The sequence below is a fragment of the Marinobacter similis genome (genome assembly GCF_000830985.1).
Lineage (GTDB): Bacteria > Pseudomonadota > Gammaproteobacteria > Pseudomonadales > Oleiphilaceae > Marinobacter > Marinobacter similis.
On sequence record NZ_CP007151.1, the window covers coordinates 3044021 to 3101079 of the forward strand.

Consider the following 57059-nt stretch of genomic DNA (forward strand, 5'->3'; position numbering starts at 1 on the left):
ATCTTCACTGCGAATAGCCTTGAAGCGAGCCAGAATGTGCGGCTGACCGAAGTAGCCCAGGCCCCAGCCCAGCAGGGACAGGATAGACAGTATGCCCAACGCCGTGCCATCGGTGCTGGTAAAGGCATCCATGAACTCGGGGTTTTTAGCTTCCATGGCTGCAGAAGTCGCTGCCCAGCCACCGTCTGCGTTGATCGCCATGATCGGCACCAACAGCAGCGCTGCGAACATCAGCAGTCCCTGGATAACGTCGGTCCATGTTACTGCCAGGAAGCCACCGAAGAAGGTGTAGGAAACCACGGCAATGGTGCCAACGATAACCGCCACGGTGTAATCCAGACCGAAGACCGTCTCAAACAGCTTGCCACCTGCGACCAGACCAGAGCTGGTGTAGAACAGGAAGAACAGCAGGATAAAGAAGGCACAGATGACGCGAAGAACACGGCTGGTGTCGTTGAAGCGGTTCTCGAAGAACGACGGCAGTGTCAGCGAGTCACCGGCAGACAGCGAGTAGGTACGCAGGCGGCTGGCAACAAACAACCAGTTCAGCCAGGTGCCCGCCAACAGGCCAACTGCAATCCAGATGGCTTCATAGCCCGCTGCATAGGCATAACCGGGAAGACCCAGTAACAGCCAACCACTCATGTCGGACGCACCGGCACTGATCGCGGAAGGCAGGGGGCCAAGACTGCGGCCGCCCAAGATGTAATCGGAAAGATTTGAGGTGCGTTTCCAGGCCACATAGCCAATGCCGAGCATTAGCAGAATGTAGGCAAGGAAGGTAATACTAATCCCTACACTGTTTCCTATCATTTCGGTTTTCTCCCCGTGCGCTATCTGGGTTAGTTATTATTGGCTTTGGAACGGCTCTCCTTCCGCACCCTGATAACAGGATGGAAAGGGCAACCCGACGAACTCAAAACCTGGACGGAGCGAGGCTTCGCTCCATGCAAAGTTTCAGACCTGCGTACGTTAGTATTACTACGGATCTCAAACTTGCAAAATCCTACGATCTTTTTGAAAAATCGTCCAAAAAGCCGATTTTTTTTCAAAGTCAGGCTATTTTTTCACCAAAACATCGCCGAGCAAGCGTTGCGCCCCGTTTAATCTCACCAGCAAAAAGGGCTCCCGCAGGAGCCCTTTCATTCGTTAGTCAAAGAACAACAAACGCACTGCGTTACCGGGAAATCGCCTGATATTCGCCAGCATCAGCAGTAGCGAGGCTGACGACCATGATAGCGACCCACGCAGCAATGAATCCTGGAATGATCTCATAAACTCCTGGGCCACCCATGAATTCACCGTTCCATCCCAGCGAAATCCAGATCATCACCGTAGCTGCACCGGCTACCATGCCTGCCAGTGCACCAGCACCGTTGGTGCGCGACCACATCAGCGACAGAATAATCAGCGGACCAAAAGCCGCACCGAAGCCTGCCCACGCGTTACTGACAAGCGCCAACACCTGAGAGTTGGGGTCAGATGCAATGAAGGCAGCAACCAGGCCTACCAACACGACGCAAACCCGGCCAACGTTCACACACTCCCGGTCGCTCGCCTCCTTGCGCATGAAAAGACGATAGAAATCTTCTGTTAGCGACGAAGACGACACCAGAAGCTGGCTGGAAATGGTACTCATTACCGCTGCCAGAAGTGCCGCATAGAGGAAACCGGTGATCAACGGATGGAACAACAGGTCAGACAAGATGATGAAGATCGTTTCTGGATCCTGGACGTCCATACCGTTGCGAACCGCGTAAGCCCGGCCAAAGATACCGAGAGAAACGGCACCGACAAGCGAAATCGCCATCCAGCTCATACCGATGTTACGTGCCGTTGGAACGTCTTCCAGTGTACGGATTGCCATGAAACGTACGATGATATGAGGCTGACCAAAATATCCCAGGCCCCATGTGACGGCTGACAACCAACCGATGATGGTCAGCCCTTCTGTCCAGGACAGTAGATTGGGATCAACCTCATTGAGAGTCTGTGAAGCTTGGGCGAATCCGCCGCCACCTTCGCCGAATAGCACCACAGCCGGCATGATCACCAGCGCGAGCATCATGATGCAGCCTTGCACAAAGTCGGTCATGCTCACCGCGAGGAAGCCGCCCACAACCGTGTACACCAACACAACACCCAATGTGATCACGATCCCGACGGCGTAATCACTCAGGCCTCCGAAGTTGAAAATGCCGGCAAACGCACTTTCAAACAGCTTGCCGCCGGCAACGAGTCCGGATGCCGTATAAACCGCGAAGAAAATAACAATAACAATTGCCGATACCGTGCGCAGGGAAAGCGCCTGGGTCGGGAATCGATTCGCCAGGAAGGAAGGAATGGTGATGGCGTTACCATAGTGAACCGTCTGCTCACGAAGACGCGGCGCAACCAGTGTCCAGTTAAAGAAGGCACCGACGAGCAGACCGATACCGATCCACGCGGATCCCAGGCCAGACACAAACAGTGCACCCGGGAGCCCGAGCAGCAGCCAGCCACTCATGTCCGAAGCGCCGGCAGACAGAGCCGCTACTTTGGGACTGAGCGATCGCCCACCCAACATGTAGTCTTCCGAAGAAGACGTGGATGTGCGCATCGCATAAACGCCAATGGCGATCATGACCGCAAAGTAAGCAAATAAACTGATCCAAACACCAATAGCCATAACGCTCCTCCGGTTAAATGAGTCGGATTCAATCCGCTCGATAAGCACTCAGTCGCTCTGATGACGAACCACTATGCCGTTCTTCTTGTTTACTTAATTATTAACTCGACCCAATGACGCAACATCTTCACCTGCCTGCAATTTGGCCGGCGTAATGCCTTTGTGCTTGCGCAAAGAATTTGTCAGGGCGCTTTGCGACGAAAAACCAGCCCGATAACTGATTTCCGAGACCGAAAGCGATGTTGAGGCCAGCAGATGAACCGCCTGATCTAGACGAATCTGGAGAAGAAACTGATGGGGCGTGATACCAGCCACGTCCCGAAAGACCTCATGGAAACGGCTCACACCCAGACATGCCTCATCCGCCAGTTCTTTAACTGAAATCTTCCGGTGGAGGTTCGCAACGATGTAACGCTGAATGGCACCGAGCCTGAGACTGTGACGACTGGATGGGTAAACCTTCCGATCCACGATCCGATCAGCCATGCAATACAGAATACTGGCGGCCAGATGTCCGTGCAGTGTTGTATTCTCCGGGGACCGGTTGAATTCACTGGCTGCAAACTGAACCATCCCCTGCATTCGGCTGTCCATGTGGACCGTGCGTGGCTTTTCAAATACCCGAACCATCTGCTCGTAATCTGCATGAGCAGAGGAAGAGGTCATCGGGGCTGCAGGATTAAGGTTTATGACCAGAACATGATTCTGATCACCGCCAGAATAGTCGTGCCAGGCGCCGGTGGGGACCAGACAGGCTTTCCACGTATCTAATTGGGATCCCGTTCCATCGACACTCACGACAGCCTCGCCTCTCACCCCCACCACAATCTGGTGATGCTCATGGCAATGCTTATGAGAGGCGGTCGGCAACTCCAATAGTCGAGCATCCAGCATAGACGCCAGCGCACCTTAACAATTGATAATGTTAGCCAATTAAAGCAGATCTGAGTGAAACTTGCACACAAGGTCGCGGATGGAAGCGGTTACCTGCTCAAGGGAGGCCGAGGCGTCCACCACACTGTAGCGCCCAGGAGCAGCCTGCGCGCGGTCCAGGTAGGTATCACGGATGCGCTGAAAGAACGACACCGCCTCCTGCTCAAACCGGTCCAGATCACCACGACTGCGCGCCCGCTTCATGCCGGTTTCAACCGGGGCGTCGAGCAGGATGACATGATCTGGCCGTACATCGCCCTGCACCAGGTTCTCTAGCATCGCGATACGTTCAGATGAAACACCGCGCCCACCGCCCTGATAGGCAAAGGTGGCATCGGTAAAGCGGTCACAAAGCACCCACTGCCCTTGCTCCAGAGCTGGCAGGATACGGGTATTAAGGTGCTGGGCCCGGGCCGCGAACATCAGTAGCAGCTCGGTGGTCTCGTCCACCGACTCGTTCCGGGGCGCCAACAACAGCTCGCGGATCGATTCCGCCATCGGTGTGCCGCCCGGCTCCCGGGTAACCACGACATCGACACCCAGCCCTCTCAGGGTATCTGCTGCGTTGGCCAGCTGGGTGGATTTACCCACGCCCTCAGTGCCTTCGAAGGTAATGAACTGACCACGTCGGGTCATCATGAATCTCCGTTGTCGCTGTTCGAATCGCTCTGGGCCGCCGGCGATGACCGGTAGTCCTTACGTCGATTGAGTTGGAACTCACGAACGGCCTTCTGGTGCTCCGCGAGTGTCCGGGAAAACTTGTGGGTACCATCGCCTCGAGCGACAAAATACAGTGCATCACCATCGTCCGGATGCAACGCTGCATGGATCGCCTCCCGACCGGGCAGCGCAATTGGGGTTGGCGGCAGGCCGTCAATGCGGTAGGTGTTGTACGGCGTATGAGTGCGCAGGTCGCGCTTGCCGATCCGACCCTTGTAGCTGTCACCCATGCCGTAGATAACGGTTGGATCGGTTTGTAGTCGCATGCCTTTCTGCAGTCGACGAACAAACACACCCGCAACCTGATCGCGCTCATGGGTCGCGCCGGTTTCGCGCTCAACAATGGAGGCCATGATCAGCGCTTCGTAAGGCGAACTGTACGGCAGATCCGGCTCGCGCTCGGCCCACTCCTCCTCCAGGGCGGCTTCCATGGTGTCGAACGCCCGCTGGAGCAGATCGAGGTCGGATTCGGTGCTGGTAAACAGGTAGGTATCCGGGAAGAAACGCCCTTCCGGATGTTCACCCTCGGCACCGACGGCTTCATAATTTCGGCGTCGGTCCAGTCCTTCGTGACCTGTTCCAGCCGTTCGGTGCGGGCCAGCGCCGCCCGCATGTCACTGAAAGTCCAGCCTTCAATGAACTGCACTGACCAATGCTTGGTATCACCGGCAACCATGGCGGTAAGCATATCCAGCGGCGTCATGCCGTTGGTGAACTCGTACTCACCGGCTTTGATTTTTGCCTGCTCCGGATACAGGCGCCCATGCACCCGCAACCACAGGCTCTGCTCAACCAGCCCATCTCGCTCGAGCATGCGCGCAACCTGGCCAAAGGCAGTGCCATTGGGCAGGCTGAACAGCACCGGCTCGTCCAGCGCGACAGGCTGCTTGAGGGTTTGCAGGCCCTGCCAGGCCCAGAGCCCGGTACCTGCCGCTATCAATACAATCGCGCAAACCGAGGCTGTCAGTAACTTCTTGAGCAAGGGAATTATTCCAGTAGATCGTGAGGATGGACGATTGTCGCAAGTCCGCTATCGACAGGCAAATCCTGATCGGCAAGACGCCGCACCGGCACAACGCCGAACACGCTGTTGAGCAGGAAAAGTCCCTGGCAGTCGGGACCGGTCAAATCGGCAATGGCCAGCGGCCGCTCCAGCACAGATTCGCCGCGCTCACGCAGACGTTCCAGCAACCACTCCCGCATGACACCGGCCACGGCCAGTGATGAAACCGGCGGTGTTACCCAGCCATCCCGGGTCTTGAGCAGCAAATTGGTCCGTGTGCCTTCAACCAGGTAACCGTCGTGATTGGACATAATCACTTCAAAGAGCCCGTCGTGCAGTTCACGGGCGGCCATTACCTGATCGAGTCGATTGAGGGATTTGATACCGGCAAACATCGGATGGACCGACAGCGGTACTCGGGAGAAATCCGCCATCACACCTTCGGCATCCGGCTCAGGCGGAAGCGAGGTCGCAGATACCAGCAGGTTTGGGCGCATGTTGTCATCGGGGCGATAACCACGCCCACCGGCACCCCGGGTCAGAATCAGCTTCAGCACCCAGCCATTATCAAAACTGTCGGCCCAGCGCTGTGCTGCCTGGGCGCACACACCGCTGAGCTCCTCACGAGACACCACAATTCCCAGCCGCGCGGCGTCACGAACCAGGCGCATGAGGTGCCGCGACAGCAGAACGCCCTGCTGTCCCTGCATCCGGACGGTCTCAAACAGACCATCACCGTAGGCCAGGCCCCGGTCATTAGCCGGTAGCCCACCTTCATCCGCCCAGACCAGATTGAGCATGAGCCGGATCAGTCCTCGTAGCGACGGAAGATCAGCGTGCCGTTGGTACCGCCAAAGCCAAAGGAATTGGAGAGTGCGACACGAACGTCCGATTTGCGGCTCTTGTTAGCCACAAAATCCAGATCACAGCCTCATCGGGGTTGTCCAGATTGATGGTCGGCGGCAACAGGCCGTCGCGGATTGCCAGAACGGAGAAAATGCCTTCAACTGCACCGGCGGCGCCCAGCAAATGACCGGTCATCGATTTGGTGCTGCTCATGGCCAACTTTTCAGCGTGATCCCCAAAGACGGATTTCACCGCCGCCACTTCGGCAACGTCACCAACCTGGGTGGAGGTGCCATGGGCGTTGATGTAATCAACCTCATCCGGGCTCAGGCCAGCATCGCGCAGGGCATTTTTCATGGACCGGGCAGCGCCCTCCCCGCTCGCAGGCGGTGCGGTAATGTGGTGAGCATCATCGCTCATGCCAAAACCGACCACTTCACCGTAAATGGTGGCACCGCGTTTCTTGGCATGCTCGAGATCTTCCAGAACCACCACACCAGCACCATCACTCAGAACAAAGCCGTCGCGCTCGCGATCCCAGGGCCGGCTCGCCTTCTCGGGCTCATCGTTGCGCGTGGACAAGGCCCGGGCAGCAGAAAACGCGGCAATCCCTGTGCGGGTGGTTGCCATCTCGGAGCCACCGGCGAGCATCACGTCGGCATCGCCGTAAGCGATGGTTCTGGCCGCGTAGCCAATATTGTGAGTGCCGTGGTGCAGGCAGTTACGATGGCGATGTTGGGACCGCGATAACCAAAGCGAATCCCGCATTGCCGGAAATCATGTTGATCACCGAGGCGGGAACAAAGAACGGTGACACCTTGCGCGGCCCCGACTTGTCCATGGTCAGCACATTCTTTTCAATGTACTCCAGACCACCAATGCCAGAGCCAATGGCAATACCGACACGGTCTTTATCCAGCGCGTCGTAATCATCCAGGCCGCTGTCGTCAACGGCCTGTTGAGCGGCAATCAAACCGTAGTGAATGAAGGCATCGAGCTTGCGGGCTTCCTTGGTGGACAGCCAGGGCTCAAGGTCGAGGTCCTTGATGGCGCCGCCAATGCGGGTGTTGTACTCAGAGGCGTCAAAGCGTTCGATATTACCGATGCCGCTGCGGCCTTCCCGCACGCCTTCCCAGGAACTTTTTACGTCGTTTCCCAAAGGAGACAACATACCCATACCTGTGATGACAACCCGTCGTTTACTCATAAAGCCTTTCACCCGATCCTTTTACAAGTGCGTCCGATCACCGATTGAACCTGACTTCCAACCAATAAAAAAGCCGCCCTTCGTTTAGTAACAAGGACGGCTTCTTGCCTGGCTTTAACTACTGCAGAGTATCAGGTGTGCGCGACGATGTAGTCAATCGCGTCCTGAACACTGGCCAGCTTCTCGGCTTCTTCGTCGGGAATTTCAGTTTCAAATTCCTCTTCCAGTGCCATTACCAGCTCAACGGTGTCCAGTGAGTCAGCGCCAAGATCCTCTACAAAAGAAGATGAGTTCTGAACTTCGGACTCTTTAACGCCCAACTGTTCACAAACGATCTTCTTCACGCGCTCTTCAACTGTACTCATAATGTCCTCACTTTATGTGTCAACCAAGCAACTTTGTGCTGCAAGTTTAATTTAAACCCCACCCGCAAACAAGCAGGGATTCGGTCAAACATGTTGTGTGACAAGGGCTTGCGTAAAAGCAGCCGCCCCAGTCTATCCCATGTACATTCCGCCGTTCACGTGAATAGTCTCGCCACTCACGTATCCGGCTGCATCTGATGCCAGGAAGGCAACCACGGCTGCCACTTCTTCCGGCTCACCCAGACGACCCGCGGGTATGATTTCCAGCATAGTCTCACGCTGCTTGTCGTCCAGTTTTTTTGTCATATCGGTGTCGATAAACCCGGGAGCCACGCAGTTGGCGGTAATACCCCGATTCGACATTTCCTTGGCCAAACTACGGGTAAAGCCTCTACGCCTGCCTTCGCAGCACAGTAGTTACCCTGGCCGGGATTGCCCATGCCTGCTACCACGGAGCTGATATTAATAATCCGCCCCCACTTGGCTTTGGCCATGCCACGCAGCACCGCCTTGCTGGTGCGGTACACGCTGGACAAGTTGGTTTCCAGAACCGCCGCCCAATCGTCTTCCTTCAGGCGCATCAGCAGGTTATCGCGGGTGATACCGGCGTTGTTGACCAGAATATGAGGCGCGCCAGAGGTGCTGGCGATTTCCTTCAACCCGGCATCAACGCTTTCAGCCTCGGCAACGTTCATCACGATACCGTAGCCTTTCAGGCCGGCGGCTTTGAGATCGTTGGAAATGGTTTCGGCACCTTCAGCACTGGTGGCCGTGCCGATTACTTCAGCACCCTGCTCTGCCAGCGCCCGGGCAATGGCCTTGCCAATGCCACGAGTTGCACCGGTAACCAGTGCGGTTTTGCCTTCCAAAGACATGTATAACTCCCTTTTTTAGGACTGACTGAATGCGTCCAGCGCTTTCGCCAGTGAATCCGGCTCTTCGATACTGTGAACAGCCAGACTACGATCAATTCGCTTGATCAAACCGGCCAGCACCTTACCAGTGCCACACTCAACTGCAACCGACACTCCTCTATCAACCAGAGTGCGCACCGAATCGGTCCACAGCACCGGGGAATACAGCTGCTTCAGCAAATTGGCCTTGAGTGTATCGGAATCTGTCTCGGCGGCGGCGTTAACATTTTGTATAACGGGTATGACAGCGTCGTTAAAGCGCACGTCTTCCAGCTCACCCGCAAGCTCGTCGGCCGCACCTTTCATCAGCGCACAATGCGACGGCACACTGACCGGCAGTGGCATCGCCTTACGAGCGCCCTTTTCCTTACAGGCTTCAATGGCGCGCTCAACGGCAGCGGCCGATCCGGCAATCACAACCTGACCCGGGGCATTGAAGTTGACGGCTGAAACCACGTCGCCATTGGCGGCACTGGCGCAAGCAGCCACCACGTCGTCGTCTTCAAGGCCGAGAATCGCGGCCATCTTGCCCTCACCGGCCGGCACCGCATCCTGCATCAGCTCGCCACGCAGGCGAACCAACTTGACCGCATCGACAAAATCGAGACTCTCGGCAGCAACCAGCGCACTGTATTCGCCCAGGCTGTGACCCGCCACGAAATTGGGCCGGCTACCGCCCGCCACTTGCCAATGGCGCCACAGGGCGACACTGGCTGTCAAAAGCGCCGGCTGGGTAACCATGGTCTGGTTAAGTTCTTCCGCAGGACCTTTCTGGCACAGCTGCCACAGGTCGTAACCGAGGGCATTGGATGCCTCGGCAAAGGTTTTGTTAACAATAGGCCACGCCTCGGCTGCCGCTGAGAGCATACCGACTGACTGGGACCCTGACCGGGAAAAATAAAGGCTGATTTCATAATTAAGATCTTAACGTCATTGAGGTGTTACGGGAGATTAGCCAATAGTACAAGTTAGGCCAATTATCCGCGAATACACATCAAAAACGGGACAGACTTTAGTCTCAGAGACTTAGGAGCATGAAAGCGCAAAGGCTTAGAGCATGAGATCGTCGAGGCGCTCATTGATTCGGCGAGGGACTTCCAACTCCACCTCACGCACCGCCTGGCGAATGGCCGCCAGCATCGCGCGCTCGTTGGCGTTGCCATGACTTTTGATGACAACCCCCTGGAGCCCCAGCAGACTCGCGCCATTGTGACGTGACGGATCCATCAGCCGCAGCAGGCGACCGATGATAGGACGTGCCATCAGGCCAACAAAGCGGCCGTAGAGCGTCTTGGTGAAGGCCTGCTCCATGAGTTCAATCAACAGACCAGCAACACCCTCCCCGGTTTTCAGCGCGATATTGCCCACGAAGCCATCGCAAACAACGACATCTGCAACATCACGGAACAGATCGCTGCCTTCGACATAACCGATGTAATTGAGAGTATCGCACTGGGCAAGCATGTGAGAGGCAAGACGCACCTGCTCATTGCCCTTGATCTCCTCCTCGCCGACATTCAGCAACGCTACGCGCGGCTCGGACTGGCCCGACATAGCAGACGCCATCAGGGAACCCATCAGCGCATACTGGTAGAGGTTTTCAGCCGTGGAATCGACGTTGGCGCCGAGATCGAGAACGTGGCACCGGCCACGAAGAGAGGGAATCAACTTAGAGATCGCCGGCCGTTCAATGCCGGGGTACATTCGGATCAGTGAGCGACCGAATGCCATCAGAGCCCCGGTATTACCGGCGCTGACACAACCCTGAGCTTCACCATCCCGGACTAGCCCGAGGGCGATAGCCATGGAGGAACTTTTCTTGTGGCGAAGGGCATGAGAGGGGCGCTCATTCATGCGCACCACGTCCGCGGCCTCAACAATGCGAATTCTCGCATGCTCTTCACGCAACAAAGCCTCAAGTTCGCTCCGTATTCCTACCAGAACGATACTCAAGGCTTCGTTTTCGCGCACCGCATCAAGCGCCGCGGAAACCACCACTGTGGCTCCGCGATCACCGCTCATGGCATCAATGGCGATGGTTACGGGGTTCACCGTTGTTCCATCTGTCATCGGGCGGTGCCTGATCGCAACTGACTTACTCGTCGCTTGCTTCGATTACCTGCTTGCCGCGGTAAAAGCCGTCCGGAGAGACGTGGTGACGACGATGAACTTCACCGGTTGTTGGATCGGTGGACAGAGCGGCAGAGCTCAGGGCGTCGTGTGAACGACGCATGCCGCGCTTGGAACGAGTCTTGCGGTTTTTCTGTACAGCCATGATTATGCTCCTGACCTGTTTACGTAAATAAAACGTGTGTTCAGTGTAAAGCGCAGACTCTGCATCAGAGCCAGCACCTGCTTAGTGTTTCGTTTTCTTGAGATCCGCCAACACGCTGAAGGGATTCTCTTTTTTCGGCTCGTCCGGCTGCGCCGGAGATCCATCTGGCTCGTAGGCTTCCAGGTCTTCGCGGGCTGGACACTCACTGCGCTCATGGAGCGGGAATGCCGGCAGCACCAACAATAGCTCGTCCTCAACCATTGACCACAATTCAGCACTGAAGTCATCCGTCAGGAACGGCTCAAGATCTTTCGGCAGCTGTTGCGCCTGCTCATCGCTGGTTACCAGCCCCAGCGTAAACTGGGAGTTCAGCGTTGTACGCATGTCACCCATGCAACGCTGGCACTCAAGGCTGACCAGAGCCTCGAGCTCACCGGAGACAATGCGACGACGCTGCGCATCCATATAGAAGGACAGCTTTACGTTACACACAGACCCTTCATCAACGCCCAGAACCGATTCCCGGAAACGAGTCAACGCACTGAGGGGAATGTCTCCCTCCAGCGTGGTGTTCTGCTCCGCCAACCGATAAGGATCGACAGATTTGGGTAACTCGGCGTGTGACGCATTTGACATAGGCGCGCAATTTTAGGGGCGCAGCCCTCTGGTGTCAAAGACTTCGTTGTCTTTTGCCCGGGGGTTCCGGTGCAGATAGGTGTATCTTACGATAACCCACTTCCGGCAACTGTCCCATTCGTCACAACCCTTAGCCACAAATAGTCACAAAAGGAACCGACTGATGTCATCGCGCCCTCTACTTCTTGCCTCATCGTCCCCGTACCGCCGGGAGCTGCTGGAGCGCCTCGGCCTGCCATTCGAGACCGCAAGCCCCGACATCGACGAAAGCCCCCGACCTGACGAGAGCCCGGAACAACTGGCCATCCGCTTGGCGGAATCCAAGGCTCGCGCCCTTGCCAGCCAATACCCACAACACTGGATCATTGGCTCGGACCAGGTGGCCTGCCTGCCGGACGGCACCCTGCTGGCAAAACCAGGCAGTCATCAGCAAGCCATCAGCCAACTGCAGCGCAGCAGCGGCCAGACCGTGCAGTTCCTGACCGGCCTGACCCTGCTCGACCCAAGCACAAACCAATCACAAACCCATTGCGAGCGGTTTGTCGTGCACTTTCGGGATCTGGCCGCGGAAGAAATCGACGGCTACTTGCGCAAGGAACAGCCCTATGACTGCGCCGGGAGCTTCCGCATGGAAGGCCTGGGCATCACGCTGTTTGAAGCCATGGAGGGACGCGACCCGAACAGCCTGATCGGCCTGCCCCTGATCGCGCTGAATGACATGCTGAGAAACTGGGGACTCAACCGCTACTGACCCGCTGAGCAGCGGGCCAGCGTTGGGCATTAGCGCAGCTCCAGCCGGGATTCCAGCATCTGGCCAGCAAACCCTTCACCAAAGGCAACACCAAGCTGATCGACAATATCCTGCAGCGGCGACTTTCGCCGGCTGTAATCCACCAGGTCTTCCTGGCCTACGATCTGCCGCGCTACAAAGGAGGAGCTGCCAAGCCCGTCAATCAGCCCCAGCTCCTGGGCCTGCTCGCCACTCCAAATCAGACCACTGAACAGACGCTCGTCATCGGCCAGCCGATCGCCCCGGCCAGCTTTCACCGCCTCGATGAACTGCTTGTGGGTATTTTCCAGCACACTCTGCCAGAAGACCACCTCTTCTTTCTGCTCCGGCGAGAACGGATCCAGGAACGCCTTGTTATCACCAGCGGTGTACAGCCGGCGCTCAACTCCCAGCTTCTCCATCACCCCGGTGAAACCAAAGCCACCGGCAACAACCCCGATGGACCCCACCAGGCTGGCTCGATTGGCATAGATCTCATCGGCAGCGGAGGCAATGTAGTAGGCGCCGGAGGCACCGACATCGGAAATCACGGCGTACACCTTCTTCTCCGGATACTCCTCCCGCAGGCGTTTGATCTCATCGTAAACGTAGCCAGACTGCACCGGACTTCCGCCCGGGCTATTGATGCGCAGCAGCACGGCCACCGCATTCTTTTCCTCGAACGCCGTGCGCAGCGCGCCAACGATATTGTCAGCGCTGGCCAGCTCGTCGGCGGCAATCGGACCATTAATCTCGACCAGGGCGGTGTGCTTGCCGGTAGCCGAATCAATGGTATCGCCGAGCGGGAACTTGAGCATAAATAGCAGAAGGAAAAGATAGCCGAAGGTCAGGAACTTAAAGAATATCCCCCAGCGACGACTGCGACGTTGCTCTGACTGCAGCGACATCACCAGTTTTTCGATCAGTTTCCAGTCTCGCCCGGTTTCGGGAGGCAGGTTTGGCGTCTTTCGCCCTGCCTTGGGCTTGGCGCCACCCTCTTGATCTTTCGACTCTTGCCCCACCGGTTTATCGCCCCAATCGGGGTTATTATCGGAATCCCAGTCAGTCATGCATACATCCTGTCAGCAACGTTCAAATAGAACTGGCGTTAAAGCCCCAACACTTTACGAAGATCCGGCACCGTATCGACAATGGCGTGCGGCGAGTAATCGCCGAGCACATCGCGCTTGTGCACGCCCCACTCCACCCCGATGGACGGCATGCCAATCCGCTGCGCCATGTCGAGGTCGTAACGAGTATCGCCGATCATTACCGCTTCCGAGGGATCGATGCCGTAGAACCGGACAATCTCCTCCAGCATGGTGGGATCGGGCTTCGACCGGGTTTCATCGGCACAACGGGTAGTATCAAAATGCGGACCGAGGCCACTAGAATCCAGTGCGATGTCCAGGCCACGCCTGCTCTTGCCGGTCGCCACCGAACAACCGAGACCAGCGCCACGAATATCAGTCACGACATCGGCCATACCGGCAAAAACATTCTGAGGGGTGGTCACCTTGCTAAAGAAATAGCGACCGTAGCCTTCGCGAATGGTGTTCATCTCCTCCCGACTGATTCCCGGGTAGAGCTTCTCAAGCGCCTCAATCATACCGAGGCCAATGATGTCCCGATACGCTTCCCGCTCCAGTTGCGGATAACCCAGCTCGGTCGCAGCCTGATGCAGGCTTTCGGCGATGTGCTCGACGGAATCCACCAGGGTCCCGTCCCAATCAAATATGACTACCTTGACCTTCATTTATTGGTTCCTGTTGCGCGCTTCCAGAATTTTGAGCACATCCGCAAATGCATCGTCGTAGGGCGCCTCCAAACGCATCAGCTCACCGGTAACCGGCAAACTGAATTCAAGCGCCCGGGCATGAAGCATAAGCCGCTGACCACCAACAGCACGGAAGGCCTTGAGGCTTACATCATCCATATACTTGTCATCACCGGCAATCGGATGACCCTCGCAGGTACAGTGCACGCGAATCTGATGGGTTCGACCGGTAACCGGAGAGGCCTCCACCAGACTATAACCCTCGTAACGCTGCAGGCAGCGATACAGTGTCAGCGACTCCTTGCCGGTCTCATCAACTTTCACCCGGCGCTCGCCATTGGGCATCTCGTAGCGCAGCAATGGAGCCTCCACCCGCTTTACCGAGTCCGACCAATGACCACTCACCAGGGCGTGATAGTGCTTGCGGATGCGCTTGTGGCGCAATTCGTCCTGCAGAAAGCGCAGAGCCGAACGCTTCTTTGCGACCATCACCAGGCCAGAGGTGTCCCGGTCGAGCCGATGCACAAGCTCCAGGAAACGGGATTCGGGGCGCGCCGACCGCAGCACTTCAATCAATCCGAAACTGAGCCCGCTGCCACCGTGAACGGCAATGCCAGAGGCTTATTAACCACCAGCATCTGCTCATTCTCGAACACCACCGCAGCTTCCATGACGCCCTGAACCCGAGTGCCCGGCTCTACCTGGGCCGGTTTTTCCTTGCGGGTCACTGGCGGAATACGAACCTGGTCACCGGCTTTCAATCGGGTATCGGGCTTTACCCGACCCTTGTTAACGCGCACCTCGCCCTTGCGAACCACCCTGTAGATAATGCTCTTGGGCACGCCACGCAACTGCGCCATCAGGAAATTATCGACCCGCTGCCCCTCGTTATCCTCATCGACAACGACCATCTGAACCCCCTGACGCACCTCTTTATGCTCAGCTTTACGCTCAGCGCTCGGGCGATGATCAGTTCCGATGCGCTCGGCGCTCTTTGGCTTGCGCGCGGCATCCCGTGCCCGAGGGGCGGCAGCTTTTGCCGGACGCTTTGCGGCGGGTTTTCTGCGCGCGGGCTTGCGGGACATAGAATTCCTTAGGGACAGCTGCTAGCAGCATTGATTGGGCACCCGGATACTGTTATATTCCGGCGTGCTCTGTTGTTTGTCTACGGCCTGACAGACTCTAGTCAGAAGCCGGAGCGGCAGAAGTATACCGACACTATTCGAGAGTTTGAACGCCGCATGCCCAATCACTATCGGGCAACGGCGGAGAAAATGCTCCCGGAGCCCCAGGACAGACCGATGACGGCTGCACCCTGCTTCCGGGAGAGTAATAAAACCGTGCGGAAAACCGACGGGCGACATCGCGAAGAATCATTGCCACCCAGGGCCGGGCCGTCCAGCTTACGAATACGACGTGAGACCCAGGCACCTGAGTGAACCTGAAAACGGATTATATGCGTCAACAGACATCAACTTTACACGACCTCTCGCTGCCCACAGGTGGCCAGACTGTCGGTGGTCTAAGACCAATAGGATCGCACCCCATAAGGGTCTGATTCGTCTGGCCGCCGGTTTGCTCTTGATGTAGAAGAGTCCCGCGGCACGCACATCCTGCTTCGCTGATGCCGACCCCTCACGGTTTTCTGTCAAAATTAAACGACAGGAACTTCTTCTTTCCATGAAAAGAATGCTCATCAATGCAACTCATCCCGAAGAGTTGCGCGTCGCACTGGTCGACGGCCAGCGTCTGTTCGACCTCGATATCGAATCCAGTTCCCGCGAGCAGAAAAAAGCCAACATCTATAAAGGCCGCATTACCCGCGTTGAGCCCAGTCTTGAGGCCGCCTTTGTCGATTTCGGCGCTGAGCGCCACGGCTTTTTGCCCCTGAAGGAAATTTCCAAAGAATACTTCAAGAAATCGCCGGGCCAGATCGAAGGCAAGGTCAACATCAAGGAAGTGGTCGCCGAAGGCCAGGAAGTCATCGTCCAGGTTGATAAGGAAGAGCGCGGTAACAAAGGCGCTGCCCTGACCACCTTCATCTCCCTTGCCGGACGCTACCTTGTACTGATGCCGAACAACGCCCGCGCCGGTGGTATTTCCCGTCGCATCGAAGGCGAAGAGCGGGCTCAGCTCAAGGAAGCCATGAACGACGTTCAGGTGCCCAAGTCCATGGGCATCATCGTGCGTACCGCCGGTATTGGCCGCAATTCCGAAGAACTCCAGTGGGACCTCGATTACCTGGTGCAGTTCTGGGAAGCCATCACCCAGGCCGCCGGCGAACGTAAAGCCCCCTTCCTGATCCACCAGGAAAGCAACGTGATCATCCGCGCCGTGCGCGATTACCTTCGCCAGGACATCGGCGAGGTACTGATCGATTCCAACGGTGTTTATGAGGACGTCCTGAACTTCGTCCGCGCCGTGATGCCCACGTTCGAGAACAAGATCAAGCTGTACAAGGATGAAATCCCACTGTTCAGCCGTTACCAGATCGAAGGCCAGATCGAGACCGCTTTCCAGCGTGAAGTGAAGCTGCCATCCGGCGGTTCCATCGTCATCGATCCAACCGAAGCCCTGGTGTCCATCGACATCAACTCCTCCCGTGCCACCAAGGGTCACGACATTGAGGAGACCGCACTGCAGACCAACCTGGAAGCGGCCGAAGAAATCGCCCGCCAGCTGCGTCTGCGTGACATGGGCGCCTGATCGTCATCGACTTCATCGACATGACGCCGGCCAAGCACCAGCGTGAAGTTGAGCAGAAGATCCGCGAAGCACTGGAAATTGACCGCGCCCGAGTTCAGGTCGGCAAGATCTCCCGCTTCGGACTGCTCGAGATGTCCCGTCAGCGCCTGCGCCCCTCTCTGGGCGAGACCCGCAGCGAAGTCTGCCCGCGCTGTGAAGGCCAGGGCACTATTCGTGGCATCGAGTCGCTGGCACTGAGCATCATGCGTCTGATCTACGAAGAGTCCTCCAAGGAGAAGACCGGCGAAGTTCGTGCCGTTGTTCCTGTCTCCGTAGCGACCTTCCTGCTGAACGAGAAGCGCAAGCAGCTGGCCGACATCGAAGCAGGCCAGGAAGTGAGCGTGGTTGTAGTACCGGTTCCGCACATGGAAACACCGCATTTCGAAATTCTGAGAATGCGCCAGGACGAAACCACGCCCGAGCACGTTGCCAGCCACCAGGTGGCCCAGGAATACAGCGTGCGCGAGGAAGAAGTGTTTGAAGCACCGACTCCTGAGCGCCCGGTTCGCGAACAGGCCGCTGTTAAGGCCATCCGCCCGAGCGCGCCGGCTCCCGCACCTACAGAGAAAGCCGCCGAGACCCAAGAGCAGGAAGAAGGCCTGTTCCGCCGTCTGGGTCGCAAAATCGCTGGCTTCTTCAGTGATGAAGAAACACAAACCGAAGAAAGCCGCGACAAGAACAAGGCTGCCCGCGAAGATCGCCGGAACCAGGGTCGTCAGGACCGCCGCAAATCCCGCGTAGCCCGTGACGATCAGCGCTCCGGTGGTAACAACCGCAGCGGCAGTGATCGTCGCCAGGGCGGCCAGCAAGGCCGTGGTGACGACAACCGTGGCCGTGGACGCAACCGCGGCGACGACCAGAACCGCAACGCCCAGAAACGCCCTGCAGCCGACAAGAGCGGTGAGAACAAAGGCGCTGATAACCGCGGCGGCGACAACAAAGGTGGCGATGGCCGTCGGGACAATCAGAACCGTGGTCGTGGCCAGGGTCGCAACAAGCCCCAGCGCGAGCAGAAGGAAGCGCAGGAGCAGAAGGACCAGAAAGCCCAGCAGGATACTGGCAAGAAACCAGCCAGCGCTGACAAAGGCAATTCGGCCGACAAAGGCGGCTCAGCCGAGAAAGCCCGTAAGCCTCGCCGTCAGCGTGGCCGCGATGGTTCACCGTCTGAAACTCCGGCGTCTAACCCGGCCGATCGCAAGGCTTCACGCAGCGAGAAGCACCAGAAGGACACTCAGCCTGAGCAAGCAACTGATAACGGCAAGCAGGATGTGAAAGCTGACGAAGGCCGCCAGAAGCCGCGCGATAACGCCGCACCGGAGAAGGTGGCTGACAGCAAGCCAGCCCAGGATACCGGCGCACCGAAGCAGGCCAAAGCCGAGCCCAAGGCAGAAGCTAAGGCAGAGGCTACGTCAGAGACTAAGCCAGAAGCTAAGTCAGAGACCAAGCCAGAAGCCAAGGCCGACACCGCGAAGCCTGCAGCTAAAGCCGAGAGCACCCAGCCGGCCAAGGCTGAAAGCACTCAAGAGCCGAAGGCAGCTGACAAGCCCGAGACCAAGGCGGAAGCCAAGGCCGAGCCAGCCCAGGAAGCTCCGGTGAAGCAGGCCAAGCCAGCCAAGGCTGACGAGCAAGCCAGCACTGCAGCAGCCCGTAAAGAAGCGGACAAGCCGGCAGCGAAGGCCGACACAGCCAAGCCGGCGCCAAGCCGGAAGCCAAACCTGCAGCGGAACAGAAGCCGGCAGCAGAAGCCAAGACCGCTGAGCAGAAGCCTGCCCCGCAGAAGGCCGCCCAGGAAAAAGGTGCGGACCAGAAAGCAGCAGAGCAAATGACTTCTGAACAGAAGGCCCCGGAGCAGAAAGCGCCCCAGCAAAAAGTGGCTGAAGAGAAGAAGCCTGAGCAAGCGGCTGCCAAGGCAGCCCCGGCAGAGCCGAAGGCGTCCGCTCAAAAGGAAACGGCTGCCAAGCACCCGAGCAAAAGACCGCTGAAACCAAACCCGCAGAGAAGGCTCCTGAGCCGAAGCCTGCGGCAGCAGAGTCCAAGCCGGAAACTGCCAAGCCTGCCTCTTCAGTGGCAGCAGCAGATCAGGAAAAGGCCGCAGCCGCGGCCAAGCCTGCCGCTGAGGTTCCGGTGACACCGGGCCGTGCCTACAATGATCCGAGAGAAGTCCGTAAGCGCCAACGCGCTGCGGAAGAGGCCAAGAAAGCCGGGAGTAATTAAAGAATGCTATCCAATTCCGACATTGATGCGCTGGAAGACATCCTGTTTGCCGAGCCCTGGGGCGAAGACGCCCTGGACTTCTTCGGCTTTCACGGCGTCGTCTGCGCCAGCGTGGTCGGCCCGGCAGAACTGAGCGCGGAAGAAATCTTCCGCCTCGCCACTGGCGTCCAAGCGGTGCCAGATAGCGGGGTTCCGGAAGCCTTCCGTCGCTGCGTTGAGCAACTGGCTTCGGCCATGGCCCACGCCCTGGATATGGGCCAGGCCCTCGAATTGCCAGAGCCGGAAGATGGCGACCCGATGAACGCACTGGAAAACTGGTGCGCCGGGTTTGTCGACACCTTCCTGGAGCGTGAAGAGGAATGGCTGGAAGCAGCCAGCGAGGAAGAGACCGCAGATTTGCTGGTGCCGATGCTGACGCTGTCCGGCTTGTTCGAAGACGAGGATTTCCAGAACGTTCGTAACAGCGAGAAGCTGTCACGGCAAATGGCGGATGCTATTCCGGATTCTCTGACCGACCTGTATCTGCTGTTCCACGCCCCGGATTAAGCCGGGGCGGGCACGCCCACAGGGGTTTTGAAATAATGCCAGACCGGCTCAAGCCCGTCTGGCATTTTCATTATACGGCCCAGCTCACACCAGGCAGGCCCCGGGAAGTGGAAGTCGCTGCCCTGGGAGGCCAGTAACTGTTCACGACGACACAGCTCCACCAGAAAGCCCAGATCGCCACTGGACTGGCCTGAGGTTGAAACCTCGATAGCCCGCCCGCCCGCGCGCCGAAAGTCTGCGGTCAGATCCCGCAGCTTGGTCGCGGTAAGCTGGTATTTGCGCGGGTGCGCCAGTACCGCAATCCCACCGGCATCATTGATCCACTGCACCACCTCAGACAACTCCGGCCAGTAGGCTTTTACATCACCCGGCTTACCAGCACCCAGATGGCGCTTGAAAGCCTGAGCGGGATTACTGACTACTTCTGCTTCAACCAGAACCTTGGCAAAATGCGGCCGGCCCGGCACGTCACCACCTGATGCGGCAGTCGCCCGCTCCAAAAGATCAGGTACCTTCAGCTTGCTCAGGCGATCAGCAATCATCCGCGCCCTCGCCCACCGGTTTTCATTCTGTTGCTCAAGCGCTTGCTGAAAAGCGGGATTTTCAGAATCGAAATCCAGACCAACCACATGAATGGTGCGGCTCTTCCACAGGCAGGACAGCTCGATACCGGGAATGATCTCTAGCCCCTGTTCGGCGGCAGCGTTACGCGCCTCCGCCAGGCCGGCAATGGTGTCGTGGTCAGTCAGCGCCAGATGGGTCACGCCTCGCTCCGCTGCCCGGCTCACCAGATCAGTCGGTGACAAGGCGCCGTCAGAGGCGGTGCTGTGGCAGTGCAGATCGATGCACAAATCAAGGTCTTGCGGTATAGTCACTAAAAATCCTGAATCAGGTGGTTGGCAAAGACGCCAGTTCGTCTACCAGTGTACCAGCCATGCCCTGATCGTGTGTCAGATCTTGTTGCCAGATGGACTGGCGACCAACCGGAGAGTGGAATGTATTACGCCATCATCAGCGAAGACGTTGAAAACAGCCTTCCCATGCGCCAATCCGCTCGGCCCGCGCACCTTGAGCGGCTACACGCTCTGAAAGCCGAAGGTCGCCTGCTGGTAGCTGGCCCCCACCCCGCCATCGATACCCCGGATCCCGGCGAAGCCGGTTTCAGCGGCAGCCTGGTGGTTGCCGAATTCGATTCGCTGGAGCCGCTCAGGCCTGGGCCGACGCCGATCCGTACATCGAGGCCGGGGTCTATGAGAAGGTCGTGGTGAAACCGTTCAAGGCCGTGCTGCCGTAGGCGCCGCCGGCCAGTGCATGAGTTTATTGTAATGCTGGCCCGCTTGAACGACCGACTATCTATGACAAAATTGCGCCTTTGAACAATGACCGCTTTTTAATCGTCTAACTCAGGGATCGTATCCAGTGACGCCTTTCCGCCTGCTTATCAGTGTACTTTTCGTTGTGTCCTCTGTGGCCGTGGCCCAGGCCAAAACCGTCTGGGTTGACGACCAGCTCTATCTGCCGGTTCGCGCCGGTGCCGGTACCCAGTTTCGAATCATCGAAAATGCGGTTCCCAGCGGCACACCACTAGAGGTACTGGAAACCACCGATGCCGGCTACACCCGGGTTCGCACTCCGAAAGGCACGGAAGGCTGGGTTTCCAGCCAATACCTGAGCGACGCCCCCATCGCCGCTGATCGCCTGAAGCGCGCCAACCGCGAACTTGAGCAGGCCCGCAGCGAGCTGTCCACACTAAAACAGCAGCTGTCCGAAACCACCCAGCAGCGCAACGCCCTGGAAAACGCTGAAGCCTCCCTGTCAGAACGTTCCGAAACGCTTCAGGAAGAACTCCAGCGCATCAAGAGCATTGCCGCGGATTCCATCAATCTGGAACGCCGCAACCGCGAGCTGCGTGAAGAAAACCAAAAAATCCGCAACGATCTCGAAGTACTGACCGCCGAAAACGAGCGGCTTGAGGCCAGCAAGGAATCCGATTTCATGCTCCTGGGCGCCGGCCTGGTGCTCGGTGGCGTGCTGTTGGCACTGATCATTCCGATGCTGAAACCAACAAGAAAAACCGACAACTGGGCCTGATGCATGAAGGATTATTCGGAAAAGCGCGATTTTCACCGCATGCAGGTGAATTCGGAAATTGAGATTACCGACAGCAGGGCAACCGCTTTAAGGGCGTCTGCCGTGACCTGAGTGCCGCCGGCATGCAGATCTACGTTGAGCAGCAAGTCGAGGCCGGCGAAGAGCTGCAAACCGTGCTGCACCCCAGCAGTGATCAGTTTCCACCACTGGAAACGGTGTGTGAGGTGATTCGATGCGAGCCGGACGGCAACGGCTTCTTGCTGGGAACGAATATCAGCGAAGTTACACGTTAAAAAATCACGCGCTAGAAAGTCACGCGTTAAAAAGCAACAGAACGAAAAACGGCGGCCCATGGCCGCCGTTTTTGTTTGTCCCTACCCCACGAATGGGTTCAGAACAGAAGAACCAAGCCTCAGACCAGAGGCTTCTTGGAGACGATAATGCCGTTGTTATCGGCGTAGATGTAGTCGCCCGGACGGAAGGTCACCCCACCGAAGGTCACCGGCACGTTCAGGTCACCCAGACCGCGCTTCTCACTCTTGCGCGGGTGCGTGCCCAGCGCCTGAACACCCAGAGCGGTGTTACCAATCTCATCAACATCGCGCACACAGCCGTAGATAATCAGACCGGCCCAGCCGTTACTGGCGGCTTTCTCCGCCAGCATGTCACCCAGCAGCGCGTGGCGCTTTGAAGCACCGCCGTCCACTACCATAACCCGGCCATTGCCTGGCAGGCCTACCTGCTCCTTGACCACGGAGTTGTCCTCGAAGCATTTCACGGTGACGATTTCGCCACCGAATGCCCGGTTGCCACCGTAGTTGTTGAAGCCCGGCTCGACGACTTCAACTTCCGGGAACTCATCACAGAGGTCCGGGGTAATGATATCTGCCACTGTTTGCTCTCCTTTTCCTGAAATTGATCTCAGTCGATTTTTTCATCAGCCAGGAAGAACCAGGTATCCAGAACCGAATCCGGGTTCAGGGACACGGTATCAATGCCCTGGTCCATCAGCCACTTGGCCAGATCCGGATGGTCCGACGGCCCCTGGCCACAGATACCGATGTACTTGTCGGCTTTTTTACAGGCCTGAATGGCATTCGAGAGCAGCGCCTTCACTGCATCGTTACGCTCATCAAACAGGTGCGCAATGATGCCGGAATCGCGGTCGAGGCCCAGAGTTAGCTGAGTCAGGTCGTTGGAGCCAATGGAGAAGCCATCGAAGTGCTCGAGGAACTGCTCCGCCAGCAGAGCGTTGGCCGGCAGCTCGCACATCATGATGACGCGCAGGCCGTTCTCGCCACGCTTGAGGCCGTTTTCCGCCAGCAGGTTAACCACCTGCTCGGCTTCGCCCACGGTGCGCACGAACGGCACCATGACTTCCACGTTGGTGAGGCCCATTTCGTTACGGACTTTCTTCAGCGCGCGACACTCGAGCTCAAAGCAGTCCCGGAAGGTTTCGGAAATGTAGCGGGATGCACCGCGGAAGCCGAGCATCGGGTTTTCTTCATCCGGCTCATAGAGCGTGCCGCCAATCAGGTTGGCGTACTCATTGGATTTGAAGTCGGACAGACGAACGATCACTTTCTTCGGTGCAAACGCCGCCGCCAGGGTGGAAATACCCTCAACCAGTTTATCGACGTAGAAATCAACCGGCGAGCTGTAGCCGGAAATGCGCTTTTCAACGGTCTGCTTGATGTCACGTGGCAGGCCATCAAAGTTCAGCAGAGCCTTGGGATGCACGCCAATCATGCGGTTGATGATGAACTCCAGCCGGGCCAGGCCAACGCCTTCGTTCGGCAGCGCCTGGAAGTCAAAGGCACGGTCCGGGTTGCCCACGTTCATCATGATCTTGAACGGAATGTTGGGCATGGAATCCACGGTGTTCTCGCGCAGCTCAAAGTCCAACGCGCCCTCGTAGATCATGCCGGTATCGCCTTCGGCGCAGGACACGGTCACTTCCTGACCTTCCTTCAGAAGCTCGGTGGCATCGCCACAACCCACCACGGCAGGGATACCCAGCTCCCGGGCAATGATGGCTGCGTGACAGGTACGGCCACCACGATCGGTAACGATAGCCGACGCGCGCTTCATGACCGGTTCCCAGTCCGGATCGGTCATGTCGGTGACCAGCACGTCGCCGGCTTGCACGCGGTCCATCTCTTTAATACTGGTAATGACCTTCACCGGGCCGCTGCCGATCTTGTGGCCGATACTGCGGCCTTCGACCAGCACCTTGCCGGTTTCGTTCAGCAGGTAGCGTTCCATGACGTTGGCGGAGGCACGGCTCTTCACCGTTTCCGGGCGCGCCTGGACGATGTAGATCCGGCCGTCGTCGCCGTCTTTGGCCCACTCGATGTCCATCGGACGCTGGTAGTGCTTCTCGATGATCATGGCCTGCTTGGCCAGCTCTTCAACTTCCGCATCGGTAATGCAGAAGCGGTTGCGGTCTTCCTGCTCAACCTTGACGGTCTCAACGAACTCGCCGGCATCGGCGTCGGTCTGATAGACCATCTTGATGGCCTTGGAGCCAAGGTTGCGACGCAGTACCGATGGCCGGCCGTCTTCCAGGGTCGGTTTGTGAACGTAGAACTCATCAGGGTTAACAGCACCCTGAACCACGGTCTCGCCCAGGCCATAGGAGGCGGTCACAAAGACCACATCGCGGAAGCCGGATTCGGTGTCCAGGGTGAACATAACGCCACTGGCTGCGGTTTCACTGCGCACCATTTTCTGGATACCGGCTGACAGAGCCACCAGCTTGTGATCAAAGCCGTGGTGCACACGGTAGGAAATGGCGCGGTCGTTAAACAGGGAGGCAAACACTTCCTTCACCGAGGTGCGAACCTGCTGCAGGCCCACGACGTTCAGGAAAGTTTCCTGCTGGCCGGCAAACGAGGCATCGGGAAGGTCTTCTGCCGTGGCGGACGAGCGCACGGCAACGGCCATGTTGTCATTGCCGGCCTGAAGAGTGGCAAAGGATTCTTTCAGTGCGTTCTCGAGCACATCGGGAAAATCGGTATCGATGATCCACTGACGAATCTGGGCACCCACGCGGGCCAGTTCGTTCACATCGTTCACGTCCAACGCATCCAGGGCGTTGTCGATCTTGTCCTTCAGGCCGTCGGTGGCCAAAAATTCACGGTAGGCGTGGGCGGTAGTGGCGAAACCACCGGGAACGGTCACGCCTGCGTTGGCTAGATTACTGATCATTTCACCGAGAGAGGCGTTTTTGCCACCCACCCGGTCAACATCCGACATTCCCAGGTGATCAAACCAGATAATGTAATCTTCCAAAGCACGTCTCCCTTGAGTCTGTAAAGCAAAGAGCATAACCGGGCCAGCGGTATCTAGCGGTAAAAGCAGGCAATATCCACTGCGGAGTCTCGAACTTGGCGTGTATGATACTGTAACCTGCGGCAATTACCTAGGGAACACGCCAAATACGGAACCGGACGAGACACCATGAAACGCACTGCTTTCTTTATTTCCGATGGCACCGGCCTCACCGCCGAGGCGCTCGGCCACAGCCTTCTGGCCCAGTTTGAGAAAATCGATTTTGAGCGCGTGACTGTGCCCTACATCGACGATGAGGAAAAGGCCACCGAGATGGTGACCCGCATTAACAAAGCGTCAGAAATCGACGGTGCCCGTCCGCTGGTGTTCGACACCATCGTTAATCGCGACATCCGGGAGATCATGCTACCGCCGAAGGTTTCATGATCGACATCTTTGGCACCTTCCTGAATCCGCTGGAGCAGGAACTGCAGTCCTCGTCGTCTTACACCGTGGGGAAGTCGCACTCCATCAATAACGAAGGCAGTTACGAGCGCCGCATCAATGCCGTGAACTTTGCCCTCGACAACGACGACGGCGCGCGCACCCGACACTACGATGAGGCCGATCTAATCCTGGTGGGCGCATCCCGAAGCGGAAAAACCCCAACCTGCCTCTATCTGGCGCTGCAATACGGGGTCAAGGCCGCGAACTACCCGATCACCGAAGAGGATCTGTCGGACCAGTTGATGCCTGCAGCCCTGAAGCCGCACAAGGAGAAAATTTTCGGCCTGACCATCGAGCCCGAACGGCTGGCGACTATTCGCAACGAGCGCCGCCCGAACTCCCGTTATTCGTCCATCAAACAGTGCATGCACGAGATCGAGGAAATCGAGCTGATGTACCGGCGCGAGCGCATCCCCTACCTCAACACCACGCTTATTCGGTGGAAGAAATTTCGACCCGGATTATGGTAACCACGGGCCTGAAACGGAACCGCTGAGCCAAGCCGGCACAAAGTCGACGCATAAAAAAAGAGGGCCATCTGGCCCTCTTTTTTTCGTTGTGGGTACTTCACACACCCGCAGCGGCTTACATTTCTTCTATCGCCAATCCCAGCTGTTCCGCTACGTCGCGGTTGTCCGGGTTGGTTACCACGGCCGTGCTGGCATTTTCCGGCACCAGCCAGGTGGCGGCCACACGCTTGATGGCGTCCAGCGTTACCGCCAGCACACGCTCACGGAACCGTGCGCGCTGCTCCGGGCTACGGCCAAACAGCTTGTTATGGAAGGCATGGCGAGCCGCACCCGCCGGAGAGCGTGGGCGGTCGAGCTGGCCAATAACGCCAAGGATGGACTCTTCCAACTCCTGCTCGTCGTGCTCCGCTTCCTGCAGCCACTCCAGAGACTTGTCGAAGTCCTCCAGCGTTTCCGCCAGGCGCGGATCCCGGTACGAGAAGAACCGGAAGGTACCGTTTACGCTGTCCTGACCGGCACCGCCGCCGTAGGCGCCGCCTTTCTCGCGGATGGCGCGGTGCAGGTAGCCATTTCGCAGGAAACCACCCAGTACCGTCAGTGCGGCTGCATCGGGATGATCCACCGGCACAGTGCGATAGGCCTTGGCACAGAAATTCACCTGGGTGGAAGTCAGCCACGCCTCACGGGTGGTGTAGTCGACCGGCTCCATTGTCCAGTTGGTCGTTTCAGTGCTCGCCTCGCCCTGCCAGCAGGACTTCAAGTCGTCGACCATTGCCGGCAACTGGGCTTCCTCGCCAATCACCAGGAACTCACGGCCCTGATTGCGAATCTTGTCGTGCAGCGCCGCCAGCTTGTCGCAGAACGCAGCCAGCTCTTTCGGATCCTTCAAGGCCTGATCCAGCTGCTTGGTGCCGCGAATACCGGCAAGACCACCCAGCCGGAACGACAGCCAGGAACCCGCCCATACCCTGAGACGCTGCGCCCATGGCCAGGGCGTGACCGCTGCCGGTTACTGCCTGCTCGCGACGGGCGCGAATCTGGGCAATGATTTCACGAATCCGGTCGGTTTCATCAAATCGGGCACTGGTGTACACATCCCGCAGCAGACGGGTAAGTTCACTGCGGTTGCGGGCCAGGGCCTTGCCGTTGAAGACCAGGTAACCGGTCAGATCCTGAACGTCGTCGACGCGGCCCTTGGCAGTGAACGAAGCGCCGATACCGCCGGATTCGGCCGAAATGCGGTCCTGCATCTGCAGGTAATCCAGATCACCACAACCCACTTCCGAAATCAGCGTGGTGTAATACGGCACCAGCAACAGCTCTTCTTCCGTCAGTTCCGGTACAGGCACAACCACCTGCTCGTACACTAGGCCATTGGTGCCCCGGGCGAAAACAGTCGCGGCGATGTCGCCATCGTACTGGCATTCCGGCTCCGGCATCTGCAACGGCACATCGGTCAGATCTACCTTGGGCAGGATCGAGTCGTCGTCCTTGCGCATCTGGCGCTCTTCCAGCGCCTGGGCACGATCGACGATCTGCTTCACTTCGTCGTCGGTCAGTTCGGCCTTGCGGCGCGCCAGAGCCTCGGTGATGGCCTGCTGGCGATGTCCTTCGAGCTTCTCATCCGGGCGTAGGGTCAGGGTGACCCGATGCGGATTTTCCAGCAGCTTCTTGCGAATCAGGCTGGGCACGTACTGCGGATCGCGGATTTTCTCGCGCAGGGTGGCCAGTACCGGCTCCAGATCCAACAGCTCCACCGGATCGCCGCCGTGCACCATCGGTGAGATGGCGGTCATGATCAGTTGCAGACCGTATGGGAACTGGTCACCGGCAATTTCACGCTGGTGCAGTTCCAACTGATGCAGGATGGCTTCCAGACGCTCTTCGCTCACGCCCTCTTCCGCCACTTGCAGCAACGTGCTTTCAATCAGCGCTTCAAGATCCTTGTGCTTCTCCGGCTCACTACCTTCGATGCCGCAGACAAACGTCATTTCGCGGTTGGAATCTTCCAGCCCGCACATGGGCGACGGGGCATGGCCCAGATCGGTGGTTTCCAGCGCACGCATCAATGGCGAGGCACTGTTCTCCAGCAGCACTGCCGACAGCAACTGCCCTTCCAGGTTTTCCTGCAGATCAAAGCTGTGGCCAAGCAACCAGCCCATCACAATGTGGGTCTTGTTGTCGGTACCCTCACCCTCGTTGACGGCATAACCCTGCTCTACCCTAACCGGCGAGAACATGCGTTTCTCATCGCGCACCGGCAGCTCAATATCCAGCCGATCGAACCGCTTCAGCGCCAACTCTTCAAAGCGCTCATGATGCTCATGGGCCGGAATGTTGCCGTAGGTAGCAAAGATGGCGTTGCTCGGGTGGTAATGGTGACGGTAGAACTTCACCAGATCGTCATAGCTCAGATCCACAATATGATCCGGCTCGCCGCCACTGTTGTAGTGGTAGGTGGTGGTCTGGAACAGATGGCTGCTCAGGTTCTGCCACAACTGTGAGGTAGGCGAACTCATGGCGCCTTTCATTTCGTTGTAGACCACACCCCGGTACACCAGATCGGTCTTGGGATCGTTCGGGGTATCAAACTCCAGGCGGTGACCTTCCTGGGCAAAGTCCAGCGGATCCAGCTTGGAGAAGAACACGGAATCCAGGTACACCGACAACAGGTTGTCGAAGTCCTTCCGGTTCATGCTGGCAAACGGGTATGCGGTCCAGTCGCTGCTGGTGAACGCGTTCATAAAGGTGTTCAGGGAGCGACGGATCATCATGAAGAACGGGTCACGAACAGGATAGCGCTCACTGCCACACAGAGCGGTATGTTCCAGAACGTGGGCGACACCGGTGGAATCCATCGGGAAAGTCCGCAACGCGACGAAAAACACGTTCTCGTCGTTGTCGGCCGCCAAATGCAGGTGACGGGCGCCGGTTTTCTTGTGCCGATACTCTTCAATGTCGAGATTGAGGGTGTCAATCCGGTGACTGCGAAGCTTTTCAAAGGCGGGATGAGTTGCGTTGTCGATCACTGCAGCCATTCAAACTATCCTGTCTTTAACGATTAGAGACTTGTAGGGTAACACGTAGTATCGATTATCATGCACAGTCCAGCAGCGACAAGGTAACCGGCGTTCCATGACAACCTATTCCCCCCACACCCGAGCGGTGGATGCACCTGAAGTCGCGGCCTACTGGGCCGAGCGCCGTCGATACCTCGAGCGTGTGCGCAAAGTACCCGAGATCAGACAGCGTTTCTGGCGGGAAGTTGCCATTTACCTGCTGCGCCGGTTGCTGTGGTCGTTCGGATTCTTCCCGATTTTCATCGCCTTCTGGATTCCGTTTGTGCTGTCGAGCTTTAATCCGGTGGTGATGGCAGCCGACCTGATCCCACTGTTACAGGATTTCGTCGATTCCAACCCCGAAGTCCAGGCCACCACCATCAGCACCCTTGCCATTGCATGGGCCTCCATTGGCTTTATCTTCCTGGTCTTCGACTTTGTACTCACTCCGTTCCGCTCACCTTATGAATACGAAGCCGATGTCTACATGAGGTCATGGGAACAGCTCAATGTTGACCAGCTTCCGGACAAAATGTGATTTGTCCTGCATTCTCAAAAACTCCAAACACTTTGTGTTACATAAGCATGCACGCACTGGGTAAGATGCAGAGAGGTAATAAGAATTCTAAATCTGCTGGTCCAAGAGGTTCCCCATGGTCGATTTCAGACCGCTGCTTTTCATCAATGCCCTGGCCCTGATGCTCCTGGTTACTGCCGGCTTTGCGTCGGTGCATGATGAGATAGATAGCGGCACCGCACTGACACCACCGACCATACCCCAAACCCTCGCTGCCCAAGCGCCCCAGTCAGCCAAACCCGCTAAAACCGCCAAAGCTGCAAAGCCGGAAACGCCACTGACACCGCAGCCAGAGGCTGAGCCGGAAACTGCTAAAGCCGAATCCTTCCAGGTGCCACCCATGCCGGAAGACCCAACCCAGCTTGCGGTCGCCGAGCCTCCCGCTACGCTGACCACCCGACCTGACTTCAACCCGGACCAACCGGCGCCAGCCCCGGCAACTGGGTCACTGGTGTTGCGCTCGAACGTGGTAGGAGACCAGGTCATCATCAATGGCAAGGACTACGGCGCCACCCGGCTGGACCTCGATCTGAAGCCTGGCACTTATGACGTCACCATCACCAAGCCCGGCTACCAGGCCTGGAGCCGCAAAGTGGCACTCGAGGCCGGCAGTGAACTGACTCTGGTGGGCGAACTGATTGCCTACACCACCGTCAATTTCAAGAACGGAACCTGGATTGGCGGCGTGAAAACCGGCGATGGCACCTACCAGAATAAAGACGGCCTGCGCTACGAAGGCCACTTCGTGAACGGTAAGTTTGATGGCGAGGGCACCGCTTGGCACCCGGACGGCAGCCGCTACGACGGCGACTGGAAGAATGGCCAGCACCATGGCCAGGGCACCTGGCGCAGCGCAGAAGCGCCCGTTATGCCGGAGAGTTCCGCGCCAACCAATTTAACGGCAAGGGCACCCTCACCATGGCCAACGGCGACATCCTCACCGGCCACTGGAAAGATGGCCACCTGAACGGCCACGGCTCACTGACCACCGCAGACGGCATGCTCTATGTCGCGCGTTCCGGGATAACGAATTTCATGGCCGAGGCTCCCTCACCTACCCCGACGGCCGCCATTACGAAGGCGAATTTTCCAATGGCGCGTTCCACGGCTCCGGTGCCGAAGTGTTTACGGATGGAAAAAAGTACGAAGGCGAATACATTGAAGGCAAGTTTCACGGCCAGGGACTGCTGCTGAACCCGAACGGCAGCTCCATCGAGGCCACCTTCCGGCACGGCAAGCCCTACGGACAGGTTCGACTGACAACCGCTGCCGGTGAGATTTTCACCGCCCGCACCACAGAGCCCGGTGTCTGTTATCGGGACAAGAGTTACCGGGCCACGCAATGCCCGAGACTGGATGGCTGGTAACAAGCCCGACAACACACGCGTTTGCAGTAAATGATTGAGGTAGTGAGATGGCGATCAAAAACGCTCTGCTGGTGGACGACTCCAAGGTAGCCCGATTTGCCTTGAGCAAGCTGCTGGAAAGTCGTGACATGGAAGTGAACATGGCAGGCTCGGCCGAAGAAGCACTGGATTTTCTGAACAACGACAACCGGCCTGACGTCATCTTCATGGATCACCTGATGCCGGGCATGAACGGTGTCGAGGCGATCAAGGCCATCAAGGCCAACCCGGATACCGCCACTATCCCGATCATCATGTGCACCTCGAAGAAGTCTTCCAGCTTTATGGAAGAGGCGAAGAACTTTGGGGTTTACAACATCCTGACCAAACCACCGCACACCGACGGCCTGTACCTGGTGCTGGATCAGCTGGATCGCGACGTCACCGAAGGCACCCTGCCCGAGCCTCCAGAGCCCGGCAGCACCGTCGTCTTCGACATCGAAGACGACGAACTCCTGAACATTCCGGGCGACGCCTCGGTGGAGATGTCGATGAAGGCCGAGGATGACTCACCCGCCCCGGTCAATGACGCCTCAAGCGTGGTTCCGCTGACCAGCGACCTGATTGAACAGATTTCCCGCTCCGCGGTTAAAACCCACATCAACAATCGCCTACACGAACTGCTCAGCTCGCTGTTTGATGAACAGTTTGACCACCTGAAACGTGCGCTGGACGAATCCCGCAGCAAACAGGAAAAGACCCTGGAAGAACGGCTGGACAAGATGACCAGCCTGATCGAGGAGCGCACCAAGCACCTTCGCGACGAGGTGGCGGCGGAAGTGAATCTCAACCTGGCCCGGGAACTGGCGGACCTGAAGAAATCGCTGCAGCGCAATTCCGGGTTCACGTCTGAGCACATGGCGGAACTGAAAGACCACATCACCAGCGTGCAGACCATCGACACCGAGTTCTGGCAAACCCTGCAATCCGAGGCCATTCAGCAGGCCCACGAAATTTCCCGGGAACCGCCGAGGACATCGCCCAGCGCACCATCGACCTGTTCGTGGCCCAGCAGCGCTCAGCCTCGTCCCGGGTCTACACCATCGGCCTGGCGATCAGCCTGAGCATTTTCAGCGTTGGGATTGCCTGGTTGTCCGGCCTGTTTGGCTGAGCCGCTGCCGAACCCTCTGCCAATCCTCCGGGGTGTCCACGTCGTCGTCGACCCCCGGAATATCCACCCTGGTTGCCCGCGCGCTGGCCAATAGCTGGCCCGCACCTTTATCCCCTTCAAGCGCCATCACCTCGGGCCACAGCCACCTGCAGATAAGCCGGCACTCCGGGCCAGCCATCATAATCAGCAGCCACTGGCTGATGCGGGACAAACCGCGCCGCCTTGCCAAAGGCCTGCAAGGACGCCTCATCCAACAGCGGCTGATCGGCCACCAGAACAAACACCCCTTTCACCTTCGGCCCCATACTGGCCAGCCCGGTGGCCAGCGACGCCGACAGCCCTTCCTGCCAATCCGGCACCTGCAACCACGCCGAGGGCTGCGCACTCGCACGGAAGCGAATCAGGGGGTACCAGGCACCGCACATCACCCGCACATCCCGACTCAGAATCCGGCCGTTGTGAATGGCCTGATCCAGCAAGGTTTTGCCACTGCCGGGCATGGACAGCAGCGCCTTGGGTCGGCCCAGGCGGGACGATGCGCCCGCAGCCAGAATAAGTGCCGGAAATTCCTGATCGTTCGGGGAAGCGGAGAGGTTTATGATAAGGACTCCAAAAGCAGAACGCATGAAGCCTGGTCCAACGCCAGACTGCCGATTTCGATGATTTTTGCTAGAATTCGGCCATCAATCAACCATACCCACCCGGACGCTTAATGAACCACCTCTTTGTAGACAAGCTGACCGTCATTGATTTCGCCTACCTAGATCCCACAAGGGGCCTGGTTGGTGAGAGCTGGATTGCGGATGTCGTCTTGGGAGGCGAGCTCGACGACCAGGGCATGGTGTTCGATTTCAGCAACGTGAAGCGAACCATCAAGCGCGTTATTGACGAGCGGGTGGACCACCGGTTGGTGATTCCGCGCGGCTACGAAGGCTTGAGCTGGGACGAGAACGAGCCAGATACTTTTCAGTGGGCCCTCACCGACGGCAGTGAAATCATTCACCGCTCTCCGGACGAAGCCGTGGTCTGGCTGTCCTCGGAGCGCGTGGTGCCGTCTGCGGTCGCCCGCCTGTTGGAGCACGAACTGCAAGCGGTGCTGCCTGCTAACGTCACCTCCATTGAGATCAATCTGCGTGAAGAGGTGATCGAGGGCGCTTACTACCATTACGTCCACGGCCTGAAGAAGCATCTGGGTAACTGCCAGCGCATTGCCCACGGCCACCGCTCACCCATCCGCATTGATCGCAATGGCTACCGGGATTACGAGCTGGAGCGCAAATGGGCATCACGCTGGCGCGACATCTATGTCGGCTCTGAGGAAGACGTGGTGCGTCGTCACGTTGGCGAGGACGGCGTTCGCTACGTTACCTTCGAGTACGAGCCAACCAGGGCGAGTTTACGCTGGTCATGCCGGAAGAGCGGGTCTACATGCTGGATACCGACACCACCGTAGAGCTGATTGCTGCTCACATCGCCGACAAGCTCAAAGTGGAGTACCCCACAGATACTATTCGGGTGAAGGCGTTTGAAGGGGTTGGCAAGGGCGCCATCGCCTCCCGGTAAAGCCGAAGCGCCTGCCCTTACTGGGCCCTCAGCACATCGAGGGTCCCGCCGGCACTTTCTTACGGACACAAAAAACCGCCCGAAGGCGGTTTTTTGTGGCTTTCCGGTGGACTAAACCGTCAAGCCGTATTGGCGTCCCCTAGGGGGTTCGAACCCCTGTTGCCGCCGTGAAAGGGCGGAGTCCTAGGCCACTAGACGAAGGGGACTAGAAATTGGTGGAGCCAGGCGGGATCGAACCGCCGACCTCAACACTGCCAGTGTTGCGCTCTCCCAGCTGAGCTATGGCCCCTCAACGGATGCGTATATTAAGGATCCGCCCCTGGGCCGTCAACCGCAAAAACCCACTTTTTTTCAGTTTTCTGAACATCCCTGTTCGCGTCGTTTATTTATTCACCAAAGCGGTTATTAAGCACCCAGCGCGGCGTACTCTTTCTCCACTTTCTTGGTTTCTTTCTTGGAAAAACCACCCAGTACTTCCAGGGCATGGCGCAAACGCGACCGGGTCATGTCCGGACCAAGCAATGCCATGGAGTCCATTACCGACCAGGAATTGGGTGTACCGGCTACCGCCACAAAGATGGAGAACATGAAATCGCCCATCTTGATGTCCATGGCCTTGGCCATCGCTTTCACGTCGGCAAAAATGTTTTCCTTGCTCCAGTGGCGCTGAGCCTCAAGCTTCCACAAGGTGAACTGCAGTACGCGTTTGATCTGCGCCTCGTCCAGCTTGTTATGGGCGAAATCTTCCGGCTTCAGGTTCAGCATGCCCGAGAACATGAACTGGGCCATGGGCGCCACATCAGAGAACACCTCTGCCCTGCCCTTGATGTGCGGCACCAGGTCAGTCAGCGCATCCTCGTTGAACCACCACTGACGCATACGCGCCATAAACTGCTCGTCGGTCAGCTCATCACGCAGCCACTGGCCATTGAGCCAGCGCAGCTTTTCCACGTCGAATACCGGGCCACCGAGGGATACACGCTGGATGTCGAAGTTCTCGATCATCTCGTCCAGGGTGAACTTTTCCCGCTCGTCGGGCATCGACCAGCCCATGCGGCCCAGGTAGTTGGTCACTGCTTCCGGCAGGAAGCCCATGCGCTCATAGAAATTGATGCTGGTGGGGTTCTTGCGCTTCGACAGCTTGCTCTTGTCCGGGTTACGCAGCAACGGCAGGTGACACAGCTCGGGCATGTCCCAACCGAAGTACTGGTACAGCAGCTTGTGCTTGGGCGCGGAGTTAATCCACTCCTCACCGCGCAACACGTGGGTGATGCCCATTTTATAGTCATCAACCACGTTGGCCAGGTGGTAGGTAGGCATACCGTCGGATTTTAACAGGATCTGGCAATCTACTTGGCCCAGTCGATCTCGATGGTGCCACGGAGCATGTCCTGGATTTCGCAGACGCCTCATCGGGCACCTTCATACGAATCACGTAGGACTCACCGGCATCCAGCCGTCGCTTCACTTCTTCATCAGACAGCTCAAGGTTGCCCTTGATACCCGGATTCTGCCCCTTGGCCTTGCGTTCTTCACGAATGGCTTCCAGCTCTTCGGGAGTACGGAAGCAATAGAAGGCATGACCGGCCGTGACCAGATCCTCGGCGTACTGCTTGTACGAATCCCTGCGCTCCGACTGACGGTAAGGGCCATGGGGACCACCCACATCGGGGCCCTCGTCCCAGTTCAAGCCAAGCCAGCGCAGCGCCTGCAGGATGTCGCGCTCAGATTCCGCTGTGCTGCGGGCCTGATCGGTGTCTTCGATACGCAGAATGAACTGGCCGCCGTGTTGGCGGGCAAAGCACAGGTTGAACAAGGCCACGTAGGCGGTACCAACGTGCGGGTCTCCGGTGGGGGATGGAGCAATTCGGGTACGTACTGTCATGAAACCTTCCTGAAAAATCGGTGGCCGTTGAATAAACCCGACATTATACCGGCCCTCTAACGGTTTCGCATGGGCGTGGAAGCTTATCCGTGGGCGCGGTAGGTATAAAACACCAGGAATTTTTGCGCTGACCCCACCCTTTTCGTTATATTATAACGTTTCATAACCAGCCAATCAGGAACCCACCTGCCATGCCCATGCTCAAACCGGCACGCTCTCTGGCCGCCGCCCTCTGCGTAATCGCCGCTCCCGCACTTGCGGAAACCAACGTTGTCACCTCGCTCAAGCCCCTGACACTGCTGGCCCAGGGCATCGCGACCGCCGACACCACCATCACGACTCTAGTGCCGCCTGGCTCAAGCCCGCACAACTACAACATGAAGCCATCCCAGCGCCGCGCCCTGGACGATGCCGATGTAATCTTCTGGGTAGGCCCGGACATGGAAACCTTCTTGAGCCGACTACTGACCGGCGCCGATTTCCGGCAGCGCACCGTCAGCCTGGCGCTGGATGAGCCGGCGATGGCGGAATCAGAGCATGCGGACGACCATGACGAACACGGCCATGACGAGCCTGCAGAACATGAAGGCCACGGTCACCACGATCACGGCGAAGGTGAAGACCCGCACATCTGGCTGGACCCGGCATTGGCCGAGGACATGGTCGAGAAGATGCATAAGACGCTGGCCCAACAGCCAAATGCAGACACCGCCGCCCTGGCCCGGAATCTGAAGCAGTTCAAAACCCGACTGGCCGCAACCGAGGCCGAGATTCGGGCCAAGCTGGAGCCGGCCCACGACATCAGCCTGTTTGCCTACCACGACGCCTTTGTCCGGTTCGCCGAACATTACGGCCTGAATCTGGAGGGTGTTCTGACCCTGAATCCGGAACTGACGCCCGGCGCCCGCCACATCGCAAAGATTCAGGACCAGCTGGGCCAGGGCCATCACCCTTGCCTGCTAACCGAGCCACAGTTCAATCCGGGAATCTGGGAGGTGATTACTGAAGATCTGGATGTCACCTTCAGTACCTGGGACCCGCTTGCCACCGATGTGGAAGCAGGCCCGGAAGGCTATTTCGAATTTCAGCACAGCGTTGCTGATGCGGTACTGAAATGCCTACCAGAGCAGGCTAAGCATTAACGGAATAGAGGCAATGGCCAGCAAGGTCTGGCCACTGATAATGCCGGCCATCAACGGCGCGTCGCCACCGAGCTGACGCGCCAGGATGTACGCAGACGTGGCGGTGGGCAGCGCCGCCAGCAGAACCACCACCTGCACCAGCACGCCATCCAAACCCAGCAGCAGAGCCAGCCCCGCCGCCATCAGCGGAAACGCCAACAGCTTCAGCACCGTCGACACCAGGAACGGCATGGAAGCGCCCCGCAGCGCCTTCAGCTGCAAGCCAGCCCCCACACACATCAGGCCCATGGGCAGCGCCAGGTCACTCAACGGCTTGAGGATAGCGGCAAACAGCGGGTGGAAGCCGATTTCGAAGAAACTCCAGACCACCCCGATCACCGAGCCGACAATCAGCGGGTTGGTGGCAATGGCCTTCAGCACTGGCTTCACCCGCACCGGTTCATGACTGGCCACCAGCGAAAACATCAGAATGCACAGCAGGTTCAGCAGCGGCACCATAATGGCCACGGCTATGGCCGTAAGTGAAAGCCCCTCATCGCCCAGCAGCATGCCCCCGGCCGCCAGCCCGACATAGGAATTGAACCGGATAGCGCCCTGAAACACCGACGAAAACACCGGCCCGGACCAGCGCCAGATTCGCTGCGCCACAACAAGCACCAGTGTCATGGCCACCAGCATGGCAACGATCAGCAGTGCGATGTCGCCGTAGGCTGATGCCGGCAGGCGAGCCTGCCCAAGCTTGAACACCAGCATGGCCGGGAACAGCACGTAATAGGTGAAGCGCTCGGCCTGAGGCCAGAAATCGCCACCGGGAAAATTCCAGCGCCGGAACACATGCCCCAACATAATCAACACAAACACCGGAACCAGCGCCTGAACCATCACCGGCATAGAACCACACTCCAGTTGCAACGCGAATAGCCCGGCAGCGCCCCGGCTAAAGTAAATAGGAAGCTAGGGAGGATAGCAGACGGAATCAGGTTCGTCCTGCCTGAAGCCGCTGGCCTGCGAACCATAGAAAACGTACAAACACAATACATGAAAAAGAATTTGCGGTATTCTTAGGGGAGAATGTAAGAGAAAAACTGCGGATTGTTAGTTGGCTCTTGAGTTCTGTGCTATGGGTAAATCAGAGTTAAAGCTTTGCAGACTTATCTATTACAGCAGCGCTTCATCGCATCTGCAGGACAGCGATGTCGACGCCATCCTTGACGAGGCGGTAACGCGAAACGGAAGATGCGGTATCACGGGTTTACTGGCCTATGATGCGTTCCATTTTATGCAGATCCTGGAAGGCGAAGACGAGGCCGTGAACAACCTCTACCTCTGCATCGCCGCAGACCCCCGCCATTACGATGTTCGGCTTATCATTTACCAACAAATCGAGGAGCGTCGCTTTAGCGAGTGGTCGATGGCCCTGGCGAAACTGCCGGATGTACCTGGCCGGTACATCGACAATCTCTACGGGGGGTTCAAACCCCAGCTCTTCTCGCCTGACGACGCCCTGAAATACTTCGACATGCTCCGGCACTATCTGCAGCGGGCGGCCTGATACCGCGCGTCTATCTCACGCGCTGGGGCCCAGCCCCTTATTCCACAGAAGGCAGGTTGCCACCCAGCATGTTCTCCACCACGGCTGCATTGTAGAAGGTCTCTACTTTCTGGATCTTGTCATCCCGGACCACAAACCACACCGCAAGCCGCACATCCCCGATCGGCTCGAAGTTGGTCCTGAAATCCAGAATCGCGAACACATGCTCGCCGTCAGCACTGAGCTGGCGCACGATCAGATCCTTTTGAATGGCGGCCATCCCGAACTGGTAATACAGCATGTCATCGGGACTGAGGAAACGCATGTTCGGCCCCACATACTCAAACCCGTCCGGATCCAGCAAGGCCTTGGCCTCGTCGAATCGCTGGGCTCGGGTATCGTCGATGAACTGCGCCACAATATCCTTAGGCTGCATGTAAAACTCCGTTTGGATGCTGGCAAGGGCCTGTTATGCGTGAATATGGAATAAAGTCTACTCCCACTGCTCCTCGATACCAAAAAAACAGGCCGCAACAAACGGACGCTTTAACGACCTGTTTCGCCCAATCGTAAAAACTTGTGTTTTCTGTACATGAATTGACCGCACCGCTCTCGGGTTTCGCTATACTCCGCTTGGCCTTAACCTGAAAACCGGTTCATTCTTTGATGAAAACATTCTTCGCACAGCTCCTCACCCTGATTTTGCTCGCGGCACTCGCCAGCAGCACTCTCGCAGCCACCTCCAGCATTCGCTTGTCGGAATTAGCAGACGGCCAAGCCTCGCTGGGGCCGCGACTCGCCTTTCTTGAGGACCCCAGCCAGGAGCTGACGCTCACCGATATCACCGCCCGTCAGGCCCAGGATTGGCAGCCAAGCGAAGCCCAGGTCCCGAATTTTGGCTTCAGCCAGAGCAGCTTCTGGTTCCGCATCGAAATCATCAACGACAGCACTACCCCAGCCAGTCACCTGATTGAAGTGGGCAACCCGGCCCTGGATTATCTGGATCTTTATGTGGTGGCCAACGGCCAGATTGAGGACAAGGTTTTCACTGGCGACCAGCTTCCGCTGTCCACGCGCCCAATAAAGCACCGCAACGTGCTGCTGCCACTGAATATCCCCCAGGACGAGTCACGCACTCTATACCTGCGGGCTACAAGCGAGGGCGCCGTGCAACTGCCGTTGGACCTGTGGAAGGCGCAGAGCTTCTACGAACAAGACCAGTACAGCCTGGCGGTGCAGATCCTGTTTGCCGGCATCATGCTGGCGCTGGCGGCCTACAACCTCTTTGTTTGGCTGGTGGTGCGGGAGGCCAGCTATGCCTGGTACGTGCTGAACGTGGTCTCCATCACCATCGTGCAACTGGCCCTGCACGGAGTCACTTTCCAGTTCATATGGCCAGAACTGCCCAGCCTGAACAACCTGATACTGGCCGCGGCCATCACCTCCAACGTTGGCTTCGTGCTGTTGTTCACCTACAGCTTCCTGAACCTGCACAAACAGGGCCGCTTCCTGCGCTGGTTTACCCTGGGAGGAGCGGGTGCCGCGTTCTTACTCTGTGCCTTCTCCATGGTGGTCAGTTATGGCATGGCCATGCGCATGGCGGCTCTGATGATCATGGTGGTAGCACCGGCCGCACTGGCGATCGGCATTTACCTCTGGGCCAAGGGCGACGTATTGGCCCGCCTGTATACCCTGGCCTGGAGCGTGCTGTTGCTGGGCCACGCCGTGCTGGTGCTCAACAAAATGGGCGTGCTGCCGCGCAACGTGCTGTTCGAATACGCCCCGCAATTCGGCGCCGCCCTGGAAGTACTGCTGTTCTCCTTTGCCCTGGCCTACCGGATCAACCTGGAGCGCCAGCGGCGCTATGAGGCGCAGAGCAACGCCCTGGTTTCGGAACGGCTCGCCCGCTCAGCCAAGGAGCAGGCCCTGCAGGTGCAGAAAGAAGCCAATGAGCATCTGGAAGTCCGGGTAGCCGAGCGTACCCAGGCACTGAAAAGCGCCAATAAACGCCTGGAGGAAATGACCGCCATCGACGGCCTGACCCAGGTGAAAAACCGCGCCTTCTTTGACCGCCAGCTCGCCGACGAATGGCGCCGCAACGCCCGGGAACGCCACGACATGTCCCTACTGTTGCTAGACGTGGACCATTTCAAGAAAGTGAACGATACCTACGGCCACTTGGCCGGCGATGCCTGCCTCAAGCACATGGCCCAGCTATGCCGGGAGTGCCTGAACCGGCCAGGGGATTTCGTGGCCCGCTACGGCGGCGAGGAATTTGCCATCCTGCTGTGCCATACCGACCTGAAAGGCGCCGGCATTGTGGCTGAGCGCATGCGCGAGAAAGTGGAATCCACACCGCTGAACTGGGAGGGCAAAACCATCACCCTCACCGTGAGCATCGGCGTGTCCGCCATCCTCCCTAAAGCGCATGAGGACATGACCCGGCTCATCCGGTGTGCAGATGACGCGCTCTATGCCGCCAAACACGCCGGCCGCAACCAAACCAAGGCCTCCAACGGCAGTCTTGAGGTGTTTTCGGTTTAAAGGCCGAAGCCGTGACCGAAAAGCCCTGATCGACAAGCCCTGAACAAAAAGGAGCGGACCAGATAACCCGGACCGCTCCCCTCGTTTTCGCCAACCTCAGCGACTACCCGCTATTCCTTGGGCATCACCATCTGGAAGTAAGCAGTTTTTGGCGTCACCCCCGGTTCCAGCGCAGCCGGGGCTGGTGCGCCGGCCACCGGCAAGGACCGGATGTAAGCGTAAAGCGCCCGAACATCTGGCTCTTCCATTTCATTCAATACCCACCAGGGCATGGGCGGTCTCGCTTCATGGTTTTCAGCACAGACACCCACTCATCCTCGCTCATCTCGCTGGCAAACAGCCGCAGGTTGCTGGCGTAGGTGGTACCCCAGGGGCTTGCCAGCCCAGGGTATCGCCCATGAGCACTGGCTTTCAGGCACCGTGCCCTCGCTGGGCATGTAACCGGCAGTATGGCAATCGTTGCAGCCGGACATCTTGACCAGGTAACGGCCCCGATCAATCTCGGCCTGATCGCTGCTGGCGCTGTCAGCCAGCGCGGTGGTGGGGGTGGTGGGAAGGGTGGCGCACAAAAACAACGTTGCTGCCAATAACAGGGAACCTTTCATAGGAACCTCCACTATCAGAACGGAACATCGTTAAAGAGAATCGAGCGACACACTCAAAAGTGCGCGCCGACACGCCTTCAAGAGTGGATGAACGGGTTCTTAGCGCCTGGAGAGGCCCCGGAACGGGCCTCCTCGCTGGGGATCAAGCCTTTCTGTCCCTGGCTGGAAGGTAACTCTCAAATTATCACCACGGCCGTGGTTCGACAATAGCCTGAGAGCACCTTCCCCAGGTGTTTATTCCACCGTAATGGTGATCTTTTCAGACATCACCGGATCGCTGTGCGGCACGTGGGCGTAGTTGCCCAACAACAGCTGCAGGGTGTGCTCGCCCGGTGCCAGCATGATCTCGGTTTCCGTCTGGCCACCACCGAAATGCTTGACCTGATCGGAGGCCGGCAACGGCTTGCTCAAATCCGACGGCACGTCGGTATCGATCAACAGATGGTGATGCCCGGTACCCTCTTTATCCATACCGGCCGGTGCCACCCCCATATTACGCAGGCCAAACACCACCTTCACGGGGCTTTGCACGGTATCGCCGTCGCTAGGCTGCACAAAATACACTTCTGCATTGGCGGGGGCCGCCGACATATGGCTATCGGCCAGCGCGCCTACCGGTGCGAGCAATACCGCCGAGAATAAAGTAGCTGCAATCCTGTTCATGTTACGTCCTCCCTTTCATTGGTCTGATGTCAGTCTAGTAGACGTTCGCAACCTCAGCATTCTGTGATGCTGACCGCGAGCCCGCCCAGGGAGGTTTCCTTGTATTTATGGGACATTTCCAGCCCGGTTTGGCGCATCGCCTCGATACAGTTATCCAGCGGCATGAAGTGCTTACCGTCACCGCGCAGCGCCAGCGAGGCGGCCGAATAAGCCTTGATGGCACCAAAGCCATTACGCTCGATACAGGGTACCTGCACCAGCCCCTTCACCGGATCGCAGGTCATGCCCAGATGATGTTCCAGCGCAATCTCGGCGGCATTCTCCACCTGCCGGGCGGTGCCACCACGCACTTCACACAAACCGGCAGCGGCCATGGCAGCGGCTGAGCCGACCTCGCCCTGGCAACCCACCTCGGCACCGGAAATGGAACTGCGCTGTTTGATCAGGCCACCAATGGCACTGGCCGTTAGCAGGAAGTCGTGCACCTGCTCCCGCGTGCCCTGCTCGTGGGTGACAAAGTAATACAGCACCGCCGGAATCACCCCGGCCGCGCCGTTGGTGGGCGCCGTCACAACCATATTGCCAGCGGCATTTTCCTCGTTCACGGCCATGGCGTAGGCGCACAGCCAGTCATTGATGTTCGCCGCTTTCGGCTTGTTCTTGATGCCTTGGTACAGACCCCTGGCCCGCCGGGGAATCTCCAGCCCACCCGGCAGCATGCCGTCTGCCGCCAGGCCACTCTCGATGCAGGTCCGCATGGCACGCCAGATGTTATCCAGGCCTTCAACCAGCGTGCTCTCATCCCCATGCTCAAGCTCGTTCACCCACTTCATCCGTGCGATGGAAAGCTGGTGCTCATCCGCGAGCACCAGCAAGGCGTTGGCCGAATCAAAGGGATAGGTAGAGGAATCGATTTCTGCGAATTTCAGCGGCGCCTGCAGCTGGTCAATTTCAGCCAGGGTATTGATGAAGCCGCCACCGATGGAGAAATAGGTTTCGGTGAACAGCAGCTTGCCCTCACCGTTCATCAGCTCAAACACCATGCCATTGGTGTGCTGTGGCAGTGGCTTTCCGGTATCGAAAACAATATCGCGGAATGGGATGAATTGAGCGGTGCGATTCTGGTCCAGCTCGACACAATCGCTTTGCCAAAGCTGAGTTACCAGCGCCTGTACGTCGGTATCAACCAGACTCACCGGCAGGTAGCCGTGCAAACCCAGGGCAACCGCCCGATCGGTGGAATGGCCTTTGCCAGTAAAGGCCAAAGAGCCTTTGAGGGTGCATCGGATGGTGGCGCCTTCCAAACTTGCCGCATCCAACGCCTGCTCTCTAATCCGGCCAACGAAATCGTGGGCGGCAACCATCGGCCCAACGGTATGGGAACTCGACGGCCCGACCCCTATTTTGAACAGATCCAACACACTGATGAACATGGCAGCCTTACAGTCGCGGAGTGTAAGAAAAGTCTAGCACGACCGCGAAAACTGTAGGCTGCCTGCCCTGTTTACTAACGCCCTCTGTTAAAGCCCAGTGATATCCCTCAGCACCTGCTGGTAAGTCTCCAGTGGAAGCGTTTCGGGCGCTTCACTGGTACCGTCAATAAGTGCCTGCTGCATTCGGGCGTTGAACTCGGTAATGGTTTCATTGACCAGCAGAGGAGACGCTACAAGGCTTGGCGGAGCGCGGTGCAGAGTAGCCTGCTCGTAGTCATAGGCAATGCCCAGCCCGGTGCCCTCGTCATACTGGCGCACAAAAATTTCCATGCCGCGCGGCACACCCACAGACTCATCGAAGCCGACTGGTACCACAACAGAGCCCATTTGCGTGGTTGAACCAAAGTCACAGGTGCGGCCACCGGTGGGTCCGGGGCTCAACACAAGGGCATCCAGCCGTATCGGATTCAGGTTGCTGTCCAGCACCGGATCCCCGTTTTCATCCACCAGAGCGTCCATAACCGAGGTGGTGTAATCCCGTTCCTCAACAATGCCCTGAAGTTCCTCTTCGGTGGGTGCCTGGTTCGGATCGTCAACAGCAACCAGCCCAAACAACGCGGCCGTGCGGGGGCCTACCCGGCCAGTTTCCACAATACCCTCAATGTCCGTGCATTCAGACCGGCCATGGGCCACGGAACTCCGGTCAGCCAACAGATCAATGGCTGCGCTGCTCACGCAGGCGCGCTCGCTGACGCCGCCCTCAGCTTCAAACGTCTTGAAATATTCGTTGATATCGTAGTGTCTGGAACCCGCCCCTCTGTTCACAAAATCAGGCAGGTAGACGTCATAGATAGTGGCGCCCATGCTCTCAAGCTTTTCCACTGCTTGCGCAATCAATTCGCCCTGGCGACCGGTTCCCGCCGCACTGGTGTTGGTGCCAAGTTGCCTGACCACACCGATATTACGACCAGCCACCCCATGCACATCCCTATCCAGGAACTCTACGTAGCTGTCGGGCCGCATCTCGTCCGGGTACAGCAGCGTTTTGGGGTCGCGGGAGTCCACGCCAGCCATGGCTTGCAGCATCAACGCCGCGTCTTTCACGGTTCGCGTCATGGGCCCGCCGGTATCGCGGGTATGACTCAATGGGAAGATACCGTGCTGCGATATAACACCCAGACTGGGGCGAATACCCACCAAGCCATTAACCGAAGAAGGATGGCGAATCGACTGACAGGTATCGCTACCAGTGCCGCCCAGAGCGAAGTTGGACGCAATTGATGCGCCAGTGCCCGAGGATGAGCCTGCAGGACTTTCGCTGGTGTTGTAGGGGTTGCTCACCTGGATGGCGCGATTGGAAAAGCCCGTGGTAAAAAACGCAAACTCGTCCTGATTGGCCTTACCCAAAATCAGTGCACCGGCCGCACGCAACTTGGCCACTGAGTGAGCGTCAACGCCGGCCTGGTGGCCCAGCATGCTGTACGAGCCTGTGTGCTCGGGTAATCCACGGTGTCGTAATTGTCCTTCAGAAGTACCGGCATGCAATGCAGGAAACGCTCACCGATGCCGTCATCGCTGGCATACAGGGCATCCAGCGCCCTGGCCTGCTCAAGCGCCAGCGGTTGATCGCCAGCACGCCACGCACGGGCAAACCATTAGCGGGTTGAGGGGCGTCATTGAAGGCATAGATGCGGTCAATGTACATCTGAGCCAGTGATTCGCAGGTAACCGGACTGCCGTCCTCAAGCACCCGCCTCCCCGCGAGGGCCTCGTGCACTTGGTCCATGGTGGTTTCTTCCAGCGTAAACAAACCGACTTCAAAAGGTTCTTCAATGGGTGGCTCTTCCCCCGGCGGTTCACCGGGGGAGTTGTCGGTAATGTCGTTCGTTGAATTGGAGCCGCTCGAACTACCGGAACCGGGACAGCCGCTAAGCATCAGCAGGCTGATTAACAGAAGCGAAATACATAATTTATGACTCATACTACCGATACCTCATAAGGCATGATGAGAGAATCTAGAAAATGCTTCCGTGCGGTGTCGTGACCCTTAGAAAGCTTGGGTAGCAAGTAGTGGGCCAGCATGAGTCAAAGGCGCATCGGCTGTGCAGGAAGACCATATGTAGCAATGACATACACGTGTTTGACCAAAACATTACGCTGAACTGAAATTCACTTTGCGCGCCCTTAATTGGTGCAGAAATGACCGAAACGTTTCCAGCACCTCGTCCACTCTCATAATTCCCCTGCATTTAGCCGAAGGCCACGGTTGAAAAAGGCCGCAAGACCATCACCTAGACTGTCATACAGGCAACTCAATACTCAGGTTTGTTTCGAACGAAAGGATATTCACTATGGAAAATCGCAAAGTTCGCTGGGGAATCCTCGGCACCGCCGAAATTGCCACCAAGGTTGTGGCAGGCATGCACGATGCGGAAAACGCCGAGGTAGTCGCGGTTGCAAGCCGCGCCCTGGACCGCGCACAAGCCTGGGCCGATGAGCAAAACGTTCCGCAGGCATTCGGCTCCTACGATGAGCTGCTCGCAGATGACAGCATCGACGCTGTTTACCTGCCCGTGCCGACCGCGCATCGCAACGACTGGATCAAGAAAGCGGCGCGCGCCGGCAAGCACGTGTACGCCGAAAAACCGCTGGCCGACGGCGTCGAAGAGGCCATCGAGGTGTGCAAGGAAAACGGCGTGCAGTTCATGGACGGCACCATGTGGCTGCACAGCAACCGCACCCATGAAATTGAGCAGCGTATTGCCAACGGCGACATCGGCGAAGTACGGCGCGTCACCAGCGCCTTCACCTTCAAAGCGCCCGATAAAGAATGGTACGAAGGTGGCAATGGCCGCACCGACAAAACCCGGGAGCCCATGGGCTGCTTTGGCGATCAGGCTGGTATCCGATCAGCGCCACTATGTGGAGCTTCGGCTACGAACTGCCTGAAAAAGTGCAGATGACCCACGTCTCCAAGAACTCGGTCGACACCATCGTCGCCTGTGGCGGTGCGCTCTGGTTCTCCGGCGGCCGCATGGCAACCTTTGATGCTGGTTGTGAGCTCGCCCATCGCTCGCAAGTAGAAACAGTCGGCGACGCTGGACTCATCAAAATCGAAGACCTGGTTGGCGGCCAGGGACGAAGCGGTTTCTTTGGGGCCTATGGCGAGCCCTTCACCGGTAGCTCCTACTACATACTCGGTGATGTTGACGGCAAAGACACCGAGCAACAGGTAGAGCCGTGTGACCACGTAGTGAAGCTGGTTGAGAAGTTCTCGAGCATCGTTCTCAGTGGCGAGTTAGAGGCGAAGTGGCCAGAGCGTAGCATGGCCTGTCATAGAGTTATGTCGGCGCTGTTTGAATCGGCGGAATCGGATGGGGCTGTTGTTGCTCTGTAAGGGCCGTTGAAAGCACAAGCTTCAAGCACGCCAAACTACATGCGGCCCAGCATTGCGGTGGAAACCATCATTAAAGGAAGCTTGCGAGTGATGGTTGCCTGCTGGGCCCGTATCATCATGGGGCTTTAGCTCTCATTTGGAATTGTCTTGGCGTAACGCCATCCAACATGCGGGGCTACGCAATGCAGGCGAAGCCGCAATGCAGTAGCGGTCGCGGTGACTGGCCTTGTTACATAGCACGTTAGTTTAGGTCGAAATCGCAGCCAAAATTCGTAGTCCGGGCCTTTATAATTTGAGTGCGTGGATCGAAGTTTCCAGCGGCATTTACTTGCGAGGCGACGATCTTTTTCATGCCAAGGTGCACAGCGTACGTCCACACGCCGGCTGAATTACTATTTGCGGCCGGTGCTTCAGCAGCAATGATAACTCCTGTGTTCTGCGCCAAGATATAAGCGGGTTTTCCATCAATAAATAACTTGTCAGGAGGAGTGAAGCTGAACTGCCAAGTTGAATTAAATTTCTCGCTCGTTGTCCAACCACCAGGCATGCTGTTTCCATGTATGTCGTTTGCAGCACGAAACCCATGGGTATTGAGATCTTTGCATGTGGCGTTGAAACCAGGGTTGGAACTCTGGGCGTGGGTTGGTATTACAAAGAGCATCAACAACGAAATGCCAATAATCCTTTTGGTCATCCTTTCCTCCTAACTATCATTGGTGAAGCGCAATTTAACGCCAATGTTCAGCCGCCGGGTTGCGAAGCCCAGCGTAGAAAACCGATCCGGTGGAGGCCCGTCAGGGCCGGAGCGTACTGCAACTGCTTGTTACAATACCTGCCGTTATAAGGTCCAGAGCTCTAAAAAATGGGTTACTACAGCAGCGTTGTAGACCAGCATCAAAGCAGTACAGAGAACCACAGCGACAATGAAAGGAGCTGGTCGGTTAGTGTTTTGGGTAACTGTAAGGCCTGCACCAAGAATCAAAGCCCGTCCAACTGTGAAGACCGCAGCGTAGGTTAAACCCTGCCAAAGAGAAGAGGCAAAAGCGACATATAGAGAAAAGGCGTACAACAGAAAACCGAGCACTTTGTTGAAAGTCGCAAAGTGGTCAAGCCAGAGCGGGATTCCCATCGCCGTGAGAGAAAGGCCCTGTTCAGGATTATCCCATCTACTCATTTTTCACCTCCGTCCAACCTGGAGACGCGCTTCGCTACTTTAAAAGTTAAGCACAATATCAGGCCAATGGCTCCCATCTTGTAACCCCAACGTTTAGCGGCCTTTGCATAGCGAAGTGGAGAATAGGCCGTCCGGTGGAGGTCCTTTAGGGCCGGAACGAACTGCAATGTTTGGTTAGCCAGTTCCATGGGCTGCATTGCATACCGGACAAGTCCGGAATTTTGCAGTGAACCTCGTAGTTCGAGATTTTCTTCTCTTGGAGTCCCAGCAGGCTGTGCAAAACAAACCTTCTTCTGACTCGAATTGATAGCATCCCCATTTTGTACCGCTGGGTTTCTCTTCAGCCGGTACTGCAACGTGTCTCAGCAACGCATTCTCTTCTTGAAGGGCCGCTAGCTGCTCTTTCATTGAGGCTGCCTCCAACTTCAGATCTGCAAGTTCGTTCGAAAGATCAGCCAAAACATTCTTAAACTCTGCGTCGGCAATATTCTTCGAGATTTCTCGAAGGCGCTTGGCTAGAGTAATCGAATTGCTTACTCCTGAGACTAAATCCATATGCAGATCCTTCCTTGGCTAACGCCTCGCAACACCGGACAATTTGTAGCGCAGCGAAAATTGTTCCGCGTGCTTGCTTTTGTTATATCAATCACTTAATCATTACTCCGATCCAGTCACGAAAAAGCAATATCCCATCAGAATCATACACTTCACATTTCATCGTATGGAGGCCTCGGTATAGTGTCGACTCCGGTATCTCGACCGTGGATACGGGGCGAAAAGACCGATCATATTTGCTTACTTTTTCTTTTCGGAGATATCTAACAACCCCCTCTTGCTCCACGTCCCTCTCATCCTCAGGCGTTCTCGGGCCGTGGTTGGTTTTTCTAAATACTACTTTAAGTGGAAACTTCAGTCTGTTGTTTGTTCTTGAACGGACCACGAAATATAAAGAAATATCTGGCCCTAAGAACCTAGAAGCAGATATATATTCCTGCTTACTTCCATTCTCTATCGAATAACATTTGTAATCTATCTCCGTATGATTCTTTACGGAGCCACTACAAATTTTCTCCCTAAAGCTTCTGGGAAGAGCAGAGAACTCTAAACTCTTATCGTAAGACAACTGCCTCATTTTGTAATTTAGCGGGTTACCGTCGGCATCCGTAATATTTGGACTTACTACTGGCAAACTCTCTTTCTCATCTCCACGATCACGAGTTTTTATTGTAGAATACTTCTCTGGCCAGTAGACGAAATCCAACAAACCCTGACCAAGCATTGTTTGATTTTTTCCTGCCAACTTGGAGCTTGGACGCCATATCAACCGGAAGTCCAGTCGCCGAAACCTCACCTACATTCCTGTATCCAAAACTTCCCCATAAGACTTCTTCATCATTTCCAAAATCACAACCTACTCTAAACCCGAAATCTTTCGCATCCAAGCCTTGCCTTTCCATCCAAGGTTTAATACTGCCTTCCAAGATTGCCCGTAGAGTTATTGAACAGTTAATTGCATCTGCTACAGCATCTTCTTTTTCTGTAGATCTGCCGCCAAAAAATGCCATTACGGCGTCACCCATCAATCTATGTATATGTCCATCAAATGACCTAATGGTTTCAACGCATGTTTGAATTACAGCATTTTTAAAATGGTAGACGAACTCCAACGGATACAGAAGCGACAGCCTTGTTTAGCCTTTAATATCAACAAATATTGTGCAGGTATAATGTTTCTGCGTAGTAGACGTGCCCTCAAGAGATATAAAATCTGGATGGGTTCCAATGGGCGAATTATTTACTTCTGGTTTGCCAAAAATCGGTCTAATTTTCGATTGAATTAGAAATTCTTCCTGCGGCCCAGAAGGTAAGCCAGAGAACTCTTCACTTATTTGCTTCGAGTCCAATGCCTCCATAGACTCTGACTTAGCAACAGCTGTGGCGGAACGATTTCGAACTGCCTCGAACATTTGGTCGAACGTATTCTCAAAGCTATCCATGTTCAGCCAGCTCCATGCAATATCAATAATAACAAAGAAACAGCGAGCATTGGCACAACACCGTAAATAGCGATATTAACTGCGATCTTCAATACTCTAAATTTCTCACTTACAATTTCTGCTACCATAAAGGTCTGCTTAGACAAATCCTCTATAATTTGCTCAGAGGTTGCCTCTTTAATTTTCTTAAAATATCCGTCAGCTCCGTTATCAGTCGCAAGGACATCACCAAAGAAAATCATAGATTTATAATTTTTATCTGTTTTGGTTTTTGGGAAAACCACCCGGAGTAGGTTTACTGCCGTCAATATTGATAAAAGTATTGTGAATAAAGAAGACGCAGAGGCGAGGTAATACAAATAATTACAACCAGACCCAGAGGGCTCTGTGAGCATTATTCGTATCGACAAGCCAAGTATGATGGCAGCAATGAATGACATCAGCAGGCCGACCTTAAAGTTGGTGGTCCCGATATAATGGTCATACCTTTTTATGACATCAAATAAAAACGTGCACTTGTCCTCAAAATCATCGTCTTTCAAACCATTCTCCCTAGTCTATGGTGAGCGAGGATAAAACGCCCGGCTCACGCGCCGGCTTGGAGCCGCAAAGCGGCGAAAAAACGGTCGCTGTGCAGCTGATTGTTAACAGTTCTCGCTAACTAGCAGGACCATCCTCCTGTGGAGGATGTCTAATTTCATTCGGGCCATCATCCTCGCGGTAAAAATAGAGCCAAATATAAATGCCAGTATTCCAAAAATGGCCAGCGAAGATGTCAAATATATGCCTGTCTTACTCAACAGCAAATCTAGACGATTCGAAGCAGGAGGTACTTGGTTCAGTTTATCTAACTTAATGCCTGCGATTTGGGACTCCATATCCACCACCATAGCTCCGTAGGCATCACGCTTAATAATCTCTTCTCTTAAATTTGGCGGAGTCTGAGTCGAATTATTTTTATATAAAATTTTTGCTTTTTCACAATACCAAAGGGCATTGGGGCTATCGCTTTTTGTTGAAGAAATACATAGCCTTGCGAATCGGGCCGCCGAATCATATAGATTTGCTTCAACCACCCAGTTCCGATCCTGCAAAAGCTTTTCATCGTTTTCCTTAGCTTCGGACAAAAGGGATTTGAGTAACATCTGGTAACTCAAAACAAAAACAAACCCAAAAACAATCAAGGTGAGGATTCTTTTTACAGGCGAAACTCTCCCCTTCGAAAAAACTCTTTTTAACCATTTCTTGACCGTTGAAGCTTGATCGTCAATATCTTTTGGGGAAAACACCATCACTCCTCAGTTTTTTAATGTTAACGCCTTGGGTAAGCCGCAGGGACGGAGCGCAGGGTAGTACCGGTCGGCTTCACCCACTGGTCAGCGTAGTTCCGGTCCGTCACCGTTTGCCGCCTCTTGCACAGAGTCCCAATTGGACAGCAAGTCCGTGCGAGCCAACCGCGATTCCGTATGTTCTCGTGGATATTTGTGCCAATCACCCAATTTCGCTAGCTTTCTTTTTCTTATCTGAGTTTCGAAGTAGTCATAAGCGGATTTCTCCAACTCAGAGGAAAGCTCGATAAAATCGTTTCGAACGACTTGTCCGATTGCCAGAAACCTCCCGCTGGGGACGCTGGCCAGGTTGGTGTGGAGGGTTACCAAGTAATCCTGAACAAAATTGACTTCTCGTTTTGCCTTGATCGTAAGCCACGTGCTTCCCTCTTGGGTCAATTGCGCAAAGCGAGTAAACCATTGTTCAAATTCCTCACGAGAAATTAGAACTTGAGGCGCACGTGCAACTTCTCCATTTTCATCTTTACCGAGCCCGACCATCACCCGCATTTCCATAGCAATATTGATTAGGTTCTCATGTGCTTTTATCCGACGTTCAAGTAATATTTGCCAGATGCGCAGAGAATACTCTCTATTCTTGATCATCCATGAAGCGACAAAAGCAAGCAGACCGCCAAGGAAAGCACCTACTAGGCCGAAAATCGCGCTCGCATTCTGTATAAAAAACTCTTCCACGAAACTCGCCTCTCTGGTGCGCTAACGCTGAGCTTAGCGGCGCCCTTGTAATGAAGGCGAAGCCGCAATGAAAAGGGCGTCCGGCGGCCATCGGCCGCATACTACAGCGCCTTGTTAAATTTGCTTTGCGTGGATGGCTTCGTTGCGGGCAACCCGCAGAATAGCCTTTCTTCCTTCTGAATCCGCCGCCAAGAAATCACGGATTAAACACGAAAGGTCCCGATATGGATCGTCTTCTGTTGGGGAGGCAGCGGCACTTTGGTAATTCAAGAGCTCGGCTGGGCTCACGCCAAGACCGCGAGCAATTGACTCCACGGTGGAAACGGCCGGAGATTTCAGGACCCCGTTGTTGGCGACGAGATTGCTGATGGTTTTCTGACTTACGCCCGAGTTGTTAGCCAACGCTTTCTGACTGAAACCTTTCATGGCCATCAGCTTCTTGATGTTTTCTCGCAACGCTAGACTTGTATCCATCCTTAGCTATCCCGAAGGTTCCTGAATTTAACAGCCGATTCAGCGACAAATGACATCTATCAGGTCACGCTTATTTCCTAATCCCATACTCGCCCAACCAGCACTAAGGCCTTATTTTGGTGAGTATAAGTGGTTGCCCGGCCCCCTACCTGCTCGGAAATAAGCGCTCTTTGTCCGAAACCTACGGAGTTACGGGTTCGCCTATTTCCAGTGAGTCTCAGAACTATTCCATATTTTTCATAAGCTTGTAAGAGAACCCGTTACCTAATCTGGCATTTTGCGACATTTGACGTTTTCCCCACCTCTTTTTGACCTCCAGAAAGCGTAGCAGACTAATTACTGAACGCACTTTCCTTCGCCAAAGCCCTACGGCAGCCCGGTTTCCATTCCTGTTACAATAGCCGCCACATTTTGAACACCGAACCTGTACACCAGAGTGATTCATGACTGAGAACACCCCGCTCCACAGCGCCAACAATTCATCCACAGTGCAAGGCTTCCACGGTGAGAACTTCTCCCGCCGCTTTAGCGTGGCCCCGATGATGGATTGGACCACCAGCCATTTCCGCTACCTGGCCCGCCAGTTAAGCCGCCATGCGCTGCTCTATACGGAAATGGTCACTACCGGCGCGCTGATTTATGGCGATACTGCGCGGTTTCTGCGCCATGAGCCGGCGGAATACCCGCTGGCGCTGCAGCTGGGGGGCAGCGATGCCGGTGAGCTGGCGCATTGTGCGAAACTGGCGGAGCAGTTCGGGTTTGATGAGGTGAATCTGAATGTGGGCTGCCCCAGTGATCGGGTGCAGAACAACATGATTGGTGCCTGCCTGATGGGCCACCCGGACAAGGTCGCCGAAGGTGTGCGGGCAATGATTGAGGCCACCAGCCTGCCAGTTACGGTGAAGCATCGAATTGGCATTGATGGCCGGGAATCCTGGGATGATCTGTGCGAGTTCATCGAGAAGGTTTCGGGCGCCGGCTGCAAGACCTTCATCGTGCACGCCCGCATTGCCATCCTTGAGGGCCTGAGCCCGAAAGAAAACCGCGATGTGCCGCCGCTGAAGTACGATTGGGTGTATGCCCTGAAGCAGAAGTACCCGCATCTTGAGATCATCATCAACGGTGGCATCAAAACCTTTGGTGAATGTAACGAGCACCTGCAGCACACCGACGGCGTGATGCTGGGCCGGGAGGCGTACAACAACCCCTGGCTGCTGGCCAGTGTGGACAGTGAGTTCTTCGGTGCGCCGGCATCCACCCTCAGCCGCCATGATGCGCTGCGGGCCATGTATCCGTTCATCCAGAGCGAACTGGAGCGCGGTGTGTACCTCACCCACATCTCCCGGCACCTGCTGGGCCTGTTCCACGGCCAGCCGGGCGGGCGTCAGTTCCGCCGGTACATCAGTGAGAATGCCCATAAGTCCGGGGCCGGGCTTGAGGTGATTCAGACTGCCCTGGAGAAAGTCCGAGAGCCGGAACCGGCGCTTATTGCAGAAGCTTAATTGGCCCCTAGCCGTTGGTTGTCTTGTCCCTTTCAGAGCAGCCCGTTATTGTAGGTGAATCACCAGCATCTGGGAGTCGGATGCCTCAATAACAGATCAATCGGGACGACAGCACGAATGACCAACAAGCTTGAACAACTGAAGACCATGACCACCGTGGTGGCCGACACCGGCGACATCGACGCCATTGCCCAATGGCGCCCGCAAGATGCCACCACCAACCCTTCCCTGCTGCTGAAAGCTGCCGCCTCAGACGCTATCGCCCGATGCTGGATAAAGCCGTTGCCGATGCCCGTCGCCACGGTGGCTCCGACGCCGAACAGCTGACCGTTGCTACCGATACCCTGGCGGTGCTGGCCGGGCGGGAAATCCTGAACCTGATTCCCGGCGTAGTCTCCACCGAAGTGGATGCGCGTTTGTCGTTTGACACCGCCGGCACCCTGGAACGGGCCCGTCGGCTGGTGGATTTGTATGACAAGCAAGGCGTGGACACCAGCCGGGTGCTGATCAAGATTGCGGCCACCTGGGAAGGCATTCGTGCCGCCGAGCAGCTGGAGAAGGAAGGCATTCGCTGCAACCTCACCCTGTTGTTCTCGTTCATTCAGGCGGCTGCCTGCGCCCAGGCCGGTGCGTTCCTGATTTCACCATTTGTCGGCCGGATTCTGGACTGGCACCTGGCCAACAGCGGCCGAGACAGTTACCCGGCGGCAGAAGACCCGGGCGTGCTGTCGGTTTCCAGGATCTATAATTACTTCAAAGCCAATGACTACAAAACCGTGGTGATGGGCGCGAGCTTCCGCAACACCGGCGAAATTGAAATGCTGGCAGGCTGTGACCGACTGACCATCAGCCCGGCCCTGCTGCAGGAGTTGCAGGATGACACCGCGCCGCTGAGCCGGAAATTGTCGGCCGAAGGCGTAAGTTCACCGGACAAGCTGGGCACGGTGAACGAGCGGGTGTTCCGCTGGGAGTCCAACGAAGACGCCATGGCCACCGAGAAACTGGCCGATGGCATCCGCCGCTTTACCGCGGATCAGATTGAACTGGAACAGCGGGTGCGCCAGTTGGCCAAAGCGGCCTGAATTCACCACTGTTTGCAACGTAACAGGAGTGCGACTGCCCCAACATGTTAGATCAACTGAAAAAGCTGTTTGCCGCACCGGAATCAGAGAATCAGGAGCCGGACAACCACCAACTGGCGGTGGCGGCCACCGCCTTGATGGTGCAGTTGTCCCGGGCGGACCACAACGAGGATGAGCGCGAGCTGCAAACCATTGTGGACTGTGCGGTGAAGGCGCATCAGGTAACCCGCGACGAGGCCGAGGCGATCCTGAAGGACGCCCTGGACCACGCAGACGATGCCACCTCGATGTACGAGTTTACCGGGCAGATCAACGAGCACCTGGACCAGAACGCCAAGCAATCGCTGCTGGAAAGTATCTGGCGTGTGGCCTTTGCCGATGGCCGGATCGACAAGTACGAAGAACACCTTATTCGCCGTATGGCGGACCTGCTGCATCTTAATCACCGGGAATACATGCAGGCGCGGCACCGGGCGGAGAATTCAGGATAACGAGTGCCGGGTGACGAGCGTGCCGGCTAACACAAAGGAGACTGTATGCTAGCCATTCTTCATCCCAACACCGCGTTGGACAGCGAAGCCTACCGCCTGACCATGCACTACCTGGAGAACCTGCCCGGGGTATCGGTGCGGGTTCACGAGGTACAGGGCACCACCCAGCGGCTCACGGAAATCTACCTGCTGGGCGACACCAAGGGCCTGGATAAGGAAGAAATCGAGCGCTGCCGGCGGTTGAGCGGGCCATCCGTATTTCCGATGACTACCGCATTCTGGGCCGTCACAAAGACGACCGGCGCCAGAGCGGCTTCACCTACAACGGCGTGGACTTCAATCAGTCCAACCTGAACGTGTTTGCCGGGCTGTGTGCGGTGGATGTGCCGGAACACGTGGACATGATGATGCGCGCCCTGCAGGACAGCGGTGAAGTGTGCACCCGCATGGGCGCCTACAAGCCGCGCACCAACCCCTATTCGTTCCAGGGCCACGGCAAGGGTTGCCTGCCCTGGGTGTTTGAAAAGGCGGGCAAGCATGGCATCAAGGTGATTGCCATGGAGATTACCCACGAGAGCCACATCGAGGAAATCGATACCTGCCTGGAACGCCTGGGCCGCCCGACCGGTGTCATGCTTCAAGTCGGCACCCGGAATACCCAGAATTTTGAGTTGCTGAAGGCAATTGGCCGGCAAAGCGAGTATCCCGTATTGCTCAAGCGCGGTTTTGGCATCACCCTGAACGAATCCCTGAATGCCGCCGAGTACCTGGCCAGCGAAGGCAACGCCAACGTGATCTTCTGCCTGCGGGGCATGAAGACCGAGGCCGGGCAACCGCACCGCAACATGGTCGATTTTGCCCATGTGCCAGCGGTGAAGCGGCTAACGCGGATGCCGGTGTGTGTGGACCCGTCCCACTCGGTGGGCAGCCGGGACCGCGCCCCGGACGGCATCCTGGATGTCATGCACGCCACCGCACAGGGCGTGATTGCCGGTGCCAACATGGTGCTGGTGGACTTCCACCCGAAACCCGAACGGGCACTGGTGGACGGCCCCCAGGCCTTGTTGATGAACGAACTACCCGCCTATCTGGAAGATATCCGGCTATGCCACGACACCTGGACCAAACGCCAGGCCATTTACCAACGCCTTCAAGGTGAACCACCAGAATGATTGTTTACGGACACAGAGGCGCCAAAGGCGAGGCGCCTGAAAATACATTGCCGGGCTTTATTCATGCCTACCGCCATGGCATCCGGCATTTTGAGTTGGATCTGGTGCTGTCGAAAGACGGCATCCCCGTGATGGTGCACGATCTGACCGTTACCCGCACCACCAGCCATACCGGTGATGTGGGCGCTTTCACGGCGGCTGAGCTGGCCGACATGGACGCCCGGCGCAACACCAGCTCCTGGCCCCGCAAGATTGGCATTCCCACCCT

Annotated in this window: 48 protein-coding genes, 2 tRNA genes and 17 pseudogenes (2 of these 67 running past the window's edge); 25 read left to right on the forward strand and 42 right to left on the reverse strand. The window is 56.8% G+C overall.

The genetic code is table 11. From position 1 onward, the window contains the following. From putP (AU14_RS14100) to AU14_RS14160, 13 genes and pseudogenes are all read right to left on the reverse strand, one after another. Nucleotides 1-810 carry the 5' portion of a sodium/proline symporter PutP gene (gene putP / locus AU14_RS14100; RefSeq protein WP_407942859.1) on the reverse strand. The gene continues 681 nt to the left of window position 1, outside the view, so 810 of the gene's 1491 nt are visible here — the first part of the coding sequence; the start codon lies at nucleotides 808-810; its stop codon lies off the left edge, out of view. Nucleotides 811-1177: 367 nt separating this feature from the next. Further along, nucleotides 1178-2668, reverse strand: a complete 1491-nt coding sequence (gene putP / locus AU14_RS14105) for a sodium/proline symporter PutP (protein WP_041341788.1) — start codon at nucleotides 2666-2668, stop codon at nucleotides 1178-1180. Between the two features lie 93 nt (nucleotides 2669-2761). Continuing rightward, nucleotides 2762-3562 carry a helix-turn-helix domain-containing protein gene (locus AU14_RS14110; protein ID WP_041341791.1) on the reverse strand — a complete coding sequence of 267 codons (801 nt, stop codon included), beginning with the start codon at nucleotides 3560-3562 and terminating at the stop codon, nucleotides 2762-2764. A gap of 39 nt (nucleotides 3563-3601) precedes the next feature. Continuing rightward, complete coding sequence (tmk, locus tag AU14_RS14115; RefSeq protein ID WP_041341794.1) at nucleotides 3602-4237, reverse strand: dTMP kinase; 636 nt, start codon at nucleotides 4235-4237, stop codon at nucleotides 3602-3604. Beyond that, nucleotides 4237-5303, reverse strand: a pseudogene (gene mltG / locus AU14_RS14120) (endolytic transglycosylase MltG). Before mltG ends, tmk begins: the two are co-directional and overlap by 1 nt. Before the next feature lie 5 nt (nucleotides 5304-5308). Then, on the reverse strand, nucleotides 5309-6124 hold the full coding sequence (locus AU14_RS14125; RefSeq protein ID WP_041341797.1) for an aminotransferase class IV: 816 nt from the start codon (nucleotides 6122-6124) through the stop codon (nucleotides 5309-5311). 8 nt (nucleotides 6125-6132) lie between these two features. Continuing rightward, a pseudogene (gene fabF, locus AU14_RS22965) lies at nucleotides 6133-7377 on the reverse strand (beta-ketoacyl-ACP synthase II). Nucleotides 7378-7508: 131 nt separating this feature from the next. Further along, nucleotides 7509-7742, reverse strand: coding sequence for an acyl carrier protein (gene acpP / locus AU14_RS14135; RefSeq protein ID WP_012136033.1), 234 nt, complete (start codon nucleotides 7740-7742; stop codon nucleotides 7509-7511). A gap of 132 nt (nucleotides 7743-7874) precedes the next feature. Continuing rightward, nucleotides 7875-8617 (reverse strand): annotated as a pseudogene (fabG, locus tag AU14_RS14140) (3-oxoacyl-ACP reductase FabG). 15 nt (nucleotides 8618-8632) lie between these two features. Then, a pseudogene (gene fabD, locus AU14_RS14145) lies at nucleotides 8633-9570 on the reverse strand (ACP S-malonyltransferase). Nucleotides 9571-9706: 136 nt separating this feature from the next. Beyond that, entirely contained in the window at nucleotides 9707-10726 is a 1020-nt protein-coding gene (gene plsX / locus AU14_RS14150) for a phosphate acyltransferase PlsX (protein ID WP_094191222.1), read from the reverse strand. A gap of 25 nt (nucleotides 10727-10751) precedes the next feature. Then, nucleotides 10752-10931, reverse strand: coding sequence for a 50S ribosomal protein L32 (rpmF, locus tag AU14_RS14155; RefSeq protein ID WP_041341803.1), 180 nt, complete (start codon nucleotides 10929-10931; stop codon nucleotides 10752-10754). Nucleotides 10932-11012: 81 nt separating this feature from the next. Continuing rightward, a complete protein-coding gene (locus AU14_RS14160; protein WP_041341806.1) occupies nucleotides 11013-11567 on the reverse strand; it encodes a YceD family protein in 555 nt (184 codons plus the stop codon). A gap of 163 nt (nucleotides 11568-11730) precedes the next feature. Here AU14_RS14160 and AU14_RS14165 point away from each other — a divergent pair, with 163 nt between their 5' ends. Next, on the forward strand, nucleotides 11731-12318 hold the full coding sequence (locus tag AU14_RS14165) for a Maf family protein (protein ID WP_041341809.1): 588 nt from the start codon (nucleotides 11731-11733) through the stop codon (nucleotides 12316-12318). A gap of 29 nt (nucleotides 12319-12347) precedes the next feature. Here AU14_RS14165 and AU14_RS14170 read toward each other — a convergent pair whose 3' ends face one another. The 3 genes and pseudogenes from AU14_RS14170 to rluC form a co-directional block, all read right to left on the reverse strand. After that, complete coding sequence (locus AU14_RS14170) at nucleotides 12348-13406, reverse strand: S49 family peptidase (RefSeq protein ID WP_041341811.1); 1059 nt, start codon at nucleotides 13404-13406, stop codon at nucleotides 12348-12350. A 38-nt stretch (nucleotides 13407-13444) separates the two neighbouring features. Then, nucleotides 13445-14092: an HAD family hydrolase gene (locus tag AU14_RS14175; protein ID WP_041341813.1), complete on the reverse strand. Its 648-nt coding sequence runs from the start codon at nucleotides 14090-14092 to the stop codon at nucleotides 13445-13447. After that, nucleotides 14093-15024: pseudogene (gene rluC / locus AU14_RS14180) on the reverse strand (23S rRNA pseudouridine(955/2504/2580) synthase RluC). It abuts the gene before it with no gap. 769 nt (nucleotides 15025-15793) lie between these two features. Between rluC and rne the strand changes: the two are divergent. The 3 genes and pseudogenes from rne to AU14_RS14190 form a co-directional block, all read left to right on the forward strand. Beyond that, nucleotides 15794-17877, forward strand: a pseudogene (gene rne / locus AU14_RS23950) (ribonuclease E); the annotation flags it as partial. Nucleotides 17878-18922: 1045 nt separating this feature from the next. After that, the gene (locus AU14_RS23955; protein WP_179944704.1) at nucleotides 18923-19072 is read left to right on the forward strand and encodes a hypothetical protein; all 150 of its coding nucleotides are present in this window, start codon (nucleotides 18923-18925) and stop codon (nucleotides 19070-19072) included. A 3-nt stretch (nucleotides 19073-19075) separates the two neighbouring features. Then, entirely contained in the window at nucleotides 19076-19618 is a 543-nt protein-coding gene (locus AU14_RS14190; RefSeq protein WP_041341816.1) for a YecA/YgfB family protein, read from the forward strand. Here AU14_RS14190 and AU14_RS14195 read toward each other — a convergent pair. Beyond that, entirely contained in the window at nucleotides 19615-20493 is an 879-nt protein-coding gene (locus AU14_RS14195; protein WP_041341818.1) for a PHP domain-containing protein, read from the reverse strand. The genes AU14_RS14190 and AU14_RS14195 overlap by 4 nt on opposite strands. A gap of 120 nt (nucleotides 20494-20613) precedes the next feature. Here AU14_RS14195 and AU14_RS14200 point away from each other — a divergent pair. The 3 genes and pseudogenes from AU14_RS14200 (at nucleotide 20614) to AU14_RS21940 (ending at nucleotide 22002) form a co-directional block, all read left to right on the forward strand. Beyond that, nucleotides 20614-20912 (forward strand): annotated as a pseudogene (locus tag AU14_RS14200) (YciI family protein). Nucleotides 20913-21037: 125 nt separating this feature from the next. Continuing rightward, on the forward strand, nucleotides 21038-21709 hold the full coding sequence (locus AU14_RS14205) for a TIGR04211 family SH3 domain-containing protein (RefSeq protein WP_041341821.1): 672 nt from the start codon (nucleotides 21038-21040) through the stop codon (nucleotides 21707-21709). A gap of 122 nt (nucleotides 21710-21831) precedes the next feature. Continuing rightward, nucleotides 21832-22002 carry a PilZ domain-containing protein gene (locus AU14_RS21940; protein WP_236744098.1) on the forward strand — a complete coding sequence of 57 codons (171 nt, stop codon included), beginning with the start codon at nucleotides 21832-21834 and terminating at the stop codon, nucleotides 22000-22002. Nucleotides 22003-22121: 119 nt separating this feature from the next. On the opposite strand, the gene rraA is transcribed toward AU14_RS21940, so the two are convergent. After that, nucleotides 22122-22601, reverse strand: coding sequence for a ribonuclease E activity regulator RraA (rraA, locus tag AU14_RS14215; protein ID WP_041341824.1), 480 nt, complete (start codon nucleotides 22599-22601; stop codon nucleotides 22122-22124). Nucleotides 22602-22630: 29 nt separating this feature from the next. Further along, nucleotides 22631-25003, reverse strand: coding sequence for a phosphoenolpyruvate synthase (gene ppsA, locus AU14_RS14220; RefSeq protein ID WP_041341827.1), 2373 nt, complete (start codon nucleotides 25001-25003; stop codon nucleotides 22631-22633). A 168-nt stretch (nucleotides 25004-25171) separates the two neighbouring features. Here ppsA and ppsR point away from each other — a divergent pair. Continuing rightward, a pseudogene (gene ppsR, locus AU14_RS14225) lies at nucleotides 25172-25985 on the forward strand (posphoenolpyruvate synthetase regulatory kinase/phosphorylase PpsR). Nucleotides 25986-26074: 89 nt separating this feature from the next. Here the strand turns inward: ppsR and AU14_RS14230 are convergent. After that, nucleotides 26075-28997, reverse strand: a pseudogene (locus tag AU14_RS14230) (insulinase family protein). A 97-nt stretch (nucleotides 28998-29094) separates the two neighbouring features. Between AU14_RS14230 and AU14_RS14235 the strand changes: the two are divergent. From AU14_RS14235 to AU14_RS14245, 6 genes and pseudogenes are all read left to right on the forward strand, one after another. Further along, nucleotides 29095-29556, forward strand: coding sequence for a hypothetical protein (locus tag AU14_RS14235; RefSeq protein WP_041341829.1), 462 nt, complete (start codon nucleotides 29095-29097; stop codon nucleotides 29554-29556). Between the two features lie 379 nt (nucleotides 29557-29935). Further along, a pseudogene (locus AU14_RS21950) lies at nucleotides 29936-30424 on the forward strand (PEGA domain-containing protein); the annotation flags it as partial. Beyond that, nucleotides 30373-30570 (forward strand): annotated as a pseudogene (locus AU14_RS21955) (hypothetical protein); the annotation flags it as partial. The pseudogenes AU14_RS21950 and AU14_RS21955, both read left to right, overlap by 52 nt. Further along, nucleotides 30543-30704, forward strand: a pseudogene (locus AU14_RS21960) (hypothetical protein); the annotation flags it as partial. The pseudogenes AU14_RS21955 and AU14_RS21960, both read left to right, overlap by 28 nt. 12 nt (nucleotides 30705-30716) lie before the next feature. Continuing rightward, complete coding sequence (locus tag AU14_RS21965; RefSeq protein ID WP_236744101.1) at nucleotides 30717-30962, forward strand: hypothetical protein; 246 nt, start codon at nucleotides 30717-30719, stop codon at nucleotides 30960-30962. Between the two features lie 47 nt (nucleotides 30963-31009). Next, nucleotides 31010-32112: pseudogene (locus tag AU14_RS14245) on the forward strand (response regulator). A 116-nt stretch (nucleotides 32113-32228) separates the two neighbouring features. Here AU14_RS14245 and AU14_RS14250 read toward each other — a convergent pair. Beyond that, nucleotides 32229-32738, reverse strand: coding sequence for an NTP transferase domain-containing protein (locus tag AU14_RS14250; protein ID WP_236744103.1), 510 nt, complete (start codon nucleotides 32736-32738; stop codon nucleotides 32229-32231). An 86-nt stretch (nucleotides 32739-32824) separates the two neighbouring features. Between AU14_RS14250 and AU14_RS14255 the strand changes: the two are divergent. After that, nucleotides 32825-33675, forward strand: a pseudogene (locus AU14_RS14255) (6-carboxytetrahydropterin synthase). Between the two features lie 130 nt (nucleotides 33676-33805). Here AU14_RS14255 and AU14_RS14260 read toward each other — a convergent pair. From AU14_RS14260 to gltX, 3 genes and pseudogenes are all read right to left on the reverse strand, one after another. Further along, nucleotides 33806-33881 (reverse strand) — tRNA-Glu (locus AU14_RS14260). Nucleotides 33882-33888: 7 nt separating this feature from the next. After that, nucleotides 33889-33964, reverse strand: a tRNA-Ala gene (locus AU14_RS14265). A gap of 116 nt (nucleotides 33965-34080) precedes the next feature. After that, nucleotides 34081-35560 (reverse strand): annotated as a pseudogene (gltX, locus tag AU14_RS22970) (glutamate--tRNA ligase). A 191-nt stretch (nucleotides 35561-35751) separates the two neighbouring features. On the opposite strand from gltX, the gene AU14_RS14275 reads away from it, so the two are divergent. After that, nucleotides 35752-36702, forward strand: a complete 951-nt coding sequence (locus tag AU14_RS14275; protein WP_041341832.1) for a zinc ABC transporter substrate-binding protein — start codon at nucleotides 35752-35754, stop codon at nucleotides 36700-36702. Here the strand turns inward: AU14_RS14275 and AU14_RS14280 are convergent. After that, a complete protein-coding gene (locus tag AU14_RS14280; protein WP_041341834.1) occupies nucleotides 36679-37593 on the reverse strand; it encodes an AEC family transporter in 915 nt (304 codons plus the stop codon). The two genes, AU14_RS14275 and AU14_RS14280, sit on opposite strands and share 24 nt — an antisense overlap. A gap of 208 nt (nucleotides 37594-37801) precedes the next feature. On the opposite strand from AU14_RS14280, the gene AU14_RS14285 reads away from it, so the two are divergent. Next, nucleotides 37802-38254: a BLUF domain-containing protein gene (locus tag AU14_RS14285; protein ID WP_236744104.1), complete on the forward strand. Its 453-nt coding sequence runs from the start codon at nucleotides 37802-37804 to the stop codon at nucleotides 38252-38254. A gap of 37 nt (nucleotides 38255-38291) precedes the next feature. Here AU14_RS14285 and AU14_RS14290 read toward each other — a convergent pair whose 3' ends face one another. Then, nucleotides 38292-38669 (reverse strand): nuclear transport factor 2 family protein, encoded by a 378-nt coding sequence (locus AU14_RS14290; RefSeq protein ID WP_041341839.1) that lies wholly within the window; start codon nucleotides 38667-38669, stop codon nucleotides 38292-38294. Between the two features lie 230 nt (nucleotides 38670-38899). Here AU14_RS14290 and AU14_RS14295 point away from each other — a divergent pair, with 230 nt between their 5' ends. Next, complete coding sequence (locus AU14_RS14295; RefSeq protein ID WP_052472063.1) at nucleotides 38900-40777, forward strand: sensor domain-containing diguanylate cyclase; 1878 nt, start codon at nucleotides 38900-38902, stop codon at nucleotides 40775-40777. Between the two features lie 110 nt (nucleotides 40778-40887). Here the strand turns inward: AU14_RS14295 and AU14_RS19530 are convergent, their stop codons facing one another. The 6 genes from AU14_RS19530 to AU14_RS14320 form a co-directional block, all read right to left on the reverse strand. Continuing rightward, a complete protein-coding gene (locus AU14_RS19530; protein WP_158498324.1) occupies nucleotides 40888-41049 on the reverse strand; it encodes a hypothetical protein in 162 nt (53 codons plus the stop codon). 39 nt (nucleotides 41050-41088) lie between these two features. Next, entirely contained in the window at nucleotides 41089-41382 is a 294-nt protein-coding gene (locus AU14_RS14300) for a hypothetical protein (protein WP_052472064.1), read from the reverse strand. A 234-nt stretch (nucleotides 41383-41616) separates the two neighbouring features. Further along, the gene (locus tag AU14_RS14305; protein ID WP_041341842.1) at nucleotides 41617-42045 is read right to left on the reverse strand and encodes a DUF4399 domain-containing protein; all 429 of its coding nucleotides are present in this window, start codon (nucleotides 42043-42045) and stop codon (nucleotides 41617-41619) included. 53 nt (nucleotides 42046-42098) lie between these two features. Then, on the reverse strand, nucleotides 42099-43478 hold the full coding sequence (locus AU14_RS14310; RefSeq protein ID WP_041341844.1) for an L-serine ammonia-lyase: 1380 nt from the start codon (nucleotides 43476-43478) through the stop codon (nucleotides 42099-42101). An 87-nt stretch (nucleotides 43479-43565) separates the two neighbouring features. Then, entirely contained in the window at nucleotides 43566-45023 is a 1458-nt protein-coding gene (locus AU14_RS14315; protein ID WP_269079059.1) for an amidase family protein, read from the reverse strand. Then, nucleotides 45004-45459: a hypothetical protein gene (locus AU14_RS14320; RefSeq protein ID WP_041341848.1), complete on the reverse strand. Its 456-nt coding sequence runs from the start codon at nucleotides 45457-45459 to the stop codon at nucleotides 45004-45006. Before AU14_RS14320 ends, AU14_RS14315 begins: the two co-directional genes overlap by 20 nt. A gap of 370 nt (nucleotides 45460-45829) precedes the next feature. On the opposite strand from AU14_RS14320, the gene AU14_RS14325 reads away from it, so the two are divergent. Both AU14_RS14325 and AU14_RS18740 read left to right on the forward strand, forming a co-directional pair. Further along, nucleotides 45830-46441 (forward strand): Gfo/Idh/MocA family protein, encoded by a 612-nt coding sequence (locus AU14_RS14325; protein WP_052472065.1) that lies wholly within the window; start codon nucleotides 45830-45832, stop codon nucleotides 46439-46441. Beyond that, nucleotides 46438-46875 (forward strand): hypothetical protein, encoded by a 438-nt coding sequence (locus AU14_RS18740; RefSeq protein WP_052472066.1) that lies wholly within the window; start codon nucleotides 46438-46440, stop codon nucleotides 46873-46875. Before AU14_RS14325 ends, AU14_RS18740 begins: the two co-directional genes overlap by 4 nt. A gap of 241 nt (nucleotides 46876-47116) precedes the next feature. Here AU14_RS18740 and AU14_RS14330 read toward each other — a convergent pair whose 3' ends face one another. The 10 genes from AU14_RS14330 to AU14_RS14365 all read right to left on the reverse strand — a co-directional run bounded on the left by AU14_RS14330 (nucleotide 47117) and on the right by AU14_RS14365 (nucleotide 52526). Further along, nucleotides 47117-47569, reverse strand: a complete 453-nt coding sequence (locus AU14_RS14330) for a hypothetical protein (RefSeq protein WP_041341851.1) — start codon at nucleotides 47567-47569, stop codon at nucleotides 47117-47119. A gap of 144 nt (nucleotides 47570-47713) precedes the next feature. Next, complete coding sequence (locus AU14_RS14335; RefSeq protein WP_041341854.1) at nucleotides 47714-48049, reverse strand: hypothetical protein; 336 nt, start codon at nucleotides 48047-48049, stop codon at nucleotides 47714-47716. A 174-nt stretch (nucleotides 48050-48223) separates the two neighbouring features. Next, a complete protein-coding gene (locus tag AU14_RS19405) occupies nucleotides 48224-48604 on the reverse strand; it encodes a hypothetical protein (RefSeq protein ID WP_148312757.1) in 381 nt (126 codons plus the stop codon). Nucleotides 48605-48695: 91 nt separating this feature from the next. After that, nucleotides 48696-49328 (reverse strand): nucleotide-binding domain-containing protein, encoded by a 633-nt coding sequence (locus AU14_RS19895; RefSeq protein ID WP_201773480.1) that lies wholly within the window; start codon nucleotides 49326-49328, stop codon nucleotides 48696-48698. Continuing rightward, nucleotides 49261-49629 (reverse strand): hypothetical protein, encoded by a 369-nt coding sequence (locus AU14_RS19900; RefSeq protein WP_201773481.1) that lies wholly within the window; start codon nucleotides 49627-49629, stop codon nucleotides 49261-49263. Before AU14_RS19900 ends, AU14_RS19895 begins: the two co-directional genes overlap by 68 nt. Before the next feature lie 111 nt (nucleotides 49630-49740). Next, nucleotides 49741-50046, reverse strand: coding sequence for a hypothetical protein (locus AU14_RS19905; RefSeq protein WP_201773482.1), 306 nt, complete (start codon nucleotides 50044-50046; stop codon nucleotides 49741-49743). 2 nt (nucleotides 50047-50048) lie between these two features. Next, nucleotides 50049-50588: a Pycsar system effector family protein gene (locus AU14_RS14350; protein ID WP_041341860.1), complete on the reverse strand. Its 540-nt coding sequence runs from the start codon at nucleotides 50586-50588 to the stop codon at nucleotides 50049-50051. A gap of 102 nt (nucleotides 50589-50690) precedes the next feature. Further along, nucleotides 50691-51338 (reverse strand): hypothetical protein, encoded by a 648-nt coding sequence (locus tag AU14_RS14355; protein ID WP_041341863.1) that lies wholly within the window; start codon nucleotides 51336-51338, stop codon nucleotides 50691-50693. Between the two features lie 84 nt (nucleotides 51339-51422). Continuing rightward, nucleotides 51423-52070 carry a hypothetical protein gene (locus AU14_RS14360; RefSeq protein WP_041341867.1) on the reverse strand — a complete coding sequence of 216 codons (648 nt, stop codon included), beginning with the start codon at nucleotides 52068-52070 and terminating at the stop codon, nucleotides 51423-51425. A 114-nt stretch (nucleotides 52071-52184) separates the two neighbouring features. Then, nucleotides 52185-52526: a helix-turn-helix domain-containing protein gene (locus AU14_RS14365; RefSeq protein ID WP_158498325.1), complete on the reverse strand. Its 342-nt coding sequence runs from the start codon at nucleotides 52524-52526 to the stop codon at nucleotides 52185-52187. Nucleotides 52527-52987: 461 nt separating this feature from the next. Between AU14_RS14365 and dusA the strand changes: the two genes are divergently transcribed. The 5 genes and pseudogenes from dusA to AU14_RS14390 all read left to right on the forward strand — a co-directional run. Beyond that, nucleotides 52988-54046: a tRNA dihydrouridine(20/20a) synthase DusA gene (dusA, locus tag AU14_RS14370; protein WP_094191223.1), complete on the forward strand. Its 1059-nt coding sequence runs from the start codon at nucleotides 52988-52990 to the stop codon at nucleotides 54044-54046. Between the two features lie 117 nt (nucleotides 54047-54163). After that, nucleotides 54164-55128: pseudogene (tal, locus tag AU14_RS14375) on the forward strand (transaldolase). A gap of 44 nt (nucleotides 55129-55172) precedes the next feature. Then, nucleotides 55173-55619: a tellurite resistance TerB family protein gene (locus tag AU14_RS14380; RefSeq protein WP_041341873.1), complete on the forward strand. Its 447-nt coding sequence runs from the start codon at nucleotides 55173-55175 to the stop codon at nucleotides 55617-55619. Between the two features lie 45 nt (nucleotides 55620-55664). Then, nucleotides 55665-56791, forward strand: a pseudogene (locus AU14_RS14385) (3-deoxy-7-phosphoheptulonate synthase). Continuing rightward, nucleotides 56788-57059, forward strand: partial view of a glycerophosphodiester phosphodiesterase gene (locus tag AU14_RS14390; RefSeq protein WP_041341876.1) — the start only. The gene runs 529 nt beyond the window's last position; 272 of the gene's 801 nt are visible here — the first part of the coding sequence; its start codon is at nucleotides 56788-56790; the stop codon falls past the right edge of the window. Before AU14_RS14385 ends, AU14_RS14390 begins: the two are co-directional and overlap by 4 nt.

Excerpts from the sequence above, each read along its gene's own strand:
- putP (WP_041341788.1), bottom strand. The coding sequence starts at position 2,668 with ATGGCTATTGGTGTTTGGATCAGTTTATTTGCTTACTTTGCGGTCATG.
- AU14_RS14110 (WP_041341791.1), bottom strand. The coding sequence starts at position 3,562 with ATGCTGGATGCTCGACTATTGGAGTTGCCGACCGCCTCTCATAAGCAT.
- tmk (WP_041341794.1), bottom strand. The coding sequence starts at position 4,237 with ATGACCCGACGTGGTCAGTTCATTACCTTCGAAGGCACTGAGGGCGTG.
- AU14_RS14125 (WP_041341797.1), bottom strand. The coding sequence starts at position 6,124 with ATGCTCAATCTGGTCTGGGCGGATGAAGGTGGGCTACCGGCTAATGAC.
- acpP (WP_012136033.1), bottom strand. The coding sequence starts at position 7,742 with ATGAGTACAGTTGAAGAGCGCGTGAAGAAGATCGTTTGTGAACAGTTG.
- plsX (WP_094191222.1), bottom strand. The coding sequence starts at position 10,726 with ATGACAGATGGAACAACGGTGAACCCCGTAACCATCGCCATTGATGCC.
- rpmF (WP_041341803.1), bottom strand. The coding sequence starts at position 10,931 with ATGGCTGTACAGAAAAACCGCAAGACTCGTTCCAAGCGCGGCATGCGT.
- AU14_RS14160 (WP_041341806.1), bottom strand. The coding sequence starts at position 11,567 with ATGTCAAATGCGTCACACGCCGAGTTACCCAAATCTGTCGATCCTTAT.
- AU14_RS14165 (WP_041341809.1), top strand. The coding sequence starts at position 11,731 with ATGTCATCGCGCCCTCTACTTCTTGCCTCATCGTCCCCGTACCGCCGG.
- AU14_RS14170 (WP_041341811.1), bottom strand. The coding sequence starts at position 13,406 with ATGACTGACTGGGATTCCGATAATAACCCCGATTGGGGCGATAAACCG.
- AU14_RS14175 (WP_041341813.1), bottom strand. The coding sequence starts at position 14,092 with ATGAAGGTCAAGGTAGTCATATTTGATTGGGACGGGACCCTGGTGGAT.
- AU14_RS14190 (WP_041341816.1), top strand. The coding sequence starts at position 19,076 with ATGCTATCCAATTCCGACATTGATGCGCTGGAAGACATCCTGTTTGCC.
- AU14_RS21940 (WP_236744098.1), top strand. The coding sequence starts at position 21,832 with ATGCAGATCTACGTTGAGCAGCAAGTCGAGGCCGGCGAAGAGCTGCAA.
- AU14_RS14235 (WP_041341829.1), top strand. The coding sequence starts at position 29,095 with ATGACAACCTATTCCCCCCACACCCGAGCGGTGGATGCACCTGAAGTC.
- AU14_RS14250 (WP_236744103.1), bottom strand. The coding sequence starts at position 32,738 with ATGCGTTCTGCTTTTGGAGTCCTTATCATAAACCTCTCCGCTTCCCCG.
- AU14_RS14275 (WP_041341832.1), top strand. The coding sequence starts at position 35,752 with ATGCCCATGCTCAAACCGGCACGCTCTCTGGCCGCCGCCCTCTGCGTA.
- AU14_RS14280 (WP_041341834.1), bottom strand. The coding sequence starts at position 37,593 with ATGCCGGTGATGGTTCAGGCGCTGGTTCCGGTGTTTGTGTTGATTATG.
- AU14_RS14290 (WP_041341839.1), bottom strand. The coding sequence starts at position 38,669 with ATGCAGCCTAAGGATATTGTGGCGCAGTTCATCGACGATACCCGAGCC.
- AU14_RS14295 (WP_052472063.1), top strand. The coding sequence starts at position 38,900 with ATGAAAACATTCTTCGCACAGCTCCTCACCCTGATTTTGCTCGCGGCA.
- AU14_RS19530 (WP_158498324.1), bottom strand. The coding sequence starts at position 41,049 with ATGCCCTGGTGGGTATTGAATGAAATGGAAGAGCCAGATGTTCGGGCG.
- AU14_RS14300 (WP_052472064.1), bottom strand. The coding sequence starts at position 41,382 with ATGAAAGGTTCCCTGTTATTGGCAGCAACGTTGTTTTTGTGCGCCACC.
- AU14_RS14305 (WP_041341842.1), bottom strand. The coding sequence starts at position 42,045 with ATGAACAGGATTGCAGCTACTTTATTCTCGGCGGTATTGCTCGCACCG.
- AU14_RS14310 (WP_041341844.1), bottom strand. The coding sequence starts at position 43,478 with ATGTTCATCAGTGTGTTGGATCTGTTCAAAATAGGGGTCGGGCCGTCG.
- AU14_RS14320 (WP_041341848.1), bottom strand. The coding sequence starts at position 45,459 with ATGAGTCATAAATTATGTATTTCGCTTCTGTTAATCAGCCTGCTGATG.
- AU14_RS14325 (WP_052472065.1), top strand. The coding sequence starts at position 45,830 with ATGGAAAATCGCAAAGTTCGCTGGGGAATCCTCGGCACCGCCGAAATT.
- AU14_RS18740 (WP_052472066.1), top strand. The coding sequence starts at position 46,438 with ATGACCCACGTCTCCAAGAACTCGGTCGACACCATCGTCGCCTGTGGC.
- AU14_RS14330 (WP_041341851.1), bottom strand. The coding sequence starts at position 47,569 with ATGACCAAAAGGATTATTGGCATTTCGTTGTTGATGCTCTTTGTAATA.
- AU14_RS14335 (WP_041341854.1), bottom strand. The coding sequence starts at position 48,049 with ATGAGTAGATGGGATAATCCTGAACAGGGCCTTTCTCTCACGGCGATG.
- AU14_RS19405 (WP_148312757.1), bottom strand. The coding sequence starts at position 48,604 with ATGGATTTAGTCTCAGGAGTAAGCAATTCGATTACTCTAGCCAAGCGC.
- AU14_RS19895 (WP_201773480.1), bottom strand. The coding sequence starts at position 49,328 with ATGCTTGGTCAGGGTTTGTTGGATTTCGTCTACTGGCCAGAGAAGTAT.
- AU14_RS19900 (WP_201773481.1), bottom strand. The coding sequence starts at position 49,629 with ATGGGTGACGCCGTAATGGCATTTTTTGGCGGCAGATCTACAGAAAAA.
- AU14_RS19905 (WP_201773482.1), bottom strand. The coding sequence starts at position 50,046 with ATGGATAGCTTTGAGAATACGTTCGACCAAATGTTCGAGGCAGTTCGA.
- AU14_RS14355 (WP_041341863.1), bottom strand. The coding sequence starts at position 51,338 with ATGGTGTTTTCCCCAAAAGATATTGACGATCAAGCTTCAACGGTCAAG.
- dusA (WP_094191223.1), top strand. The coding sequence starts at position 52,988 with ATGACTGAGAACACCCCGCTCCACAGCGCCAACAATTCATCCACAGTG.
- AU14_RS14380 (WP_041341873.1), top strand. The coding sequence starts at position 55,173 with ATGTTAGATCAACTGAAAAAGCTGTTTGCCGCACCGGAATCAGAGAAT.